Origin of the sequence: Arthrobacter humicola (assembly GCF_022803015.1) — a bacterium.
Taxonomy (GTDB): domain Bacteria; phylum Actinomycetota; class Actinomycetes; order Actinomycetales; family Micrococcaceae; genus Arthrobacter; species Arthrobacter humicola_A.
The window spans coordinates 170,228-227,898 of the sequence record NZ_JAFKON010000004.1; the positions used below are offsets into that span (position 1 = coordinate 170,228).

The 57,671-nt window shown below is 68.8% G+C and carries 39 protein-coding genes and 1 tRNA gene (1 of these 40 cut by a window edge); 13 read left to right on the forward strand and 27 right to left on the reverse strand.

Going from position 1 to position 57,671, the window contains the following annotated elements:
• Positions 1–896 precede the first annotated feature (896 nt).
• The 14 genes from ARTB_RS10515 to ARTB_RS10580 form a co-directional block, all read right to left on the reverse strand.
• A complete protein-coding gene (locus tag ARTB_RS10515; protein ID WP_243179771.1) occupies positions 897–3,620 on the reverse strand; it encodes a helix-turn-helix transcriptional regulator in 2,724 nt (907 codons plus the stop codon).
• A 71-nt stretch (positions 3,621–3,691) separates the two neighbouring features.
• On the reverse strand, positions 3,692–6,433 hold the full coding sequence (locus tag ARTB_RS10520) for a LuxR family transcriptional regulator (RefSeq protein ID WP_243179773.1): 2,742 nt from the start codon (positions 6,431–6,433) through the stop codon (positions 3,692–3,694).
• Between the two features lie 283 nt (positions 6,434–6,716).
• Positions 6,717–9,455, reverse strand: a complete 2,739-nt coding sequence (locus ARTB_RS10525) for a LuxR C-terminal-related transcriptional regulator (protein ID WP_368859395.1) — start codon at positions 9,453–9,455, stop codon at positions 6,717–6,719.
• Positions 9,433–12,177, reverse strand: coding sequence for a helix-turn-helix transcriptional regulator (locus ARTB_RS10530; protein WP_243179794.1), 2,745 nt, complete (start codon positions 12,175–12,177; stop codon positions 9,433–9,435). The genes ARTB_RS10525 and ARTB_RS10530 overlap by 23 nt, the downstream gene beginning before the upstream one ends.
• 239 nt (positions 12,178–12,416) lie before the next feature.
• Positions 12,417–13,004, reverse strand: a complete 588-nt coding sequence (pth, locus tag ARTB_RS10535; protein ID WP_028276488.1) for an aminoacyl-tRNA hydrolase — start codon at positions 13,002–13,004, stop codon at positions 12,417–12,419.
• Positions 13,005–13,197: 193 nt separating this feature from the next.
• Entirely contained in the window at positions 13,198–13,797 is a 600-nt protein-coding gene (locus ARTB_RS10540) for a 50S ribosomal protein L25/general stress protein Ctc (protein WP_243179796.1), read from the reverse strand.
• 264 nt (positions 13,798–14,061) lie between these two features.
• Positions 14,062–15,042 carry a ribose-phosphate diphosphokinase gene (locus ARTB_RS10545; protein WP_018774662.1) on the reverse strand — a complete coding sequence of 327 codons (981 nt, stop codon included), beginning with the start codon at positions 15,040–15,042 and terminating at the stop codon, positions 14,062–14,064.
• 5 nt (positions 15,043–15,047) lie between these two features.
• A complete protein-coding gene (glmU, locus tag ARTB_RS10550; RefSeq protein ID WP_243179823.1) occupies positions 15,048–16,559 on the reverse strand; it encodes a bifunctional UDP-N-acetylglucosamine diphosphorylase/glucosamine-1-phosphate N-acetyltransferase GlmU in 1,512 nt (503 codons plus the stop codon).
• A 43-nt stretch (positions 16,560–16,602) separates the two neighbouring features.
• Positions 16,603–16,674: transfer RNA gene (locus ARTB_RS10555), tRNA-Gln, on the reverse strand.
• Positions 16,675–17,436: 762 nt separating this feature from the next.
• Positions 17,437–19,266, reverse strand: a complete 1,830-nt coding sequence (locus ARTB_RS10560; RefSeq protein WP_243179825.1) for an ABC-F family ATP-binding cassette domain-containing protein — start codon at positions 19,264–19,266, stop codon at positions 17,437–17,439.
• Between the two features lie 72 nt (positions 19,267–19,338).
• Entirely contained in the window at positions 19,339–20,301 is a 963-nt protein-coding gene (locus ARTB_RS10565) for a 4-(cytidine 5'-diphospho)-2-C-methyl-D-erythritol kinase (protein WP_028276492.1), read from the reverse strand.
• An 81-nt stretch (positions 20,302–20,382) separates the two neighbouring features.
• Positions 20,383–21,222, reverse strand: coding sequence for a 16S rRNA (adenine(1518)-N(6)/adenine(1519)-N(6))-dimethyltransferase RsmA (rsmA, locus tag ARTB_RS10570; protein WP_279294178.1), 840 nt, complete (start codon positions 21,220–21,222; stop codon positions 20,383–20,385).
• 216 nt (positions 21,223–21,438) lie between these two features.
• The gene (locus tag ARTB_RS10575) at positions 21,439–22,638 is read right to left on the reverse strand and encodes a resuscitation-promoting factor (protein ID WP_243179854.1); all 1,200 of its coding nucleotides are present in this window, start codon (positions 22,636–22,638) and stop codon (positions 21,439–21,441) included.
• Positions 22,639–22,888: 250 nt separating this feature from the next.
• Positions 22,889–23,776: a TatD family hydrolase gene (locus ARTB_RS10580; RefSeq protein ID WP_243179855.1), complete on the reverse strand. Its 888-nt coding sequence runs from the start codon at positions 23,774–23,776 to the stop codon at positions 22,889–22,891.
• Between the two features lie 178 nt (positions 23,777–23,954).
• Between ARTB_RS10580 and ARTB_RS10585 the strand changes: the two genes are divergently transcribed.
• From ARTB_RS10585 to ARTB_RS10595, 3 genes are read left to right on the forward strand one after another with little or no spacing between them, the layout of a single operon-like run.
• Complete coding sequence (locus ARTB_RS10585) at positions 23,955–25,112, forward strand: AAA family ATPase (protein ID WP_243179857.1); 1,158 nt, start codon at positions 23,955–23,957, stop codon at positions 25,110–25,112.
• 14 nt (positions 25,113–25,126) lie between these two features.
• Positions 25,127–26,668 carry a DUF58 domain-containing protein gene (locus tag ARTB_RS10590; protein ID WP_243179859.1) on the forward strand — a complete coding sequence of 514 codons (1,542 nt, stop codon included), beginning with the start codon at positions 25,127–25,129 and terminating at the stop codon, positions 26,666–26,668.
• On the forward strand, positions 26,665–29,196 hold the full coding sequence (locus ARTB_RS10595) for a transglutaminase family protein (RefSeq protein ID WP_243179861.1): 2,532 nt from the start codon (positions 26,665–26,667) through the stop codon (positions 29,194–29,196). Before ARTB_RS10590 ends, ARTB_RS10595 begins: the two co-directional genes overlap by 4 nt.
• Before the next feature lie 9 nt (positions 29,197–29,205).
• On the opposite strand, the gene ARTB_RS10600 is transcribed toward ARTB_RS10595, so the two are convergent.
• Together ARTB_RS10600 and rsmI are read right to left on the reverse strand one after the other, a co-directional pair.
• Positions 29,206–30,705, reverse strand: coding sequence for an NAD-dependent succinate-semialdehyde dehydrogenase (locus ARTB_RS10600; RefSeq protein ID WP_243179863.1), 1,500 nt, complete (start codon positions 30,703–30,705; stop codon positions 29,206–29,208).
• A gap of 288 nt (positions 30,706–30,993) precedes the next feature.
• Positions 30,994–31,950, reverse strand: a complete 957-nt coding sequence (rsmI, locus tag ARTB_RS10605; protein WP_439954114.1) for a 16S rRNA (cytidine(1402)-2'-O)-methyltransferase — start codon at positions 31,948–31,950, stop codon at positions 30,994–30,996.
• A gap of 57 nt (positions 31,951–32,007) precedes the next feature.
• Between rsmI and ARTB_RS10610 the strand changes: the two genes are divergently transcribed.
• Both ARTB_RS10610 and ARTB_RS10615 read left to right on the forward strand, forming a co-directional pair.
• Positions 32,008–33,765, forward strand: a complete 1,758-nt coding sequence (locus tag ARTB_RS10610) for a dolichyl-phosphate-mannose--protein mannosyltransferase (protein WP_243179877.1) — start codon at positions 32,008–32,010, stop codon at positions 33,763–33,765.
• 61 nt (positions 33,766–33,826) lie between these two features.
• The gene (locus ARTB_RS10615) at positions 33,827–35,656 is read left to right on the forward strand and encodes an AMP-dependent synthetase/ligase (RefSeq protein ID WP_243179882.1); all 1,830 of its coding nucleotides are present in this window, start codon (positions 33,827–33,829) and stop codon (positions 35,654–35,656) included.
• Between the two features lie 21 nt (positions 35,657–35,677).
• On the opposite strand, the gene ARTB_RS10620 is transcribed toward ARTB_RS10615, so the two are convergent.
• The 5 genes from ARTB_RS10620 to ARTB_RS10640 form a co-directional block, all read right to left on the reverse strand.
• Positions 35,678–37,000 carry a TIGR01906 family membrane protein gene (locus tag ARTB_RS10620; RefSeq protein WP_243179892.1) on the reverse strand — a complete coding sequence of 441 codons (1,323 nt, stop codon included), beginning with the start codon at positions 36,998–37,000 and terminating at the stop codon, positions 35,678–35,680.
• Positions 37,001–37,112: 112 nt separating this feature from the next.
• A complete protein-coding gene (locus ARTB_RS10625) occupies positions 37,113–38,339 on the reverse strand; it encodes a L,D-transpeptidase (protein ID WP_243179902.1) in 1,227 nt (408 codons plus the stop codon).
• A gap of 157 nt (positions 38,340–38,496) precedes the next feature.
• Positions 38,497–39,984 carry an adenosylhomocysteinase gene (gene ahcY, locus ARTB_RS10630; RefSeq protein ID WP_243179904.1) on the reverse strand — a complete coding sequence of 496 codons (1,488 nt, stop codon included), beginning with the start codon at positions 39,982–39,984 and terminating at the stop codon, positions 38,497–38,499.
• Between the two features lie 129 nt (positions 39,985–40,113).
• Positions 40,114–40,362 carry a hypothetical protein gene (locus tag ARTB_RS10635; protein ID WP_243179906.1) on the reverse strand — a complete coding sequence of 83 codons (249 nt, stop codon included), beginning with the start codon at positions 40,360–40,362 and terminating at the stop codon, positions 40,114–40,116.
• 93 nt (positions 40,363–40,455) lie between these two features.
• A complete protein-coding gene (locus tag ARTB_RS10640) occupies positions 40,456–40,845 on the reverse strand; it encodes a DUF3499 domain-containing protein (RefSeq protein WP_028276503.1) in 390 nt (129 codons plus the stop codon).
• Positions 40,846–41,022: 177 nt separating this feature from the next.
• Between ARTB_RS10640 and ARTB_RS10645 the strand changes: the two genes are divergently transcribed.
• Entirely contained in the window at positions 41,023–41,574 is a 552-nt protein-coding gene (locus ARTB_RS10645; protein ID WP_028277395.1) for a metallopeptidase family protein, read from the forward strand.
• Positions 41,575–41,603: 29 nt separating this feature from the next.
• Here ARTB_RS10645 and ARTB_RS10650 read toward each other — a convergent pair whose 3' ends face one another.
• Genes ARTB_RS10650 through ARTB_RS10660 form a run of 3 tightly spaced genes read right to left on the reverse strand, consistent with a single transcriptional unit; the run spans position 41,604 to position 47,216 of the window.
• Positions 41,604–43,265, reverse strand: coding sequence for a DUF5719 family protein (locus ARTB_RS10650; protein ID WP_243179908.1), 1,662 nt, complete (start codon positions 43,263–43,265; stop codon positions 41,604–41,606).
• Positions 43,258–46,644, reverse strand: a complete 3,387-nt coding sequence (locus ARTB_RS10655) for a glycosyltransferase family 2 protein (RefSeq protein WP_243179910.1) — start codon at positions 46,642–46,644, stop codon at positions 43,258–43,260. Before ARTB_RS10655 ends, ARTB_RS10650 begins: the two co-directional genes overlap by 8 nt.
• A gap of 29 nt (positions 46,645–46,673) precedes the next feature.
• Entirely contained in the window at positions 46,674–47,216 is a 543-nt protein-coding gene (locus tag ARTB_RS10660) for a WhiB family transcriptional regulator (RefSeq protein WP_052355088.1), read from the reverse strand.
• Positions 47,217–47,584: 368 nt separating this feature from the next.
• On the opposite strand from ARTB_RS10660, the gene ARTB_RS10665 reads away from it, so the two are divergent.
• Positions 47,585–48,289, forward strand: coding sequence for a TIGR03089 family protein (locus tag ARTB_RS10665; protein WP_243179927.1), 705 nt, complete (start codon positions 47,585–47,587; stop codon positions 48,287–48,289).
• A 33-nt stretch (positions 48,290–48,322) separates the two neighbouring features.
• Here ARTB_RS10665 and ARTB_RS10670 read toward each other — a convergent pair whose 3' ends face one another.
• Positions 48,323–48,889: a GtrA family protein gene (locus ARTB_RS10670; protein ID WP_243179929.1), complete on the reverse strand. Its 567-nt coding sequence runs from the start codon at positions 48,887–48,889 to the stop codon at positions 48,323–48,325.
• 268 nt (positions 48,890–49,157) lie between these two features.
• On the opposite strand from ARTB_RS10670, the gene ARTB_RS10675 reads away from it, so the two are divergent.
• The 5 genes from ARTB_RS10675 to ARTB_RS10695 all read left to right on the forward strand — a co-directional run bounded on the left by ARTB_RS10675 (position 49,158) and on the right by ARTB_RS10695 (position 54,923).
• On the forward strand, positions 49,158–50,306 hold the full coding sequence (locus ARTB_RS10675) for a 5-(carboxyamino)imidazole ribonucleotide synthase (RefSeq protein WP_243180399.1): 1,149 nt from the start codon (positions 49,158–49,160) through the stop codon (positions 50,304–50,306).
• Positions 50,307–50,389: 83 nt separating this feature from the next.
• Positions 50,390–50,914: a 5-(carboxyamino)imidazole ribonucleotide mutase gene (gene purE / locus ARTB_RS10680; protein ID WP_223914232.1), complete on the forward strand. Its 525-nt coding sequence runs from the start codon at positions 50,390–50,392 to the stop codon at positions 50,912–50,914.
• 22 nt (positions 50,915–50,936) lie between these two features.
• Positions 50,937–52,577: an LCP family protein gene (locus tag ARTB_RS10685; RefSeq protein ID WP_243179932.1), complete on the forward strand. Its 1,641-nt coding sequence runs from the start codon at positions 50,937–50,939 to the stop codon at positions 52,575–52,577.
• A gap of 80 nt (positions 52,578–52,657) precedes the next feature.
• Positions 52,658–53,947, forward strand: a complete 1,290-nt coding sequence (manA, locus tag ARTB_RS10690; RefSeq protein WP_243179934.1) for a mannose-6-phosphate isomerase, class I — start codon at positions 52,658–52,660, stop codon at positions 53,945–53,947.
• A 4-nt stretch (positions 53,948–53,951) separates the two neighbouring features.
• The gene (locus ARTB_RS10695) at positions 53,952–54,923 is read left to right on the forward strand and encodes a lipid II:glycine glycyltransferase FemX (RefSeq protein WP_243179943.1); all 972 of its coding nucleotides are present in this window, start codon (positions 53,952–53,954) and stop codon (positions 54,921–54,923) included.
• A gap of 83 nt (positions 54,924–55,006) precedes the next feature.
• Here the strand turns inward: ARTB_RS10695 and galE are convergent, their stop codons facing one another.
• Together galE and glpX are read right to left on the reverse strand one after the other, a co-directional pair.
• Positions 55,007–55,978 (reverse strand): UDP-glucose 4-epimerase GalE, encoded by a 972-nt coding sequence (gene galE, locus ARTB_RS10700; RefSeq protein ID WP_243179952.1) that lies wholly within the window; start codon positions 55,976–55,978, stop codon positions 55,007–55,009.
• A 150-nt stretch (positions 55,979–56,128) separates the two neighbouring features.
• Positions 56,129–57,151, reverse strand: a complete 1,023-nt coding sequence (gene glpX / locus ARTB_RS10705) for a class II fructose-bisphosphatase (RefSeq protein WP_028277383.1) — start codon at positions 57,149–57,151, stop codon at positions 56,129–56,131.
• 213 nt (positions 57,152–57,364) lie between these two features.
• Here glpX and ARTB_RS10710 point away from each other — a divergent pair, with 213 nt between their 5' ends.
• On the forward strand, positions 57,365–57,671 hold the 5' portion of the coding sequence (locus tag ARTB_RS10710) for a DUF4245 domain-containing protein (protein ID WP_439954115.1). 410 nt of this gene lie beyond the right edge of the window; the window shows 307 of its 717 coding nt (coding positions 1–307); the start codon lies at positions 57,365–57,367; its stop codon lies beyond the right edge, outside the window.

Consider the following 57,671-nt stretch of genomic DNA (forward strand, 5'->3'; position numbering starts at 1 on the left):
CCCGGACCGCGACGGGCGCATTGCCCAAGGGCAGCCGCAAATCGACCCCCAGCCAGGGGGTGGGCCGGTGCTGCCCGAAAATGGCAAACGACAAACAATAGCGGCCGCGGCGATGACCGCAGGGGCCGCGGCTGTCCGTCGCCGGGACCCATTGGCGGGAGCCGTGGGCCGACGGGATCCAGCAGCGGCATCCAAAAGCGACATCCAACAGGGGCGCCGGAACAGCCGGCCGGCTCTCACTGCTACGGCGCAAGGTCTGCCCCGACGCAGGGCTTGCCCGACATGCCGGCGCTTGACGCCAGGGCCGGCGAGGGCTTGCACACAAGACGTCGTCACCCGCCGCTACCCCCTGCGGCGATGCCCGCCGGTACCCGTGTCAGGGTCGCGCTTCTCGAAGGCGCGGACCCGCGTGAAGACCGGTTAAGGGAGCCGGCGGCGGCTGGGGGGAGAGCCTCGGTCTCAGAAGGCTCTGACGCCGCCGGCTCCGACCTTGGCGCGCGGCTGCCCGTTGAGGCACCGCACGATTCCAATGAAGGAGTTAGTGGGAAAGATTACGGCCCGATCACCTCTAATGGTGGCAGTGGCTGCATCCGCAAGCAAGGAATTTGAGACCACACTTTCCTCGGGCCATGCTTGCGGTTGCTGACCGCCCTCAAGTTCCTCATTTTGAGACCTTTGTGAGCTGTTCGGGGTGGAGCTGTTCGGGTTAGTGCTGTTCGTGGGACTGGCTTAAGTCAATCGCCCGAACGGGCTCTGCACACGAGTAGCGTTTACCCGACTTCTGAGGCCCTACTCGCCATGGCACTACTTGGAGCTACTCCCGCTGGTCCCGGAGTCCACCCGTGCTGTACGCACGCCACAGCCAGGTCAGGCCACGCCGGGCCGGGCCGGACCGGTCAGGAGGGCAGCGGGCCGAGGTCCAGGAGGTCCGCCCGCCGGCCCACGCCGAGCTTGGCGAAGATCCGGGACAGGTGCCCCTCCACGGTCCGAAGTGACACACAGAGCGCGGTGGCGATCTCGGCGTTCGTGGCCCCGCCCGACACCAGTTCCAGGACTTCGGTCTCACGGGCAGTCAACGGGGCGCCGTGATCGCTGCGGACGACCTCCAATTGCGACAACATTCCGGCCTCCACCAGGCGGTGATGGACCCGGCGCTGGACCGCGGTAAGCCGCCACCGCTCCGGGTCGTCTGCCAGGATCCGCTCGGCCTGCTGGGCGGCCTCAAGGGCAAGGAGCCCGTGCCCTGCATTGAGCGCGTCGTCGCTGATGCCAATGAGGTCGGACGCATCCGACGCCGACACCGCTCGCGCGTAGGACTCCACCAGCCTGGCCTCCGGGCCGTCGACTGCGCCGCTGCTGAGGGCGAGGGCCTCGGCGCCCGAGGTGTCACCGCCGCGGAGCGCGAGCCGCCTGATATCGGTTTCGACGCCGCGCAGGCTCTCGTGCAGGGCCTCGTCCGCCAGCCGCGCCAAAGCCCCGGCACCGCTCCCTCCGGGCCCTTCTCCGGGTTCAGCCGCCCGGCAGTACGCCTCTGCCAGCAGGTGAAGGGTTTTCGGCTCCCGGTACACCGAGAGCCGGTAGGCCAGTACATGCTGGCTGGCCTCATGGTGGCGTCCGACGGCGGCTGCGGCATAGGCCGCGACGGCGCGCGCAAACGGCAACAGACCTAACGGGTCGGCGATAGTGAGCTCTTCGACACTCAGCCGAAGTTCGGCCAGGCTTTCACGCATCCTGCCCTGGCGCAACCGCGAGTATCCCCGCATGAGGTGCAGCATGCCGCCGCTGTACAGCAGCCGCCCAGGCTCACGGGCCGCGTAATCGTCCAGGACATTTCCGAGCCGGTCCCAGTCGCCGGCCCAGATCAGATTCAGGCAGTGGCGCACCACGAGGTCCTCGTAGACCAAGGGTAGTTCCAGGCTTGCGGTCCGGGCCCCGCCCCATGCCTCGCCGTCCAAACGCAGCCCTGCGCGGAGTTGACCTTGGGCGGTCAAGAGTTCGGCGAGGAGGGAAACTGCCGGGACCCGGATTTCGGGATAGGCGCCGGCCGCGGCGATGAGTTCGCGCAGCACGGTTCCAACTGCCATGAACTTGCCGTCCCATGAGTGACTCAGAAGCTCTGTGGCCAGTCCCCCGGCGGCTGTCACGTCCGGCGGCTGTCCCGCCGGAGCGCGTCCGGAAAGGTCGGTGCACGTCGCGAAATCCGCAGACAGTGAATCCCGGGCACGCGATTCCAGGAGCCCTGGTTCGATGGGCAGTTCAAAGGCCGGGCGGTGCGTGCCGGCGTCGGGATGCTGTTGCCGGGCCGGCGTTGCGGACCCGAGCCGGGCTGCCAGGAGGGCAGCCAGGTAGGACGGCCGTCCGGAGGGCACCGGCTGTGCGGACTCCAGACACGCCACAGCGGCCTCGGTGTGACCCGCGATGAAGTGCGAATAGGCCAGCTGGATCCGGGCCTCGGGGAGGAACCGGGCGTCCCGGATGGCGCCAGCCACCCGGGACGCGGTCGCAGGGTCCAGGTCCGTGTTCGCGGCGACAGCGGCCTGCAGGAGCTGGATCGGAGGGATCTCTACGCCGCAGTCCATGGACCAGCGCAGCCGGTTGAGGGCCGCTCCCGGCGCCGCGGCCCGCGCCGACGGAAGCGACAACACGCTCGAACGCAGGGCCGAACTGCGGCCGGCCGGGACCCGCTGGCGGATAATCTCGCCAAGTATCGGGCTGGCGGCCCGTACCAGCCGGTCATGTCCCGTGGAGACGGCAATGATGCCCGCGGTGTCCAGGGCATCGACGGCCTTGGGACCACTGATCCGCAGAATCTGGGACAGGGATAGCGGTCCGGCCATGGCAACGATCGTGGCGGCGGTCTTTTCCTCCGGTGTCATGGAGCGCAACTGCCGGTCGACAACGTCGGCGGCCGGAACTTGGGCCATGTCGGGGTTGGCCAGCAGGAACCACACTCCGTGCCGGAGGCCCAAGGCGCCGCTGGCCCGGGCATGCTGGATCAGGGACATCAGCATGAGCGGATTGCCGTCGGCCGCCTTATAGAACAACGCACTAACCCACGGAGAGACGTCGGCCCGCAGGACCTGCTCACATAGTTGGTGGGTTCCGATCCGGCTCAGCGGGTAAAGGTCGAACTTGGAAATTATCCCGTCGTCCCAAAGCGCGAGGAACTCTTCCGGAATCATCGGCCCGGGACGGCAGGCCACGAGGATTCCCGCGGCGCCGGTCGCCGCCGCCTGCGCCAACTGCCGGACGGTCCCATGGTCGAGGCAATGCGCATCGTCGACCACAAACAGAGGGCGGTCCGCCTCGGATTTCAGGCTGCGCGCCATCGCTTCCACGACGGCTGCGTAGGAGTCGAGTTCCCGGTCAGGAAGCCGGGACAAGTACGGCGCCAGGGCCCCGAAAGGAACGCTGGCCAGAGCCGAAGTGGCGGTCAGCCGAATCAGGTGGCGGTGGGGCTCGAGTTCGCGGATGGCGGCCTTGAGGACGGCGGTCTTGCCCGCGCCCGCGCCGCCGACGATGAGCGCACCTGATCGGGTGTCGTCACGCAGGCAACGCACCAGGTCCTTGACCAGCGCCGAGCGCTCGATCAGTGCCGAGGTCTCAGCCAGGCTTTCCATCGCCGGTTCTTCCTGCCAGTTTCTGCCCGTCTTGAACAGCCGTCCGGGTTGCCGCCTGCAGTCTGCCGGGCTCAGCCGAGCCTGGCGCTGTCTGCCGGAGTCGAGATGACATCTTTGAGTTCCGATCGGCTGGCGACGTGCAGCTTCGAATACACCTGATAGAGGTGTCCCTCCACAGTGCGGACGGATACGTGCATCTGTTCCGCGATCTTGCGGTTGGACGTACCGGCAGCAGCCCGGACCGCCACTTCACATTCCCTCGCCGTCAGGGTTGAGGTTGTAAGCGACCGCAGCCCGTTCTTCGGACTGCCGAACTTGTCATCGAGGGACTGCTGCGCCCGCTGGGCGATTCGCAACGCGATGCGGTTGCCGGCGTCGTTTGCGCAGCCGACGGCTTTCCGCACCGCGTCCCTGGCGAACACGGTGTTGCCGCATGCCTCAGCTTCCTTGGATGCTGCCAGTAACTGTTCGCTGTCAGCCTCCCGCATGCCTTCGGCCAGCCGCGAGCACAGGGCCGCGAATTGTCCGGTCACCCTCCCGCTCAGGCTGCCGAGCTTCTGGCCCGCCTGGCGGTCTCCCAGCCGGGCCGCGGCGGACTGGAACAGGAGCGCGGGGGCCAGTGCTGACGTTTCAGCGTCGTTGCCCGCTTCGGCCGAGAGCGCACGGATGGACATTGCCCTCTGGCCGAGCTCGGCCTGGGCCGACAGTTCGAAATAGCGTGTGAGCCGTTCCACCAGCCAGGCCGCGGGCGGCCGGGCCTGGGCAAGATCGTCCAGCAGCAGGCCGGCCACTTCCTCTTCGCCCTGGAGTGCGGCGGCATAGGCACACACGGCTGCGGCCAGGCCGCCCAAAGCGTCGGGGTCCTGCGCCCGGAGCTGCCAGCGGCCCGCCTGGAGCCGGGACAAGGCGTCGTCGAGGTGTCCGGCATGCAGGTCCATGACGCCCTGGCCGATCTCAAACATCCCGCCCAGCCTGGTCTGGGGCTCTGCGCCGCTGTACGTCTCCTCAAGATAGACGGACGTTTCCCTGAACTTGCCGGAGAGCAAAAGGAGGAGGAGGAACCTGCCCCTGATCTCACGAACCGCATGGTCCCTGAGCTGCACGCCGGCTGTGGCCGCCAGGATCTGCTTTCCAAGGGCGAGCGCCCGCACCACGTTGCCTGTGACGGCCAGGGCCTCGCTGCGCACGCTGGCGGTCAGGATCCTTGGTTCGGTGCCCAGGTCCCCCGCGTCCACGCCGTCGGTTATGGCCAGGACCTCGTCGTAGCGTCCACGGAAAGCGGCGAGCCCAGCCTCCGCCAGGCGCAGCCGCTCCCGGGCTGCAACTGCAACTGGACTCTGTGCGGCGGGCTCGGCAGCCAGCCGCTCGGCGAACTCCTGTATCCGGGCTTCGGGGTCGGCGCCCGGGGCAGTGCTGCGTTTGTCCAATTCCACGCGCAGCAGCTGCAAAGCGGTCCACTCGGTCAGGGGAAGCTTGGCGCACGCGCCGTCATCCAGTGCCTCCAGAACCCGGCGTGCGGAGTCCTCGTTGTTCACCGAGATGTGGGCATTGACTGTTTCGATGGCCATCAGGGCGGCGGGTTCGCTTCCTTCGACCTCCTGGACAAATCGCAAGGCGGCCGCGTGGTCGGATGCTCCGTTCGCGGCGCGGGCGGCGGCCAGGGCGACCTGGGAGCTCACCTCTTCCCCGCAATCCAGAGCCCAGGCGACGCCGGCCGAGCCGCCGGTGTCCAGCGTGTCCGATTCCTGGAGCACGGCCGTGAGCCGGCGGCGGAGTTCGGCGCTGCGCCCGGGCGGGACCACGTTGGCGACAATTCCGGCTGTTACCGGGTTGGCGATGCTGACCATCGGCGGATGGTCGTGGGTGACCCGGATCAGGGCCCGCTCCTGGAGCGCGTCCATATCCTGCGGGTTGGCGATGAGCATGAGGGTCTGCAGCGGGACTGCCCCGGCGAGTGCCAGCAGTTCAAAGACGTCGCGCTGGCCGTTGCCGAGCCGGTTGAGGCGTGCCTTCACGACGTCCCGGATCTCTCCGGTCAAGGCGATGGGGCCGTTGCCCAGGAACCATACACCGTCCTGGCGGATCACTGTGCCCAGCTTGATCTGCTCCCGGGCCAGGGAATGGAGGAACAAGGCGTTGCCCCCGCTCGCACTCCAAAGCGCCCGGGCAGCGGTCAGGGAGAACCGGCCGCCGTATTCGTGGTGCAACGTTGTTGCCGTCTCTGCAAAGTCGAACGGTCCGAGGTCCACCCGTCGGAGCAGGTCATCCTTCCACAGGCCCATGATGTCCCCGCCGATGTGCGGCATGTCAACGCACGCCGCCAGCAACGTGACATGGGACCCGGCGCTCAACTGGGCCACCATCATGCTGGAGAGCTCGTCGAGGTCATGGGCGTTGTCCACGAAGAGGACGATTCGCCGGCCTTCGGATTTGTTGTGGAGCAGCTGGGTCAGTCCGCGCAGCACCATCAGCGGGTGCTCGAGGTGTGAGGCGTCGAGGTCGTTGAGCAGGACGCTCAAGGCCCCGTAGGGAAGCTTGGAGGATATGGAGCTGCCCCTGACCTGGACTACCAGGTACTCGTCGCCGAGCTGCTCCAGGGCGCGCTGGGCGATAAAGGACTTGCCGGCCCCGTGGTCGCCCACGAGTACGATGCCGCAGCCGGAACCCGACGTCAGGGTCTCAACGATGTCGGCAACGACCTCCTGGCGGGTGAAGGGTCTGTCCTTACTGCGGCCATGACCGTTTCTTTGCGCCGGAAACACTATTTCTGTCTGGCCGCTGCCCGTTGGCAAGCCGGCGTCTTGCTGGAACATATGAGAGACCTTCGCAATCAAAGTGTGAGCGGTGATACCTCAACGGTAGGGACTACGCGTATTTTCGGTATGCGTAAGTAGTACTCGATTACCTAGCGAGTATTCCGCCCGCTCTACGTAGCTGTACTCAGTTGGACCGGCGCTGCCGCAAGGCTTAAACCAAGTAGTCGCAATCCCGCCGCACGTGTCCGGCGCCGGTAGCGGCCCGGACACCGGGGAAGCGGCCCGCCACGGCCGGCCGGCCGGCGGACACGGCCCCACGCGGCCTCTCCCTTGCTTGCCGCTAGTGCCCGCCGATACCGGGAAGCTGCTCACGGCCCTTGACGTTGAGTTTCGCGTAGCTGCGGTAGAGATGGCCTTCAACCGTGCGCACGGACACCTGGAGCTCTGCGGCAATCTGCCGGTCAGTGAGGCCGCGTACCGCCAGCGCCACAATGTCGCGCTCGCGGCGGGTCAGTATGCCGAGCGAGTCATCGTTCTTGGCCGCTTCGTCGCCGGGAAGGTCATCGGCCCGGTCCAGGCACCGCTTCCGCTGGGAATTGGCCATGCGCTCCCTGAGGGTGTCGCCCGCGGCCCGGTAGGCGTGCGCCGCGGCGTCGTAGGCGAGGGCGGCAAAGGCCCACAGTTCCGCCACCTCACAGGTTTTCGCGGCCTCAAGGAGGTCTGCGGCGTTGTCGGCGCTGATGGCTGCGGCGTAGGCGCAGATCGCGGCGGGCCTTGGCCCCTCAAGCCTGGCCCGGAGCTCGAGCAGCCTCGGCGCCGAGTCCGTGTCCCCCAGGGCCAGGCAAAAGGCCAGCGCGTCGAGTTCGAGCCCGGCGGTGTCCACGTCCGGGTACGGTCGGCCGAGCCGCTTCAGTTCGGCGATGGCACCCGGGTAGTTCCCGAGCCGGGCCTTTCCATAGACCACGGCCATCGCGGCCAGCGAGCGCATGTACTGCGGCAGGGCCGCGGGTGCTGCCTCGAAGTCGGCGAGGAGTAGCTCTGCCTTCGTTTGGGCACCGACTTCGGCGGCTGCCGCGAAAGCCATGGCCGCCGTGAGCGCGAACAGCTGCTGGGGGTCGGTCAACCGCAGCGCTTCGAGCGCGGCGCTTAGCGTGTTCAGGGCCTGGGCGGCCTTGCCCTGGTAGAGCAGGATGATGCCGTGCGCCGCGTGCACTCCCCCGCCGAAGGAAATCAGGTTGGGCCCGGATCCGGCGACGAAGCCGGTCAGGAGGCTTTCCGCCCCCTGCCAGTCGCCGGAGTGAATTGCGGCGGCCGCGGAACGGACCACGAGGAAGTCGGTGAGGAAGTAGAGCTCCTCGTGCTCGGCCCCGGCGGCCTCGATGGCCCGGGTCATCGCAGCGAGGGCGCTCAGTCCCTTGCCGCCTGCCAGGAGCCGCTCCGCGTCGAGGCAGAGCCGGAACGCCTGTACGAGAGTGTTCGACGGCAGGGTGTTCGAGGGTGGGGTGCCGGCAGCCGCGTCCTCGGTGGACGCCCCCGCGTCCGGGGCTGCCGCGTACTCGCCCGCCAGCGCCAGGACCATGGCTTCCAGGATCTCCAGCCGCTCTTCCGTGGCACGGTGAATGGCTTCGGCGTCGTCCGGCCGGGCAGCAGCGAGGCGCTCGGCGGCGCGTCGGAGCACCTGTGCCCGCTTGATGATCTCTGCCGGCGTGTTCCCCAGCGCTGACATCGTTGCGGCCCACAGGAGGGATCCGGCCAGGAGCCCGGGGATGCTGTTTCCCTGCCCGAAATCGGCGTCGAGGATGTCCCGGGCCGCCACGTAGTCGGAGGCGTTGTAGCGGGTCCGTGCTATCACGGCGCGGGCCGCCATCTGCAGTTCCGGATCCTTGACGAGGACGGCAGCCTTGCGGGCGAGCTCGTCCTCGTAAAGCCGGCTCGCCAGCACGGCCGCCCTCAGGAGCTGCCGGTCCTCGACCTCCGCGCCGCACTCGATCGACCAGCTCACTTGCCGCAGCAGTCCCTCGGCAGACGTCGGCTCGCTGTCCATCTTGCGCAGCAGGCTCTGCCGAAGCTGCAGGCTCCTGGCCGGCGAAATCAGGTTCCGCAAGGTGTCGCCGTACACGGTATGCCACAGCCGCAGCTCACCCGTCCCGGTGTCCGTGACCCGGATCAGTTCGCTGTCGATCAGTGATCCCACGGCCTCTTCGCCGGCCACCGACTCGATCAGTTCCCGGGACACGGGTTCGGCCAACGCCACGAGGTTCAGGGCCTGGCGTTCTTCCGGCGAGCGCAGCAGCAGCTGGCGGCGCACGACGTCGGTCAGCCGGTCACCGTGGCTGTTCAGGTGCCGGGTGAACAACCAGACACCGTTGCGCCGCAGCAGCGTCCCGTCGTTCCTGGCGTCGTCCAGGAGCCCGTTGAGGAGCATCGGGTTGCCGCCGGAGGCCTCCCACAGGATCTCGGCGACGTTTGGCAGCACTTGCGAGCCGAGCTCGCCCTCCAGCATCTCTGTGGTCTGCGCGAGGGTGAGCGGGCGCAGGTCGTGCCGTTCGGCGATGCCTTCAAACCAGAGCTGCAGGAGCGGTTCCGGCAGTCCGGGCCGGGCCGCCGCGCCGACGAGCAGTTTCGCCCAGCCGGCCGCCGCCAGCTCCGCGAGGATTCCGGCCGTCGCCTCGTCGAGATCGTGTGCGTCGTCAACGACCAGCAGGAGGGGCTTCTGGGTGGCCCGCTTCTGCTCTTCCAGATGCGCCCACAGGGTCCTCAGAACGGCCAGCTGCGATGTTGCTTCCTGGACCGGCAGTCCGACGATGAAGGGGCCCAGGACACCGTAGGGCACCTTGGTCAGCGACGCGCTGCCATGGATCGGCACCGGCGTCACCTCCGGGCCCAGCTCCCCGACGACGGCATCGATGAGCCTTGACTTGCCCATCCCGCTGTCGCCGAGGACGAACACGGCGACATGGCTGCCGCCCTGGAGGGCTTCCACTGCCGACATCAAATCTTCCGACCTCCCGGTCAAGGCGCGGGCCGGCGCCGTGCCGGGGTTCCCCGCCGGCCCCCTAGATGAGTCCAAGCAGATCACTTCGCGAAGAAACGCCGAGCTTCGTGAACACCTGGTACAGGTGGCCCTCCACGGTCCTGACGGAAATGCCCACTTCCAGGGCGATGTCCTTGTTGGAGACCCCGTTCCCGGCCAGAGTGGCAATTTGCCGCTCCCGGTCTGTCAGCAGCGGACCCTTGTTGCGCGGCATGACTGGCAGCGCCGGCACGGACTCCGAGAGGCTCTCCAGCATGCTGTAAGCGGCGTTGGCGCTGGCGGTCAGCCCGGCGCCCTTCGCGAAGTCGAATGCGAGCGCGGCGCACCGGGCCTGGACGGCGTCCAGTTCGAGCCCCGCGGCCTGCCCGGCGGCTTCGAGCATGATCGCGGCGTCCTTCTTCCGGCTGCCGACGGCGACCGTCCGGGACAGCTCGGCCAGCGGCCCCTGCCGCAGCCCGGCGATTTCCTCCATGAAAAGAAAATCCTTGACGGTGCCGTTGACGGTGGCCCCGAGCATGCAGATGCCGGCCAGGGTGTAGCGGCCCTTCCGGAAATGCTCCTCCGCGGACCGTATCAACCGGTCCTTGGCCTCGGGGTCACCGAGCCACCGCGACGCCATATCCATGCAGAACTCGGTGGAACTGCCGACCGTGAAGCGGGCCGGGCCGTCAGCCGAGCGGGCCCGGTCCAGGTAGATCGTGGCCTGGACCGAGTTGCCGGTCTGGGCGTAGGCAAAAGCAGTGGCGGCGTAGGCCTGGCGCAGGGACTGCAGGCTCGCACGGACCTCCAGCTGGGCGATCGCGGCCAGCAACGGATCCAGAGCCATGTACCCGCGGCCGGCATAGACATAGGCGAGTCCGACGGCGAGGTCCGTAGCGGCGCTGCCGGAATGCAGCCCGTGCCCGGCCCGGCCGCTCGCGTCCTTGAGCATGTCGATGGCTTGGCGCCACAGGCCCGAGAGGAGCAGCACGTTGAAAGAGCGCCAGGCGAAGTTTTCCCGGATGCGCGGCACGTTGGACCACTCGCCCAGCTGTCCGCCGATTTCCCGCATGAGTTTGCGGGCATCGAGTTCGTGGCCGGTCATGGACCAGGCCTCCATCAGGATGATGGCCGACCTGAGCCGGTGCACGGGATCGGCACCGGGCACGTCCGTGGTGGCCGCGGTGGTAAGCCGCTCCATCATGGGCTCGAAATCCCCGATGAAAGAGAAATAGTTGAACTCGCACAGATCCAGGCAGAGCCCCGCCCGGGCAAGCGCCGCAGGGGCGGGGGACGGCTCGTCCAGGCTCAGGTCCTGGAGCCGGACCCTGGCCTGCCCGAGCAGTTCGGGGACCTGGCCGGAGCGGTCGTCCAGCCAGGCCATGCAGTCAGCCTTCGCCGCGATGAATTCGGCGAAGTTCTCGGCCGCAAGGCCGTTGACCTGCCGTTCGGAGACGTCGTCCAGCGCGGACATGGCCTGCAGCGGCAGGCCGAGCTGGAGGTAGGCAGCCGATTTTTGGAGCTGCCCTTCGGCCCATTCAGGATCCGAGGGAGAGAGGCTGCCGGCGCATTTGAGGGCAAATTTCGGGTCGAAGAGCTTGACGGCGGCACTGGCAGCCGCGACGGCGTGCGCGGGTGCCAGCTGGGCGTGGCAGTCGTGGGTCCACGCCGCGTAGGCCAGCAGGTCTTCGACTGTCAGCTCGTCCAGTTCATGTTCCTGGTGCCCGGGGACCTTGTCCCGGAGCTCCAGCCGGCGCTCCACGCTGAGCCAGTTGCGGACAATGTCGCCGAGGTAGCGGTCGCCCAGCGTGACGAGGTGACGGTCAGCGCGGTCGACCACGATCTGGCCGGCCTCTTCCATGTCGGCGATGACACCGGGGCTGTACATCCTGGCGAGCCGGGACAGGGGCAGGGTCCGGGCGCAGGAGAGGACGTCGATGACCTCCCGGGCCACGGGTGTTTCCCTGGCATACCTGGCTCGGACAATATCCTCCAGCGCCGTGCGGCCATCGAGCACAACCTCATCGAGCAGTGTCCACACGGATCCGGACAGGACAAGGTTTCCGCGTTCGATTTGTTCGGAGACGACGGCCTGCAGGAGCGTGGGGCTGCCGCCGACCAGCTGGTGCAGCTGGCTTGCCAGGGCGGTCGAGACCCGATGGCCCAAAGCTGACTGCAGGACCTCCAGCGTCTCGAGCTCGGTCAGGTTGGCGAGCCGGACCTCGGCGAGCTGGCCGGAAGTGATGAGCCAGTAGAAATCGGGCGGAAGGTCAGTGGTGCGCTGGGCCGTTGCGATCAACCGGGCGGTCCGGGTCTGCAGCAGGTTGAGCAGGACCCCGGTGCTGAGTTCATCGAGGGCGCCGGCGTTGTCGAGCAGGATCACGCACTGGCGCCCGGCGGCGTCGTCGCGGATCAGCGAGGTAATGCCGTGCAGGATGGCGGTCGGCGAGCCCAGGGAACTCTGCGGGAGCCGCGCAAGGGTGAAGGCGAGGCAGCCGTATGGCGTTGCCGACCCCGGCCCTGAACTGCGGAGCTGGATGGTGTACACCTCGGGGCCGAAGCCCGCGAGGGCGGTCCTGCCGACAAGCGTTTTGCCCACGCCGCGGTCGCCCGTGATGACGACGCCCATCCGGTCCTGGGCAAGCAGTTCCTGGCGGACACGCTCAGCATCAGCGTTCCGCGCCAAACCGGACCAGCCGTGTCTCGCGACCTGGCCGGCAGCATGTTCTTCTTCGGCGGGTGCCAATGTAGTGGAAACATTCCCCCAGCCCAGCGAATCCCTCGACATGTAGTTTCCTTCGTACCGCTTTGCAGACAGCAACCCCGAACTGCCCACTTAGAAGTAGCGTATCCCTATCTCCCGACGTGAGAGTAGACAGATCATAGCTGGAATGCGGAAAGCTTGGAAAGGAAACACGCAATCCGCATGCAACTTAGTCGCCGCCTGCCTGCCGCGGGCCCGGGCCGGCCCACGGTCGGGGCGTTTAGGCTGCGTGTTATTTTGCCTGCGTTTACGTCCAAGAGGGGTTACGTCGCCTTGGCGGGGTGGAACTTTTGTTGGGCGGCGGTGAGGCCGTCCCGGACCAGGACTTCGACGGCGTCGGCAGCTGAGTCGATGAGGAAGGGCAGTTCCTTTTTCTCCGGCGCGGAAAAGTCACGCAGGACAAAGTCCGCGGTCTCCATCCGTCCGGGCGGACGCCCGACGCCCACCCGCACGCGCAGGTAGTCCTTGGTGGCCAGGGCCTTGGAGATGTCGCGCAGTCCGTTGTGGCCGCCTTCGCCGCCGCCGATCTTGAGCCGCACGGTGTCGAAGGGGATGTCGATCTCGTCATGGACGGCAATGACATGGGCCGGATCGATGCCGAAGAACTGGGCCAGGGCAGACACCGGGCCGCCGGAGACGTTCATGTATGACAGCGGCTTGGCCAGCACGATCCGGGGTCCGCCGATGCCCAGACGCCCTTCGAGGACCTGGGCACGCGATTTGTGCGATTTGAAGCCACCGCCGACGCGCGAGGCGAGTTCGTCCAGGACCATCTGGCCGACGTTGTGCCGGTTGTGGCTGTACTCGGATCCGGGGTTGCCAAGGCCTACGATCAGCCAGGTGTCGGTCATGGGTCAGTCCTTCGGTGGGACGCGGCCGGGGGCGCGGCCAGTGGGGCGGGGCAAGTGGGGCGGGTCAGGTGGGTCGGGGCAAGTGGGGCGGGGCGGGCAGCCGGCTACGGGGCGCGTACGGCGCGGGCTACGGCACCAGAGACGACGGCGGCCGGGCCCCTGAGGGACCCGGCCGCCGTAAAATTCGCCGGAATTACTCGGCTGCTGCTTCGGCCGACGGTGCGGCTGCTTCGCCTTCTTCGCCCTCTTCGACGTTTTCGGTGGCCTCGGAGATGTTGACGACGAGTGCTTCGGGGTCGGCCAGCAGGGTAGCACCCTTCGGCAGGACGAGGTCGGAAGCGTGGATGTGCTCGCCGGCGCTACGGCCTTCGATGCTGACCTCGATGGCGGTCGGCAGGTGGGTTGCCTCGGCCTCGACGGAAACGACCGTCATTTCCAGGTTGTGGACGTTGCCCGGAGCCAGCTCGCCGCTGAGGTGAACGGGCACGTCAACGGTGACCTTCTCGCCGGTGCGGACGGTCAGCAGGTCGAGGTGCTCGATGATCTGCTTGATCGGGTTGCGCTGGATGTCCTTGACGAGGGCCAGGTGCTGCTCGCCGTCGATGTCCAGGGTCAGCAGGGCGTTGGCGGTGCGGACGGCCAGGGTGGTGGCCTTCGCCGGCAGGGTGATGTGGATCGGCTCGGCACCGTGGCCGTAGATGACGGCCGGGATCAGGTTGGCCATGCGGGCGCGGCGGGCGAAGCCCTTGCCGAATTCGGTGCGGACTTCTGCTGCGAGCTTCTGCTCAGACATGGATATCTCCTCGTGGGATTTCAAGCTGTGGGACTAAACGGTGTTCAGCAAGGGCGGAGGTCTGTTTACGACCTTCAACGCCGGGCTGCCGTGCGGCTGCCCTTCAGAAGGAGATTCAGACCCAGTCGATTACGGAGACCAGCAGTCCGGGTTCCGATTAATTCACATCAATACGGAATGCCGGCGCTCTCCCTCGCCAAGGTTTCGGTACAAGGCTACCAGCGGAGGGACCGGTTTCTGAAACCGGGCCCTCCGCCGGCCGGCTTAGGCCTGGCCGTCGAACAGGCTGGTGACGGAGCCGTCGTCGAACACTTCACGGATGGCGCGCGCGATCAGCGGCGCGATGGAGAGCACGGTCAGCTGGGGGAAGCGCTTGTCCGCGGTGATCGGCAGCGTGTTGGTGACCACCACTTCGCGGGCGCCGGACTCGGACAGCCTGCGGGCCGCCGGATCGGAGAACACGGCATGGGTCGCGGCGATGATGACATCCTTGGCGCCGGCGTTCTTGAGCACCTGGACGGCGCCGGAGATGGTTCCGCCGGTATCGATCATGTCGTCGATCAGGACGCAGGTGCGGCCTTCAATCTGGCCCACGACCGTCTTGGAGACGGCCTGGTTGGGCACGGTGAGGTCCCGGCTCTTGTGCACGAACGCCAGCGGCGCGCCGCCGAGGCGCTCGGCCCACTGCTCGGCCACGCGGACGCGGCCGGTGTCCGGCGAGACGACCGTGACCTTGTCCGAGCCGACCCGGGTGCGGATGTAGTCGGCCAGGAGCGGAATGGCCATCAGGTGGTCCACGGGGCCGTCGAAGAAGCCCTGGATCTGGGAAGTGTGCAGGTCCACGCTCATGATCCGGTCGGCGCCGGCGGTCTTGTACAGATCGGCGACGAGGCGTGCCGAGATCGGCTCGCGGCCACGGCCCTTCTTGTCCTGCCGGGCGTAGGGGTAGAACGGGGACACCACAGTGATGCGCTTGGCGGAGGCCCGCTTGAGCGAATCGATCATGATCAGCTGTTCCATGAGCCAGTTGTTCAACGGGGCCGGGTGGGCCTGGATCACGAAGGCGTCGGTGCCTCGGACGCTCTCGCCGGCCCGCACGTAGATCTCGCCGTTGGCGAAGTCGTAGGCGTCCAGGGGCAGCAGCTCGGTGCCGAGCTCCTTCGCGATCTCCTTCGCCAGCTCAGGGTGCGCGCGCCCCGCGGCCAGCACCAGCTTCTTCTCGCCGTGTGCCGTAATTTCGCTCATGATTGCTAGCCCTCTTCTGTCGGTGCCGGAGTAGTGGAGGATGTTGGGGCGGCGCCCGCAGCGGAATCCACCGCGGCAGCGGACTCGGCCAGGGCGGCGGAAACGGAACCGGGGCGGTTGGACGCAACCCAGCCGTCCGAGTTCCGCTGCTTGGCCAGGGTGACGGCGAGGGCGCCGGCCGGGACGTCCTTGCGGATGATCGCACCGGCGCCGCTGTAGGCGCCGTCGCCCACGCGCACGGGGGCCACGAACACGGTGTTCGAACCGGTGCGCACACCCGAGCCGATCACCGTACGGTGCTTCTTCTCGCCGTCGTAGTTGGCCGTGATGTTGCCGCAGCCGATGTTGGTGTCCTCGCCGATCTCCGCGTCCCCGGCGTAGCCGAGGTGGGACAGCTTCGAGCCGCGGCCGATCGTGACGTTCTTGGTTTCGTAGAACGCGCCGATCTTGCCGGTCTCGCCCAGGACGGTGCCCGGGCGCAGGTAGGTGAAGGGGCCCACGCTGGCGCGCGCCCCGATCGTGGAGCCGGAGCCATGGGTGCGGATCACCGTGGCGCCCTCGCCCACCATGACGTCGGTCAACGTGGTGTCCGGGCCGACCACGGCGTCGCGCGCCACCGTGGTGCTGCCGTGCAGCTGCGTATTGGGCAGGAGCCGGACGTCCTCGTCGAGCGTCACCGTGGCGTCGATCCACGTCGTGGCGGGATCCACGACGGTCACGCCGGCGCGCATCCAGGCTTCGAGGGTGCGGCGGTTGAGTTCAGCGCCGAGCGCCGAGAGCTGGACGCGGTCGTTGGCGCCCTCCACCTGCCAGCGGTCTTCGGTGACGACGGCGGCGACGCGGCCGCCCGCGGCGCGGGCCAGGGCCAGGACATCGGTGAGGTACTTTTCGCCCTGGGCGTTGTCCGTGGTGACGTGGACCAGCGCGTCGCGCAGGACGGCGGCGTCGAAGGCGTAGATGCCGGAGTTGACCTCACGGATTTCGCGTTCGGCGCTGGTGGCGTCCTTGTGTTCGCGGATTCCCGTGACGGTTCCGTCTGCTGCGCGGAGGATGCGACCGTAGCCGGTGGCGTCCTCGAGCACGGCGGTGAGGACGGTGACGGCGTTGCCCTCGGCCTCGTGGGCGGCGACGAGCTCGCCGAGCAGGCCGCCGGTGAGCAGCGGGACGTCGCCGTACGTGACCACGACCGTTCCGCCCAGCCGTCCTTGGGGGTCGAGCGTGTCGAGCGCTTCCAGTGCCGCCTCGACCGCGCGGCCGGTGCCGGGCACATCGTCCTGGTCCACAATCAGGGCTTTCGGATCGAGGGCGGAGACGTGGGCGGCTACGAGGTCGCGTTCATGCCGGACCACCAGGGCCAACTCGCGGGGGCTGATACTGCGGGCCGCCTGGAGCGCGTGGCCGACCAGCGAGCGGCCGCCAATCTCATGGAGAATCTTGGGGGTACGGGATTTCATCCGGGTACCGGCCCCTGCAGCTAGGACGATCACGGCGGCTGGGCCAGTATTCTCGGGGCTCACGTATTGGCTCTCCTTGCTTGGTTGCGCAGTGTGTCTCGCCAAGTTCCGCCCATAGGACTCGAACCTATACTCCACGGCTCCAAAGGCCGGGGTGCTGCCATTACACCAGAGCGGACCGTGCCCAGGCTTGACCTGTGGCACGAGAATCAATTCTGCCACGAAGGTTGATGCTCGTGCGACTCAGCGCCGCGGAAGGGGCGGGCAGGCGCGGGTGGGCGCGGGTGGGCGCGGGTGGGCGCGGGTGGGCGCGGGTGGGCGCGGGTGGGCGGTGCGGCCGGCGCCACGGGACATGCCCATTCTTGGTCTGCGCGGCCGGACATGTGCCGCAGGATTCACGCGTTCCGTGGAACGTGCCTTCCTGGGCGTGCGCAGAGACCCCGTCCCCTAAGCGGGACATGCCCAGCGTTGGTCCCGAGCAACGGACACAATGCCAATATGCCCATCCCTGGCCCGCGCCGAGGGACATGCCCTGCGGGATTTCGGCCCTCAAAGGGACATGTCCAGCGGCGGGTGCTCACGCTGGGCATGTCCCGCGGGATTCACGCGTTCCGCGGAACGTGCCTTCCCGGGCGTGCGCCGCGACCCCATTCCCTACGCGGGACATGCCCAGTGCTGGTCCCGATCAATGGACACAATGCCAATATGCCCATCCCTGGCCCGCGCCCAGCGACATGCCCAGCGGGATTTGAGCCCTGCAAGGGACATGTCCAATACTGGCCCGCGCCGAGGAACATGCCCAGCGGAAATTCAGCCCTGCAAGGGACATGTCCCGTGCTGGCCCGCGCCGAGGGACATGTCCCGCGGGTTTTGAGGGCTGCAAGGGACATGTCCATCGGTGGGTGCTCACGCTGGGCATGTCCCGGGGATGGGCAGGAGGCTACTCCCCCAGCACTTCCAGGGCCTCGAGCCATTCGAGTTCAAGGGCTTCGCGTTCCCCGGCCAGTTCCTGGAGTTTCGCGTTGAGTCCGGCGAGCTGGTCGAACTTGCTCGCGTCCCCGGCCCCGGCGGTCATCTGGGCGTGGATCTTGTCTTCCTGCTGCTTGAGTTTGCCGAGCTGGCGGTCGATCCGGTTCTTGGCCTTGCGGGCGTCGCGCTTTTCGGCCTCAGACGGGCCGCTGGCGACGGGAGCGGATCCCCCGCCGGCGGAGGTGACGGGGTTGCCGCCGCCGGTGATCGTGGAGCCTGCCAGGGCCCCTTCCCGCAGTTCGAGGTACTGGTCCACGCCGCGGGGCAGGGCGCGGATCTTGCCGTCGCCAAGGAGCGCCATCTGGTGGTCCGTGACGCGCTCGAGCAGGTAGCGGTCGTGGCTGACGACGACGAGCGTGCCGGGCCAGCCGTCGAGCACATCTTCGACGGCGGCGAGGGTGTCGGTGTCGAGGTCGTTGGTCGGCTCGTCAAGCATCAGCACGTTCGGCTCCCCCACGAGCAGGCGCAGGAGCTGCAGCCGCCGGCGTTCGCCACCGGAGAGGTCCTTGACCGGGGTCCACTGCTTTTCGTTGGTGAAGCCCAGCTGCTCCACGAGCTGGCCGGCGGTGAATTCCTTGCCGCCGACGTTGAAGGAGCGCTTTTCCCGCTCGATCACTTCGATCACACGCAGGTCCGAGACGTCGTCGAGTTCCTTGACCTCCTGGGTCAGGACCGCGGTGACCACCGTCTTGCCGCGCTTGACCTTCCCGGAGGAGGGCTGGATCTCGCCGTTGAGGAGTTTGAGCAGGGTGGTCTTGCCGGCGCCGTTGACGCCCACGAGGCCGAGCCGTTCCCCGGGGGCGAGGCGCAGCGTGATGTTGTCGAAGAGCTTCTGCCCGGGCTCGCCGCCGAGGAAGTCCAGCGAGACGTGCTCGAGGTCCAGGACATCCTTGCCCAGCCGGGCGGTGGCCATCTTGCTCAGCGCCGTCGAGTCGCGCGGCTCGGGGACGTCCGCGATCAGGGCGTTGGCTGCCTCGATCCGGAACTTGGGCTTGGCGGTGCGGGCCGGGGCACCGCGCCGGAGCCAGGCGAGTTCCTTCTTCACGAGCTGCTGGCGCTTGCTTTCCATCACTGACGCGGAGCGGTCCCGCTCCGCGCGGGCCAGGACGTAGGCGGCATAGCCGCCGTCGAACGGGTCCATGATGCCGTCGTGGATTTCCCAGGTCTTGGTGCAGACTTCGTCGAGGAACCACCGGTCGTGGGTGACCACGAGGAAGGCGCCCTGGTTGGCCCGCCAGCGGGTCTTCAGGTGCCGGGACAGCCACGCGACGCCTTCGACGTCGAGGTGGTTGGTGGGCTCGTCGAGCATGATGACGTCGTGGTCCTCGATCAGCAGCTTGGCCAGCGCCACACGCCGCTTCTGCCCGCCGGAGAGCGCGTGGACGTTGGCGTGCCAGTCGACGTCGGACACCAGCCCGCCCATGACTTCACGGATCTGGGGATTGCGGGCCCACTCGTAGTCGGCCTGGTCCCCCACGATCGCGGCGCCGACGGTGAGGTCGCCGTCGAGCACGTCGCTCTGGTCCAGGTAGCCGATGTTGACCTCGCTGCGCTTGGTCACCCGGCCGGAGTCCGGGGTGGAGCGCATGGCCAGCAACCGCATCAGGGTTGACTTGCCGTCACCGTTGCGGCCCACCATGCCGATCCGGTCGCCCTCTTCAAGGCCGAGGGTAATGCCATCGAGGACGGTACGGGTTGCATACGAGACCGTGAGGTTCTCGCCGCCGAGCAGGTGTGCCACTGGGAACTGCTTTCTTAGGTGTATCGGTGAAGTGAAGCTGTGAAGTCATCGGATGCGATGCGTCAAAAGCTCCTAAAGGAGCGTATCGGAGATGATGCGGGCCCCGTGCACCGGCCCGTGCACCGCCATGGCGTCGAGGCTGTGGTGCCGCAGCTCTTCGGCGAGCCCGGCGGCCGCGGCGGGGCTGTGTGCGAGGAACGCGACGGTGGGTCCGGAGCCGGAGACGATGCCCGCGATCGCGCCGCAGGCCTCGCCGCGGCCCAGGGTCTCGCGCAGGCCCGGGGCCAGTTCGATCGAGGCGCGCTGGAGGTCGTTGACCAGCACGCGGCTCAGGGCGTCGGCATCGCCGCTGCGCAGAGCCGTGAGCACGCCGGGATCCACGGCGTCGGGTTCGTCCACCGCCAGGCCCTCGGCCGCGCGCAGGCGGTCCAGGGTGCGGTAGACCTCAGGGGTGGGCAGGCCGAAGTCCGCGCTGACCAGGACCCAGTCCGTCTGGGCCTTGACCAGGGCCGGCGAGAGGTCATCGCCCAGGCCCAGTCCGACGGCGGTGCCGCCCAGCAGCGCGAAGGGAACATCGGCGCCGAGCTCGGCGGCCAGGTGGGCCAGCTCGTCGCGGGACAGTCCGCTGTTCCACAATGCGTCGCAGGCCAGCAGGGTGGCGGCGGCGTCGGCCGATCCGCCGCCCATGCCGCCAGCCACGGGCACCCGTTTGGTGATCTCCAGGTGGACACCCGTGGAGTGTTCCGAGACGTCGGCCATGATGGCGGCGGCTTTGTAGGCCAGGTTGCGGTGATCGAGCGGAATGTCCACCCCGTCGAGGTCCACGGTGCTCGCATCGCTTATGCTGACGGTGATCTCGCCGGTATCGGTGCTGGTGGCGGCAATTTCTTCGTAGAGCGAGACAGCCAGGTAGACGCTGGCCACGGAGTGGTAGCCGTCCGGCCGCAGCGGTCCGACATCCAGTGAGACGTTAACCTTGCCTGGAGCTTTCACCCGGACGGTCCTCGCGGCAAAGCGCCCTCTCACTGCGTTCATGGCTCCACGCTATGGCATCGCGGCCCGGGCTCCAAGCACGCAACCGCCCCCGGCGGCGCCCATGCGGAGCTCACAAGGAGCTCAGGAGTCCGGTTGTCCGTGGGCTTCGGCGATTCTGGCGAACGCCGCGATGTCGATCACTTCGCCGCGTGCGGTGGGGTCGACGCCGGCGGCCCGCAGGCAGCGTTCGGCCTCGGCGGCGCTGCCGGCCCAGCCGGCCAGCGCGGCCCGGAGCGTCTTGCGGCGCTGCGCGAAGGCGGCGTCGATCACGGCGAAGACCTGCTCCCTGGTGGCGGTCGTGACGGGGGGCTCCCGGCGCGTGAAGGCGACGAGTCCGGAATGGATCTTGGGCGCTGGCCAGAAGACGTTCATGCCGATCACGCCGGCTTTGCGCATGCTGCTGTACCAGGCGGCTTTGACGGATGGAACGCCGTAGGTCTTGGAGCCGGGGCCGGCCGCGAGCCGGTCGGCGACTTCATCCTGGACCATGACCAGGCCGTGCTGCAGGCTCGGGAAGTGCTGCAGGAGGTGCAGCACCACGGGAACGGCCACGTTGTAGGGAAGATTCGCCACGAGGGCGGTCGGTTCGACGGGAAGTTCGGTGACCCGCATGGCGTCGGCCAGGACGAGGTAGAAGTTCCCGGCGGCGTGCGGACGCCACTCGGCCACAGTGGCCGGCAGGCGCCCGGCAAGGACCGGATCGATTTCGACGGCGACCACGCTGCGGGCGGCGTCCAGCAGGCCAAGGGTCAGTGACCCGAGTCCGGGGCCGACTTCCAGGACGGTCTCATCGGCGCGGATGTCGGCGGCGTTCACGATCCGCCGGATGGTGTTGCCGTCGATGACGAAGTTCTGCCCGAGGGTCTTCGTGGGCCGCACGCCGATTTCCTCTGCCAGCCGGCGGATATCGGAGGCACCCATCAGCGGTGCGGGCGCCGCTCCGGGCAGGCTTTCGGGGGCGGAGGGGCTCGGTTCAGTCACCTAGGTATCCTATCCCGGCGCCGGTACGCCGCAGGCCGGGTCCGGAGGGAATCCGGACCCGGCCTGTGCTCTCCCTGGCTGTGGTCGGCAGCCGCGGGAGTCGGGCGTTCAGTGGCGGGCGGTCAGTGGCGGGCGGTCAGCCGCCGGCCTGGCCTGCTAGCTGGAGGCGGCCCAGCCGCAACCCCAGGGCTGCAGTCCGCGCTGGGCGTAGACCCGGTTGGCGACGGCGATCTGCTGGGCCTTGGTGGCGGCAGCGGCGTTCGGGGCGTAGGCGCCGCCGCCCGAGCTGAGCCAGGTGCCGACGTCGAACTGCAGGCCACCGTAGTAGCCGTTGCCGGTGTTGGTGGACCAGTTGCCGCCGGATTCGCACTGGGCGATCTTGTCCCACATGCCCTGGTTCATCATGGCGGGGGCGGCCGCACCGGTGTTGGCGGCGGGCTTGGGCTTTTCCTTGGTGCCGACAGTGACCTTTTCGGTGACGGGCTGGACGCTGACGGTCTCGGACACCAGGGTCCGGGAGGCTTCGCGGCCATCCACGAGGACCAGCTTGAAGTTCTTGCTGGTGGTGCCGGCGACGCCGGCCTGGGTGACCTTCTTCTCACCCTTGAACATGTCAGCACTCTCGGTGGTGAGTGTTTCGAAGGCGACGGGCTCGGTGGTGTTGGCCGTCTTGCTGACGTCGACGCGGGAGACCTTAATCACCATGTCATTGACCACCGGGGCGTTCCCGGGCTGGGATACGCGGTCGCTGGCCCCGAGCGAAAGCCCGGCGTCCTCGAGCACTTTGGCGACTGTGGCCGCCGTCGTGGTGGTCGCTGCCGCCTTGCCGTCCGCAACGAGGCTCACCTTTTTAGGCGTCGAGATGGAGACGAAGGAGCCGGAGACGGCGAGCTGGGCGTCCTTGGGCACGGAGACCTGCGAGGCGCTGGCCACGCCGAGTTCGGTCACGAGCCCCTCGACGGTGGGTGCGGTGGTGGAGATGGTCCGTTCGGCGCCGTCCAGGCTGACCTTGACGGCCTTGGCGAGGTTGACGTTGATGACTGACCCGTCCTGCACGTGGGCGTCCGCTGAAGGCGACACCCTGTCAGATGGCTGCAGTTCAACCTTGGCACTCTTGACGACTTCCCCGACGGTTCCGCCGAAGGTCTGGACGGAGCTGACTTTGCCATCCACGTTGAGTGTGATCGTCTTGTTATTGCCGACGAAGGCCACGAGGCCCAGCACCAGTGCCACCAGCACCACGAGCTGCGTGCCAACCTTGACGAAGCTGAACTTGCCGTCCGATGTGAAGAACTTGACCACAATTGCCCGAATCTCTTGGACCTTCCGGGCACGGGGAAAAGTGCACGTGGCCATCCACCGCGAGCGCGCCAACGGCGGCTCCGGACAGCGTCCGGAGCGTCACGGAACATGCGTGCACTGCCTCACCCAAAACGAGAGCGCGCATGTGGTTTGTTGGCCACAATGCACGCCCTGCTGGAGTGAAATTATCCGTAGGCCTTCCCCGACCCCGGCTAATAGTTGACCACTGTAATCGAAGCGTTATAAAGGAACCAAGAATTTGTGCATACCTGGTATCTATGCCGGGGAGCTGGATGAGGGCGGTTCAGTCCCAGGATCCGTACGCCCGCACCGTATTTGCGGCGATCTGCGCACACAGCCCGGAAAGCTCCGACCCGGTCACATCGGCCATAGCCCGCACGGTGTACGGAACCATGTAGCTCGCGTTGGGCCGGCCGCGATGCGGGTGCGGGGTGAGGAAGGGCGCGTCGGTCTCGACCAGGATCCGGCTCGGCTCAGCGATAGACAGCGCGTCCCGCAGGTCCGTCGCGTTCTTGAATGTCACAGTTCCGGCAAAGGACATGTACCAGCCCTCCGCGTTGCAGGTCCGGGCGAGTGCCTCGCCGCCGGAGAAACAGTGGAAGACCACCCGCTCCGGGGCCCCCTCTTCGCGCAGGACCTGGACGACGTCGTCGTGGGCGTCGCGGTCGTGGATTTGCAGCGTCAGTCCGAGCCGTTTGGCGATGTCGATATGGCGGCGGAACGAATAGCGCTGGTGGGTCAGGCCCTCGCCCTCGGTCCGGAAGAAGTCCAGGCCGGTCTCCCCGATCGCCCGGATCCTCGGATGGGCGGCGAGCGCCTCGATCTCGGCCAGGGCCTCCTCCAGGCCGCCGCGCCGGGCGTAGCCGGGGGCGTCGTTGGGGTGGAGGGCAACAGCGCCCAGGAGCCGGGAATCGAGGTCGACCGCGTTGACCGTAAACCGGGACGATTCGAGGTCGCAGCCCACCTGCACGGCGCCTTGCACGCCCACGGCGGCGGCGGCATCGAGGGCGTCCTTGATGCCCACCTCAAGCTCCGCGTCGGGAAAGTCCAAATGCGTGTGGTTGTCCATGACCGGCACGGGAAGCGGTTCCGGTGCGGGCGGATACCCGCTGCGTCCGGTACCGTCGTTTCCAGGCGACCGGAAGGGGACGGGAGTGAGGGGATTGAGCATTCATCCACCCTAACCGGCGGCCAGATTTCCCCGGAACTCTCTGTCAGGGCCGGCAGTTGTGTTAGTAGTCTGTTAATACTCTGTAATTTCCCCGTTAGGAAACAGGTGAATGCCACTGCGGGGCCCCGGCCGCCGCGGGCGGTCAGATCCGGGACCCACCAGGGCTGAAAGGCTGCCGATGGATTACCACCGCACTTCCGTAGACGACATCCTCCCCCAGGGACAGAGCCTCCCGGGCCGCCCGTCCTTGGACCCAAACGCAGCCGGACAGCGGTCCCCGCGGCATGAACTGCCGGCCATGGATGCCGACGCTTTCCACTCAGCCAGCACCCGGATCCTGACGGCGATCAATACGGTCATCGACGGCAAGGCCGAAGCGGCCAAACTGGCGCTCACGGTCCTCCTCGCCCAGGGCCACCTGCTCCTCGAAGACGTCCCGGGGGTGGGCAAGACGCTCCTGGCGAAGACGCTGGGCCGCACCATCGACTGCTCCGTCAGCCGGATCCAGTTCACCCCGGACCTGCTGCCGTCCGACGTCACGGGCGTGTCCATCTACAACCAGGCGACCCGGACCTTCGAGTTCCGGCACGGCGCGGTGTTCGCCAATATCGTCATCGGGGACGAAATCAACCGCGCCTCGGCCAAGACCCAGTCAGCCCTGCTGGAGTGCATGGAGGAGCACCAGGTCACGGTGGACGGCACGTCCTACCGGCTGGATGAGCCCTTCATGGTGGTGGCGACGCAGAACCCCATTGAGATGGAGGGCACGTATCCGCTGCCGGAAGCGCAGCGGGACCGCTTCATGGCCCGGATTTCCATGGGCTACCCGGACCGTGAGTCCGAGATGGAGATGCTCGAAACCCACCAGGCCTCCTCTCCGCTGGCGCGTGTGACGGCAGTGGTCACCGCGGCGGAAGTGGCCGCCATGATTGCCACGGTGCAGCAGGTGTACGTGTCCCGGTCCATCAAGGAATACACCGTGGCCCTGGGCCGGGCCACGCGGGAAAGCGGGCTTCTCCGGCTCGGCGCCAGCCCGCGGTCCATGCTGCAGCTCCTGCGTGCGGCGAAGGCCACCGCCGCGCTGGAGGGACGGGACTTTGTGCTGCCGGACGACGTCGTCAGCGTCGCCGAAGCGGTGCTCGCCCACCGGATCATCCTCGACCGCAAGGCGGCCAGCGCGGGTGAGACGCCGCAAAGCGTCATCCGGGCCATCATCGCCAAGATACCCGTCACCCCGGACGTGACGGCCTCACCCAACGGAACCGGCGGCCCTGGCCGGAAGAAGGCCTCGGCCATGGCAGCCGCGCCGCCGCCCAACGTGCCCAATCCGCACTAGGGAATGGCTCCGCCGTGGCGATAAGGGATCGGTTCCCCGGGCACTTCTTCAGCAGCCGCGGCTGGGGCCTGCTCGGCGCGGGTGCGGTGTCGCTGCTGGCCGCGCAGATCATGGGGCGCCGGGACCTGCTGGCCCTGGCCGTCCTGCTGCTGGTGCTGCCGGTGCTCGCCCTGGCTGGAACCCGGGTCCTGAAGCCGAGGTTCCGGGTCTACCGCGAATTCAGCCCGTCGCCGGTTGAAACGTCCGCCCGTGCCACGGTGCGGCTGGCCGTCGCGCGGACCGGGGCGGGCACAGGCCACGCCGTCATGGAGGAACACTTGCCGGCCCGGTTCGGCGAATCGCCTGTCTTCCGGTTCCCGGCACGTGCGGCAGCCGGCGGCACCAGCCGCTATGAGTACCACCTCCGCTCGGCCAGGCGCGGCCAGTTCCTGATCGGGCCCGTCACGGCGGAATTCAGCGATCCCTTCGGGCTCTCCTTCCACCGCCACGCGATTGACGACGGCGACCTCCTCACCGTGACGCCCGCCGCCATCGAGCTGCCGGAGACGGGGCTCGCCGGTGCCCGCGGGCACGACGGTGTCACACCCACGCGGGCCCGGGCCAATCCCAGCGACGACGACGTCATGACCCGCGAATACCGCCACGGGGATCCGCTGCGCCGGGTGCACTGGGCCGCGACCGCCCGCCACGGTTCGCTCATGGTGCGGCAGGAGGAATCCGTCACGACCCCCGAGGCGACCATCATCCTGGACCAGCGGCTCTCGGCCTACCCCCACGGGGTGTTCGGCCACAGTGCACATTCCTCCGGCGGCCACCCGGGCGGCGGCGAGGGGGACGGCCACGACCTGCTGACCTCTGATGCCTTCGAGTGGGCTGTCACGGCGGCGATGTCGATCGGGGCGCACCTCGCGGAACGCAACTACTCACTGCGGTTCCTGGACAGCGCGGGCGCGCCGGCCTTCCGGAATTCGCCGTCCGCTCCCGACCCGGAAGCCGAGGAATACACCGGAACGGCCGGGCTACAGTCCATCGCCGAAAGCCTGGCTGCCATCGAGCTTTCCGGCCCGCACCACACCCACCACCACAACCACCCGCGCCGTGACCGCACGGCGCCCCGCCCCCAGGCCCGCCCGCAGGAGGCCGCGGCGGGAACCAGCACCGGGTCCTCCGCGGCGGGTGGATTCCGCTCCGGGGCCGCTGCGGGCACCGGGGGTGCCCCGCACGCCTTCGACGACACCCTGATGGACAAACTTTCCGCCCACCGGCTGCGCGGACCTGTCCTGGCGGTCCTGGGCAGCCTGACTCCGGCCGAGGCCCGGGCGCTGTCCCCGGCCGCCGGGTTCGGCGCGAACGCCTTCGCGCTGCTGGTCACGGACCGGGCACAGGACTCCGGCGAAGTGCCCGAGGTGCTGGAGGCGCTGCGGCTGGGCGGATGGCGGGCCCTGGCCGTATCCGCCCAGAGCTCGCTGCCTGACGCCTGGGCAGCCTTCGACCAGGCAGACCCGGGGATGTCCGCCGGGGCCGACGTCCGCCGCGGCGTGGGGGCCCGGCCATGACCCTCGCCCCGCAACGCAGCCACGGAACCGGCACCCGCACGGCCGGCGAAGAAGAACCGACAGCCCTCTCCCCCGGTGCGGCGTCCCGGCCGGACGGACCCGGTGCCAAGCCCTGGGTGATGGCGACCGCCGTCGCGGTGGCCGTCGCGGGCGCGGCCCTCGGATTCAACGGCGTCCTGCGGGGCTGGGCCTGGTACTCCCCGGTGTTCAGTACCGTCCTCTCCGTTGCGTTCTCCCTCGCGGTGCTCCGGTCCCTGCGTGCCCGGCCCTGGCTGGTCACCGCCGGCGGCCTGGTGGCGCTGATCGTGGCCGTGACCTTCATCTTCTTCCGGCAGCACAGCATTGCCGGGTTCATCCCCTCCCCGGAGACCATGAACTACCTGGGAAAGTTCCTCCGGCGGGCCAGCGAAACGGTCCTGGCCGAGAGCACCCCAGTGGCCCCCAACGCCGGAATCGTCATGCTGATCTGCGCGGTCCTCGGACTGCTCGTGATCCTCATCGATGCCCTGGCGTTCCCGCTGGCGCTGCCGGCCACGAGCGGGCTCGGGATCCTGGCAATCCTCGTGGTGCCGGCCATGGTCAAGCCGCAAAGCGTGGGGGTGCTGGGGTTCGTGGGCGCCGCAGTCGGGTACCTTTTGATCCTCGGCTGCAGCCATTGGTACACGCCGGATACCCGCACCCTGGCCGACACCGCCCGCAACCCCGGGCAGCTGCGGCGCGGCACGGTCACGGCCGTCGCGGCGCTGACCCTCACGCTGGTGCTGCAGCTGGCCATCCCGGGTTTCGACCAGGGCACGTTCCCGCAGGGCTCGCGGCTGAACCCGTTCGGCGGCGCCACCGGCCTCAATCCGATGATCAGCCTGGGCAACAGCCTGCGCAGCCCCTCCGGCGAGGGCCGGATCACCTTCGCCACGAACGCGCCGACGACGCCGTACCTGCGCTCGGTGACGGTGGACACCTTTGACGGCGATGCCTGGTCACCCGATGACCGGGAGTCGAGCCGGCAGCCGGGAACAGGCCGGCTCGAGGCCGGGCATGAGACCGCCCCGGCCGAGCTCCGCGTGATTACGGCCGTCAACACCGGCCAGTACACGAGCCCGTACCTGCCCGCGCCGTATGCGCCGGAAGCGGTCAACGGCCTCTCGGGGCGCTGGAGCTGGGACCCCGCCACGCTGAGCATCAAGGGTGTGGACACAAATTCCCGCGACCAGCAATATGTGGTCTCGTCCGTGACTCCGCAGCTCACGGCAGCGCTGCTGGCGGGCGCTTCCGGGCAGGTGCGCGGTGTCCCCGAACTGTTCCTCCGGGAACCGTCGAATGTTCCGGAGGTTGTGCGCAGCACGGCTAGGACTGTGACGGCGGGTGCCAACTCGCCGTATTCGCGGGCCATGGCCATCCAGAGGTATTTGCGCTCCGCCGAGTTCACCTACTCGCTGCAGTCCCCCGTGCAGGGCGGCTACGACGGCAACGGCCTGTCCGTGCTGGCGGACTTCCTGACCCAGAAGAGCGGCTACTGCATTCATTTCGCCTCCGCCATGGCCGTGATGGCCAGGCTGGAGGGCATTCCGAGCAGGATCGCCGTGGGCTACGCGCCGGGGCGGCCCACCGGGGCCACGGTGGCGGTCTCGGGCCAGGGCCCGCTTCCGGAGTTCGAGGTCGATGCCCGGGACGCCCACGCCTGGCCGGAGCTCTACTTCCAGGGCGTGGGCTGGGTCGCGTTTGAGCCGACACCGTCCCGCGGCGTCGTTCCGGCGTACGCCACGGATGCCGCCGCCCGCAGCGGTGCCAGCACCAACGACCGCAACGACGCCCTGACCCCCGGTGACGGTTCCACCCAGGCACCGTTCCCGGCCCCCGGCACCCTCCCGCTTCCCGGGGCGGGCACACCGGCGCCCAGCGGCGCGCAGGCGGCACAGGCGCTGTACGGTGTTGCCGCCGTGCTGCTGCTGGCGCTGCTGGTGGCCTCCCCGCGGCTGGTGCGCAGCGGCGTGCGGCGCCGCAGGCTCAGGACGGCGGCCCGCGGCAATCCCGGCGTCACGGCCGGGACGGCGCTGCCGGCCTGGGCGGAACTGCGGGATCTGGCCACGGACTACGGGGTGGCGCCCGGAGCGAGCGAAACGCCGCGGAATTTCTCCGAGCGGTTGCGCGCCTCGACGGTTTTCGGGGAACCCGGCGGTGCGGACGGGCCCGGCCAGCGGGCCGCGGCGGCCCTGACCGAGGACTTCGAACGTGAGCAGTACGGCCGCCCGGGCGGCGTGGCCGGCCCGGCGCGGACCGCAGGCTCCGCGGATCCGGCCGACTCCGCCGCTGCCAGGATCGCCCTGGTGCAGGCCTCGCTGCGCGCCAACGCCGGCTTCCTGGTCCGGCTGCGCGCGGCATGGCTGCCGCCGTCGGTCATGGCCGGCTGGCGGCGGGCCCTCCGGCTGCCCCGCGGGTTCCTCTCCCGGACAGCACTACGCACCCGGCGGGGGTTCGCGGGATCCTGGGGGAAGATCCGCAACTCCGTCCGCCGGGTGCGCCGCGGGTAGCTGGTGTGGCTAGCCGGCGTAGGGGTCGGCGATGCCGATGTACTGCGTGTAGAGGTATTCCTCGATGCCCTCGAGACCGCCTTCGCGCCCCAGGCCGGACTGCTTGACGCCGCCGAACGGGGCGGCAGCGTTGGAGACCACGCCGGCGTTCAGGCCCAGCATGCCGGTCTCAAGCCGTTCGCCCATCCGGATGCCCCGGTTCAAGTCCCGGGTGAAGACGTAGGCCACCAGCCCGTATTCGGTGTTGTTCGCGAGCCGGACAGCCTCGTCCTCGGTGTCAAAGGTGATGATCGGGGCGACGGGTCCGAAGATTTCCTCGGACAGGATCCGGCTGCCCTCGGTCACGCCGGTGAGGATCGTGGGCTTGTAGAAGTAGCCCGGGCCCTCGACGGCGGAGCCGCCGGTCACTGCGACAGCACCGGAGTTCACGGCGTCGGTGACGAGTTCGTGGACCTTGTCCCGGCTCTTGGCATCGATCAGCGGGCCGACCTTGGACTCGGCCTCGGTGCCCCGGGCCGTGGTCATCTCCGCCATCTTCGCGGCGAACTTCTCCGCGAACTCGGCCGCGACGGACTCGTGCACGATGAACCGGTTCGCCGCCGTGCAGGCCTCGCCCATGTTCCGCAGCTTCGCCAGCATCGCCCCGGCGACTGCGGCGTCGATGTCGGCGTCCCCGAACACGACGAACGGGGCGTTCCCGCCGAGTTCCATCGAGGTCCGGAGCACCGTCTCGGACGCATCAGCGAGCAGCCGGCGGCCGACCTCGGTGGAACCGGTGAAGGACAGCTTGCGCAGGCGCTGATCCTTGATCAGCGGACCCGTGGTGGCGCCGGCCGTGGAGGTCGGGATGACGTTCAGGACACCGGCGGGCAGGCCGGCCTCGACCATCACGGCCGCGAACAGCTGGGAGGTCAGCGGGGTCAGGTTCGCGGACTTGAGCACCATCGTGCAGCCGGCCGCGACCGCGGGGGCGATCTTGCGGGTGGCCATCGCCAGCGGGAAGTTCCACGGCGTAATCAAAAGGCACGGGCCCACGGGCTTCTTGGTCACCAGCAGCCGGGACTTGCCGTCCGGGGAGACCGAGTAGCGGCCGAACGCGCGGACGGCCTCTTCCGAGAACCAGCGCAGGAACTCGGCGCCATAGGTGACCTCGCCACGGGCCTCGGCCAGCGGCTTGCCCATCTCCAGGGTCATCAGGAGCGCGAAGTCCTCGGCCCGTTCGGTCACCAGCTCGAAGGCGCGGCGCAGGATCTCGCCGCGTTCCCGGGCCGGGACCTTGGCCCAGGACTCCTGCGCTGCAGCGGCCGCGTCCAGGGCCGCCTTGCCGTCCTCGGGGCCGGCGTCGGCAATGCTGAGCAGGACCTTCCCGGTCGCGGGATCCTCGACGTCGAAGGTCTTCCCGGACACGGCCGGACGCCATTCGCCGTTGATCAGCAGACCCGTCGGAACGGACGCCAGCAGGGCGCTCTCCCGGTCCGCGGAAACAATAGGCTGGGCAGTTACAGTCACAATGACTCCCTCGTCAGCAATTCGGTTGAACTAGTGTGAGCACAAGTTTTTGAATGAGTTCTCGTTGTAGGCGCTCGTTCCCACAGGCAGGCACGGGCGTCTGGATTACTGCCACGCTACTGCCGCGCTCACTGGCAAGTCTATGCATGCGCGCACTACTGTATCCAAACTATGCTGTGCAGCTGCACAACCGTCCTGCGTGGGCGTGGAGCCCGGTTCCGGCCCCCGAGGCACGGCGGCGCGCCGGAACCCGCCGCCCGGCACCCACCACCTGGCTCAGCGCACGGCTCAGCGCGCGGCGAGGACCGCGGCATAGAGTTCGCGCTTGCTGACCTTCGCGTCATCGGCCACTGCGGCGACGGCCTCCTTCAGCCGGATGCCCTGGGCTATCAGCCCGTTGACGGCAGCCACATGATCCTCGGGACGGCCGGGTTCGCGTTCCGGGGCGCCGCCCACTACCACGGCAATTTCGCCGCGCACTTCGCTTGACTCGGCCCATTCGAGCAGTTCGCGCAGGGTGCCGCGGATGACCTCTTCATAGGTCTTGGTGAGTTCACGGCAGACGGCGGCCCGGCGGTCGGCGCCAAAGCTCTCCCGCAGGGCCCTCAGCATGGGCTCCAGCCGGTGCGGCGCCTCGAAAAACACCATGGTGCGCCGCTCGGTGTCGAGATCCGCCAGCCGCGAGGAACGTTCACCGGCCTTGCGCGGCAGGAAGCCCTCGAAGCAGAACCGGTCCGTCGGCAGGCCCGACAGTGCCAGGGCGGTCAGCACGGCGGAGGGTCCGGGCGCGGCGGTGACGGTGAGGCCGGCCGCCACGGCGCCTTCAACCAGCCGGAACCCCGGATCAGAGACCGAGGGCATGCCGGCGTCGGTCACCATCACCAGGGTCTTGCCGGACCGGACCTGCGCCAGCAGGTCAGCCGTCTTGGCTGCCTCATTGTGCTCGTGATAGCTGATGATCCGGCCCGCCACAGTGACGCCGAGGTTCTGCACGAGGCGGTGCAGCCTCCGGGTGTCCTCCGCGGCGACGATGTCCGCCGTCGCGAGCAACTCCACGAGCCGCGCCGAGGCATCGCCCGCATTGCCGATCGGCGTCGCGGCGAGGACGATCCTGCCGGGCCCGCCGGAGGCGGACACAGAGGCGGAAACAGACGCCGAATCAGGGGCGGGAACGGCGGCGGCGTCATCGCCGTCGAAGGGAGGATCGAGGGGAGGAAGGGGGGAAGGGCTGGGTTCGTGGTCCACAGGACCAGCCTACTGCCGCCGGGGCGGGGGCCTGCGAGCACAGCTGCGAAAGGTAGCATGGGCAACGTGACCCAGACCCCCACGCGGCAGCCCGAGACTGGCCCTGATGCATCGCCGGCAACAGGTCCCGGCCGTCCCGACGGCCGGGCGGCCGGCAAGGACCGGAACCGCTTCAGCACCGGCCGCAACCTTGAAGGGCACCGCTGGATCGGCCGCCCCGCCGAGGCCAACACCCCGGAGGCCCTCCGGGAGCGCCTGATCGGCGGCCTCCAGAGCTGGCGGGACTACCCGGCGTCGCTTCGGCTCTGGTACTGGCTCATTCCCGTCCTGACGGCCGCGCTGGGCGGCGTCCTGCGGTTCGTCCGGCTGGACACGCCGCGCAACCTGGTCTTTGACGAAACGTACTATGTCAAAGACGCGTACTCATTCCTGGTCAGCGGATACGAGCGCAGCTGGCCGGACCGGGCGAACGACTCGTTCATCGCAGGCAACCCCGGCGTGCTGCTGAACACGCCGGAGTACGTCGTCCACCCGCCGGTCGGCAAGTGGATGATCGCCGCGGGCATGTGGCTGTTCGGGGCGGACAATCCCTTCGGCTGGCGGTTCGGTGCGGCCCTGACGGGGACACTGTCCATCCTCCTGCTGGCCCTGATCGCGCAAAAGCTCTTCCGCTCGCTCACCCTGGGTGCCGTGGCCGGCATCCTGCTCGCCGTGGACGGCCACCACCTGGTCATGTCCCGGACCTCGCTGCTGGACATCTTCCTGATGTTCTGGATCCTCGCCGCGTTCGGGGCCCTGCTGATGGACCGCGACGACGGCCGGAGGCGGCTCGCTGCCCGGCTCGGCCGGCAGGCCGCGGCCTCCGCCACGGGGCGGCCCTCGGCGCTGCAGCTCACCTCCGGGCCCTGGCTCGGCATCCGGTGGTGGCGCCTCGCGGCGGGCGTCTGCCTGGGCCTGGCGGTCGGCACGAAATGGTCCGCCCTGTTCTTTCTGGCCGGATTCGGCCTGCTGACCGTCTTCTGGGACCTCAGCGCGCGGCGCATAGCCGGCGTGCATGCCTGGATCAGCGGCGGCATCCTCAAGGACGGCGTCCCGGCCTTCCTGAGCATCGTTCCGGTGGCCGCCCTGGTCTACGGCGCCACATGGACCGGGTGGTTCCGGTCCACGGACGCCTACTTCAGGCATTGGGCCGACGCCAACCCCTCGGCCGAGTGGGGCTGGCTGCCGAACGCCGTCCGGTCCCTGGCGCATTACCACCTGGAGGCCTACAAGTTCCACCAGGGCCTCAGTGCCGACCACCCCTACGAGGCCAGCGCCTGGAGCTGGCTGGTCATGGGCCGGCCCACGTCATTCTTCTACGAATCCCCCGGGCAGGGCACCCCGGGCTGCGAGCTGACCAACTGCACCACCGCCATCCTCTCCGTCGGCAGCCCGTTGATCTGGTGGAGCGCGGCCGTGAGCCTGGGTGTCCTGCTGTTCTGGTGGGCGGGCCGCCGCGACTGGCGCGCCGGCGCAGTCCTGGCCGGAGTGGCCGCAGGATATCTCCCCTGGTTCATGTACCCGGAGCGCACCACCTTCTTCTTCTACGCCGTGTCCTTTGAACCGTTCCTGGTGCTGGCGCTCGTCTATTGCCTGGGGCTGGTGCTCGGCCAGCGCGGTGACCCCCTCTGGCGCCGGCGGTCCGGGTTCTACCTGGTGGCGCTGTTCGTGGTGGCGGCCGTGCTGGTGTCCGCGTTCTTCTACCCGGTCTGGACGGCCGAGGTGATCCCGTACCAGGACTGGCGCATCCGGATGTGGATGCCGTCCTGGATCTAGGGCAGGATTGCAGGGAAATGTCCGCCGAACTCCGGGCGGACCAGGAAATGGAGACTCGGCTGTGAGAGAAGCAAGCACCGGACTGCTCGTGGAGCTGGACCCGGAGAGCAACGTGACTGACCTGCTCCTGGAGCAGCACGCGAAGGATCCCGTGCACGCCCTCTACTCCCGCAAAGGCCCTGGCGGCTGGACCGACGTCTCCGTCCAGCACTTCCTGGAGCAGGTCACTGCCCTGGCCAAGGGCCTGATCGCCGGCGGACTCACGCCGGGCGAGACCGTCGCGGTCATGTCCGCCACCCGGTACGAGTGGACGGTGGTGGACTTCGCCATCTGGTTCGCCGGCGGCGTCACCGTTCCGATCTACGAGACCTCCTCCGCGTCCCAGGTCGAGTGGATTCTCCATGATTCGGGGGCCCGGCGGGTGTTCGTCGAGGACCACGCCAGGGCCGCTCTCGTCCAGGGCGTCCTGGACGCCTCCACCGACCTCGGTGACCGGCTTGTTGCCGTCGTGCGGATGGAGCACGACGGCGCCGCACCGAACCTGGCGAGCATGGCCGCGGCCGGCACCGGGGTGACCGACGCCGAGCTGGAACGCCACCGGACCGCGGCGTCCCTGGCGGATGTCGCGTCCCTGGTCTACACCTCGGGCACCACCGGCAAGCCCAAGGGCTGCGAGATCACCCACGCCAACTTTGCCCTGGTGGCCAAGAACATCGTCCTGTTCCTGCCCGAGCTCCTCATGCAGCCGCGTTCCCGGACGCTGATGTTCCTGCCCCTGGCGCACGTCCTGGCCCGGGCGGTGCAGGTGGTCTGCCTTAGCTCCGGATCCACCCTCGGCCACACCGCCAGCGCCAAAGAGCTCCTGGACGATCTGGACAGCTTCAAACCCACCTTTCTGCTGGTGGTCCCCCGGATCTTCGAAAAGGTCTACGCCGGAGCCGCGCAGAAGGCGGACGCCGCCGGCAAGGAACGTATCTTCACAGCCGCAGCGGCGGCCGCGATCGACTACTCCAAGGCCCTCGACGCCGCCTCCCGGGGCAACGGCACGGGCCCGGGGCTCCTGCTGCGTGCCCGGCACGCAGTCTTCGACCGGATCCTGTATCCCAGGCTCCGGCAGGCCTTCGGCGGCCAGTTGCGGTACACGGTCTCCGGCGCGAGCCCGCTGAGCTCCAACGACGCCCATTTTTTCCGCGGCGTGGGTATCCCCGTCCTGGAAGGCTACGGCCTGACCGAAACCACGGCGCCCTGCACAGCCAACACCCCGGCACGGACCAAGGTGGGCACCGTCGGCATCCCGGTGCCGGGCACCACAGTCCGGGTGGCTGACGACGGCGAGATCCTGGTCAAGGGCATTGGCGTCTTCAAGGGCTACCACGCGAACGAGGCCGCCAACGCTGAGGCCTTCGTGGACGGTTTTTTCCGGACCGGCGACCTCGGTTCCCTCGACGAGGACGGATTCCTGACCATCACGGGCCGGAAGAAGGACCTGCTGGTCACGGCCGGCGGCAAGAATGTCGCCCCGGGCCCGCTCGAGGAGAAGATCCGGGAGCACCAGCTGGTCGGACAGGCCGTGGTCGTTGGCGACGGCCGGCCCTTCGTCTCTGCACTGGTGAACCTGGACCCGGAAGGACTGCGCAACTGGTGCGCCGCCCGGAAGGTGCCCGTCATGGCGCCGGCCGAAGCCGCCGCGGACCAGACGGTCCGGGCCGCGATCCAGGAAGCCATCGATGCCGCGAACCTCACGGTCTCCAAGGCCGAGTCGATCCGCAGTTTCGTCATCCTGGACGCCGACTTCACCGTGGAATCAGGGCACCTGACCCCCTCGCTCAAACTCAAGCGGGCCGCCGTCGTGCGGGACTACGAACAGCACATCAACCGGATCTACGGCTGACGCCGGGCAACCGGCCCGTCGTCAGACGGTGTGCCGGGTGCGCGCCGGGCCCTCTGCGTCGCTGCCGGCCGTGCCGTCCGCCGCGGGCGCAGCCTCGGCGGTGGCGCCAGTGCCGGCATCAGTATCGGTGCCCTTGGATGTGGCGGCGGCCTTCTTGCCGAGGCCGCGGCGCCGGCGCGTGGGCCAGGTCAGGACGAGGGTGACCAGGGAAGCGAGCAGCACGAGGCTTCCGATGACGATCCCGGCGTCCATCCAGAACTGGCCCGGGAAGAGCCGGATCAGGGTGTCCTGAAGCGTAAATGTCCAGGTCCCGTTGGCGAAGAAAATACGGTGGAAATCGGTGAAGAACTGCTCCCAGCCGAGTACCGCGAGGGTCCCGAGGCCGATGATGAGCGCAAGGGTGACGATCGAGCCGGCGAACAGGCCGCGGCGGACTCCCCCGTTATGGCGGCGCTTGAGGTAGATCACGGCCACCAGGCCCAGCAGGATCAGCAGGGTACCGGCGCCGAAAGTGGACAGGATCACGGCCTTGACGTCGGCCATGTGGCTGACTTCGCCGTCCTTGAACAACCGCTCCCCGCTTTGGTCCACAAGATCGCCGAGGTAGCGGGGGCCCGACCAGTTGCTGAGGTAGTCCACCGCGTAGGAACCGTACGTCATGCGGTCATCGGTGCTGAAGCCGTAGCCGTCACCGGGGAAGCCCGGACGGTTGTATTCCACCCAGAGGAACAGGGGGCTGGTCACGGCGCGGACGGCGAGCACCAGCAGGATGACCGGGTAGAACACGGCGAGCAGCACCTGAAGCACCCGCGGGAGGACGGGCTTGGCCTTGGCCGCCTGCTCGCGTTCGGCGTTCCGGCGTTCGGCGTTGCGGCGTTCGACTTCGTCCTCGGGGGCGGTGTCAGGACGTGCGCCGACTGATACGCCGGCTCCTGCCCCGCGCGCCTTGTCATCCGACGGGGGAGCATTCGAGGTGGCCACATCCGACTGGGCAGTATCCGACGGCCCCGTGGCGGCGGCCTCGGCCGCCTTGCGGTCGGCGCGGCTCTCCGGCTGGCTGGCGGTGGGCGTTGCCGACGGCGCCGCCGTGCCCTCTGCTGATCCCGCTGCTGCGGCTGATCCTGTCTTGCCGGCGGCTGCGGCCGGCCCTGCCTTGCCGGCGGCTGCGGCCGATCCTGCCGGGCCGGCGGCTGCGGCCGATCCTGCCGGGCCGGCTGCCGTGCCCGCCGTGGGCTTGCCGGCGGCGGCCGGCTTCATCCAGTCGAACGCCGGTTCGTCGGTGTCGTCCGACGGATCCAGGTGCGGATCCGGCCGGTCGGGAGGGGTGGGACTCTTGTCAGTCACGTGGAGCTTCGCTTCCGTAGGCTTCTGCGCTGCCCGGCCTGCGCCCGGCTGCGCAACTTATCTGGCTCTGAGCCTACCGTCCGAGGATTGGGCTCAGCGAGGTGCCACCCCGTCAGTTGGCGTATTGGGCCCAAGGGATGTTCCAGTCCCCGAAGCCGTCATCGAAGTTGGCGTACTCCCCCTCGGTGTTCACCACCTGGACGACGTCGCCGGTGGTCATGTTGTCGAACACCCACTTCGCGCCGTCCGGGCCCAGGCCGATACAGCCATGGGAGAGGTTCGTCTTGCCGATGTAGGGCATCGCGGACTCCGTGGCCTGGTGGATGAATTCCCCGCTGGGCGTCAGGCGCGTGGCGTAGTTGACGTCCAGCTGGCCGTAGTAGGCCGGGTCCCCCGGTTTGAGCCCGATCGTGGAGGCATCCATGTGCTCCACACGGTGCTTCTCCATGAACACGAGGAAGCCCCGTGCCGACGGGAACCGGGTGTCGCCCATGGTCGCCGGCCAGTGGCCGGCCGGCTTGTCGTTGATGCTGACGGAGAACGTATGGGCCTTGGCGTCGGCGACGGCCACCTTCTTGTCCCCGATGTGGACCGTTACCGTCTTGTTGAAGTTGCCGACCTGCCCGTTGCCGAGCTCAACGCCGAACAGCTTCATGTCCATGGTGATGGTGCTGTTCGCGGCCCAGAAGGCCTCCGGCCGGTACCTGACAGTGTTGTTGTTGAACCAGTGGAAATCACCCACCTGGCCGGACGTCGAGGTGATTTTGATGGCCTTTTCGACGGCGGTCCGGTTCAGGACAGGCTCGCTGAAGGTGATCTGCAGGGGCTGGGCCACACCCACCTTCATCCCGTCCAAGGGGTATATGGCGGCGTCAGCCTCGTTGGCGGTCGAGACGGTGGTGAACGCGCGCGTGCTGTGTGTCTCGCGTCCCGCGTCGTCCACCACGGAGTACGTGAAGTTATACCGCGTGTTGAACGTCAGGTTGCCGGAGGACGTCCAGGTGGACCCGTCCGTGCCCAAGGTGCCGTCAACGGTGTCGCCGTCATCGCTCGTCAGGGCCACGCGGTCAATCCGGCCGTTCGTGACCTTGAGGGAAACCGGCGCCGCAGGGTTGACCTGCTTGGCGCCGTCGGCGGGCGAGACGGCCAGTTCAGCGGGGGCGACCACCGGGACGGCGAGTCCCGGCGTCGTCCGGGCCGGGGATCCGGCCTCGGAGGAAATCCCGGACTGGGCCAGCCCCGGAGCCGCCGCGGCGAAGGCTCCGCCGCCGGCTGCCAGGGCACAGAGCACCCCCAGCAGGGCGATCTTTCGGCCGGTACTCCAGGTTTTCAGGGCCATCACAGGACCCGGGCGTTTCCACACGTCATCCTGCCAGCATAAGCGAATTACCTTGGAACCCCGGCCCGATTCGACCACGATCCGGTTACAAAAGCGCCCCCAAAACGGTCACAGCAAAGGGCCCCGGACCTTCGTCCGGGGCCCTTTGGGAGGGTTCCTAGTAGCGGTAGTGGCCGGGCTTGTACGGTCCGGCTACGTCGACGTCCAGGTACTCGGCCTGTTCCTTGGACAGCTCGGTCAGCTCCACATCGAGGGCACCCAGGTGCAGGCGGGCGACCTTTTCGTCCAGGATCTTGGGCAGGACGTACACCTGGTTCTCGTATTCCCGCTCGCCCTCGGGCTGGCCGGCCTTCGTGAACAGTTCAATCTGGGCGATCGTCTGGTTGGCGAAAGAGTTGCTCATGACGAACGAGGGGTGTCCGGTGGCGTTGCCGAGGTTCAGCAGGCGGCCTTCGGACAGGACGATGATGGAGCGGCCGCCCTTGCCCGTGGCCGGGTCAGTTTCGAAGACCCACTCGTGCACCTGGGGCTTGATCTCGACCTTCTTGATGCCGGGGACCCGCGCCAGCCCGGCCATGTCGATCTCGTTGTCGAAGTGCCCGATGTTGCCCACGATGGCCTTGTCACGCATCTCGGCCATGTGCTTGGCCATGATGACGTCCTTGTTGCCCGTGGTGGTGATGAAGATGTGGCCTTCGCTGAGCACGGATTCCAGCTTGGCGACCTGGTAGCCGTCCATGGCCGCCTGGAGCGCGCAGATCGGGTCGATCTCCGTGACGATCACGCGCGAACCCTGGCCGCGGAAGGCCTCCGCTGCGCCCTTGCCGACGTCGCCGTATCCGCAGACGACGGCGACCTTGCCGCCCATCAGGACATCGGTGGCGCGGTTGATGCCGTCCGGCAGGGAGTGGCGGATGCCGTACTTGTTGTCGAACTTGCTCTTGGTGACAGAGTCGTTGACGTTGATCGCCGGGAAGAGCAGCTTGCCCTGCTCCGCCAGCTGGTACAGGCGGTGCACGCCCGTGGTGGTCTCCTCGGTGACGCCGAGCAGGAGGGCGCCGATGCGGGTCCATTTCTGCGGGTCGGCCTCGAGGGATGCGCGCAGCACGTCGAGGAACACCCGGCCTTCCTCGGACTCGTCCTCGGCGGCGGCTGGGACAGCGCCGGCGGCCTCGAACTCGACACCCTTGTGCACCAGCATGGTGGCGTCGCCGCCGTCGTCCAGGATCATGTTCGGGCCCAGCCCAGGGTTGGCGTCGGCGCCCGGCCAGGTGAGGATCTGCTGGGCGGTCCACCAGTATTCCTCCAGCGTCTCGCCCTTCCAGGCGAAGACGGGGACGCCCTGGGGGTCCTCGACGGTTCCGTTGCCGACCACCACTGCGGCGGCGGCTTCGTCCTGGGTGGAGAAGATGTTGCAGGAGGCCCAGCGGACTTCGGCGCCGAGGGCGGTAAGGGTCTCGATCAGCACCGCGGTCTGGACGGTCATGTGCAGGGATCCGGCGATCCGGGCGCCCTTGAGCGGCTGGCTGGCGCCGAACTCCTCGCGCAGGGACATGAGTCCGGGCATCTCGTGCTCGGCGAGGCGGATCTGGTGGCGGCCCGCCTCGGCCAGGGAAATGTCCGCAATCTTGTAATCGAAAGTCATCTGAGTCCTTTGTTGTGGCCGGTGGCATCGCGTGTCTGGAGCTGGGCGATTCTGGATTGGAGCAGGATCTAAGCAGTCATTCGGTGCCGCGGGCCTCCCCGATGGGTGCCCGGCGGCGTTTTGGGGCGGCTATTCCGCGGCGTGGCGCGGGGCGGCGTCGTGCAGCTTCGCGTCGTGCTGGTCAGCGGGGGCCGCCGCTGCGGCGGGCAGCAGTTCCGGCGGCAGCAGCAGCGGGATGCCGTCCTCGATTTTGTACCGCAGCTTGTTCCCGGCGCCATCTGCCGTGACGGTGACGAGCTCGTCGCCTTCCTGCACCAGGCTGGAGCCGGTGACGGGGCATCGCAGGACAGACAACAGTTCGGAACTGAGCTTGGGCATGGTGAACGCTCCCTGATGGGCGCCGCAACAGGGCGCCGGTGGCTGAGTGGCTGACGGCTTTTTGCAGTTTCCACCCTACCGCCAGTTGGAGCCTTAGGAAGGTTCGCGCAGGACGCGCAGATGTCCGCGCCGGGCGCCCTCGGCCGGGGCCGGTGCCTCCAGCGCCGGGTGCAGCGTGCGCTGCCCCTTCGCCGTCTCCCCCGCAGCCGGACGTGAGGCCGCCTCGCGGACCGCGTTGGCGAGGGCCAGGAGGTCGTCGGGGCCGGGACCGGCCGGAGTTGCGGGCATCGCCAGCCGCATGACTTCCCAGCCGCGCGGCACGGTCAGCGAATCGGCGTGCTGTTCGCACAAGTCGTAGCAGTGCGGTTCGGCGTACGTCGCCAGCGGACCCAGAACGGCCGTGGAGTCGGCGTAAACGTACGTCAAAGTGGCCACCGCAGAATTGCGGCAGGCAGACCTAGAACAAATACGAATTGCACCCACGACATCACAGACTACTCCCCCTCGGACCGGGCGCTGCGCATTGAAACGTCTGTCGTTGTGCCGCGGCGCGGCAGTGGTTGTGCCGCGGCGCGGCCGCGGCGCGGCCGGGGCTGCGCGGCGGCGGATCGCCGTCGGGGCTGTATCGCGTATTTCATTGCGCGGGTTTAGAGTCAAGATATGCAGTCATCGCACCACGATTCGGGTTTCACGGTCCGGTTGGCTGACCCCGACGCCGGACGTACAGGCGCCGGTTCCGGCCCCGCCGGCGCGCCTCTGGCCGGGTCGCCTGCCGCCGTCCAGGGAAAGACCTTCCGGCAGCGCCGCAGGAACAGGCACGGCCGGGGCCTTCGCGGCGAGCTCATTCTCCCCACCCTGCCCGGCTACCGGACCCGCTCCGACCGCTTCGATGACTTCGTCCTGGACTCGGCCCAGCGGCTGCACGATATCTGGGGCAAGCCGCTCGACGGCGTCCGCTTCGCCGTTGACGAGATCCCCCCAGGCCTGGAGCAGCTCGTGGCGGACCGCACGCCCGCGCCGATGGGCGCTTTCACTGCTGCCACGGCCGAGGACGGACCGGTCATTACGCTGTACCGCCGGGTGGTGGAGCAGGTGTGCGGAACCCGGGACGAACTCCAGGACCTCGTGCACGACGTCGTCGTGGAATACACGGCCGAGATGCTCGGCGTACCCCCGGAGTCCCTCGACCCCGTCTATCGCCGCCGGTACTAGCCCGAGCCTGCTTCCGACCTGCCCCGGGCCTAGTAGCCCAGCGTGACGGGGACTTGCCGTTGTCCTGCCGCTTCCGGCGCCAGCGCCACCGCGGAAATGTCCTGCCGGCCGTCCCGCGCCAGAACAAGTGCCCCGTATGCCGGATCCCCGGCGGCGGACACCACATAGCCCACGAGCGGCGAGCCGCCCACGTCAGCGGGGATCTTGATGGACACGGTGGTTCCGCCGGCAATGTCGGCGGTGCCCGCGGTCCGGATCTTGCCGTCCGCAGTGATCGGCGTGTAGGTCACGGTCGCCCGGCCGGCGGGGGCACCGAGAACGAGCTGCCGGTCGCCCGCGCGCGGAACCGCAACGATGTGCTGGCTGCCCAGCCGGGCCGAGGCGGCGGAAAACGCGATGTCCGCCGCGTCCCCGGCCTGCAGTCCCCGCGTGAGCCGGGCAGCGGCCGCGAACGAGACATCCGAGCTCGCCGCCACGGTGTAGGTCCCGGCCGGGACCCCGGCCAGGGAAACTTCCGTGACCGCGCCGGCCTTCGCCGTCACCACGCCGCCCCCGGGCAGCGCCTTCTGGCCGTCGGGACCATACAGCTTGATCTCGACCACGGCGTCGGTGGCCCCCGGCACGGCGACTTCGAGGGCCGGTCCGGCGTCGGCGAAGCCGGGCTTTGCCTTGAGCGCGGCCAGTGCCGCGGGATCCTGGATGTCGAGACCGGCGGCCACCTGGCTGACGGACGGGGCGGTGCCGGGGGTGATGAAGTCGACGCCGCCGGGAGTGAGGCCGCGGAGCACGCTTTGCTGGATCACGGCAGCCACCGGGCCGCCGGTGCTGCGGACCCGCACGCCGAGCCGTTCCTGTCCCGGCGCGAGCCCGGCCAGGATGATGGAGCGGGAGCTGCCGGGCGCCACCAGCAGGCCGCGGCTGCCGGGAGCCTGGATCGGGCCTTCGGAACCAAAGAGGTCCAGGCTCACGGTCGCCGGCGTGCTGGAGGCATTGGTCAGGTTCAGGACTGCCGACCGGCCGAGCGCCGTGTTGGCGCCGACCAGCCAGAGATCGTTGCCGGGCTGCTGGCACGCGGCGGCCGCGGAACCCTGGAGGTCGCCGTCCTCGGCCGTGTAGCTCAGGACGGCGCCGGCAGCCGCCTGGTGGTTGTTTTGGGCATCGGCGCTGAGGACGCTGATGTTGTCCACCTCGCGCTGGGGCAGGACGCCGGCGACCAGCACGGGCGTGCGGGCCGGGGGCGCGGAAGCTGCGGGTGCGGAAGCTGCGGGCGCGGCGCCCGGCGCGATTTCGGCGAGGGGGGCACCTTTGAGCGGGGCGAGCCGGCTGCCGGGGATGATGCCGGCGCTTGAGCCGAGCACGGCGGCGCTGACGGCTGTCTTCGCGGTGGCGGATTCCGGACTGAACTGGGGGTCGGTGCCCACGGGGGTGCCCTCAAGCAGCCGGGCCGGGCCCGGGCAGACCCCGACGCTGCTGCCGGCCGGAACCGCGGCGACCGGGGCCTCGAGCTGCCTGCTGGCGGGGTTCTGGGGCGTCAGCGACGCCGCCGATACCAGGCCCCCGCCCGCGGCAACGAGGGCGACCGCGGAGAGGATGCCGCCGATCACTCCAGCCCGCGGCAGGCGCCCCTTCCGCGGCGACGGACCCGTCGCGGCCTCCGTTTGGGTTTCTTTTTCGTTGTCGCCCTTAGACATGCTGAGGTTCCTTACGCAGGGAGGCTTCGTCCCTGGACAGGCCGGTGTTGGACCGGCGGGCAGGCATGGGCACGGCGAGGAGGACGGTCAGCCCGATCATCACGGCCTGCGCAATCCCAATCAGGACCGCCCACGGCGCTTCGTAACGGATGCTCAACTGGCCGCCCTGGGCCGGCAGGGTGAAGGCCTGCGACCATCCCGACGTCGTTGAGGTCAGGCGGCGCCCGTCAAGCCAGGCGCTCCAGCCCGGATCGGCCCGCTCGGCGAGCACCACCAGGCGGCCCTCGGGGCCGGCCGGGACCGTGCCGGCCGCCGAGACTTCTTCGGAAGGGAGCAGTCCGATGGCGGCGCCGCTGCCGTCCACTACCCGGACCCGGTGCGCGACGTCGGAGTCCGTGATGCCGGGCCGGTCCTGCGGGCTGACCCGCCAGAGCCAGCCCGTCCCCGTCTGTCCGACGGCAACAAGTCCGGGAACTGCGTCCATGCGGCTGGCCGTCAATTCGGAGGCTGAATCGGCAACCCGGAGAACGACAAAGCCGACGCCGAGCCGCTCGAGGTCTTCCCGCGGATCCACGCCTTCGCCGGCGACGATGGTGGCCACGACGTTCCGGAGCGATCCGGCGACGGCGTCGTCGTCGCGGACCGTCTCCTGGCCCGGCGCTCCCAGGATGCCGCGGGCGGCGGCGATCGTTGAGAGTGCGTCCAGGGTTGTCCCGGCTCCGCGCATGAGTGTTGCGTCGAAGCTTCCGTCCTCGTTGCTGGCAATCAGGAGCGTCCTGGACTGTTCCGGGCCCTCGCCGCGGTCAACCGCCGTGGCGGGCAGCGTGCGGGCCTGGGCAGGCTGGACGAGCCTCGGGGTCCCGAGACCGGAGTGTCCCGCGGTGGCTGCCGGTGCCTGTGTTGGTGTCTGCGACGTAGGCTGCAGCAGGTTTTGTGCGGTCCACACGGTGAACCCGGCCAAGGGGGCGGCCAGCAGCAGGACCATGGATGCCGCGGCCGTGCCGCGGATCAGGACCTTCCGTGCCAACCCGGTACCGGCGGTCCGGTCGGCGGCGTCCAGGAGCCCTTCGGCTCCGATCAGGGCAGCGCCCAGGAACGCGAACGCGGCCGCCGAAACGGCGGGGCCGGGGAACGGCGTGACCAGGACCTCGGCGCTGGCGCCGGAGGCGACATGCCCGGCGAGCCAGCCGCCGGCCAGCATCAGGACGGCCACGGCCCACAGGCCCCGTGCCGTCCGGGTGCGTCCGGCCAGCACAAGCCGGCGCGGCATGAAGAGTGCGGCCAGGGCCAGCAGCAGCACCGGCAGCCCGAACAGCAAGGCCAGCAGCAGTGCCCACGGCAGACCGGCCGGCCCGGCGGAACCGGCGGCGGACCCGCCGAAGGCGGTGAGCCCGGTGAGTCCGGCGCCGGCGTCGAAGTTCAGTGGCTGCCCCAGGGCCTGTTGCCACAGTGGGGCGGCGTCGAAACCGAGCGGCAGGCCCGGGTCGGCAAGGAGCGCCCGCGGCCGGTCCAGGACCGAGAAGGCGAAGGGCAGGAACAGTGCCAGGCTGGGCAGGAGCGCCCACCACACCGTGCGGCCGCGCCGGCCCAACAGCACGCCGCAGAGGGCCACGACGGCCATGGACGGCAGCAGCAGCGAGGGCGCCGCGGCGGTGACGACGGCCAGGGCGAGGCCCGCGGCGGCGGCAGCCGTCCACGACGGCGTCCCGTTGACGCCGGGACGGGCGGCCGGCGTGGGGATGGGCCGTCCCTGTCCCGGGGCCGGGACGGCATGGATGCCGCGGCCCGCGGCCGTGCCGGTCGCGCGGAGCAGCGCCAGGACGACCACCGGGATCATGACGTGCGCGACCAAGGCGCCGAGCCGGCCCTGGTTCAGGGACACCTGGAGTGCCGGCGCCGCGGCCCACAGCAGGGCGGCCGCAAGGCGCAGCCTCCGGCGGGCAGTCAGGGCGCCGGCAGCGAACCACGCGCCCAGCGCAGACAGCGGCATGGCGAGGATCAACAACCAGCCCACGCCGCCGTTGGCATCGCCGGCACCGAGCACACCGAGCACCCACAGCAGGTAGCCAAAGGGGTCGCCGTGGCCCGGAAGGCCCGCGTCCAGACTGATCCACCAGGTGGAGGCATGGTTCCAGATTTCGGAGAGGCGCAGTGAGACGGGGATCAGCGCGCCGCCGGAGACGGCCGGGGCCCGGAACAGGCTAAGCAACCCTGTCAGGGAAACCGCCAGGGTCAGGAGTATGGCCAGCACCGCACCGCTGCCCACCCACCCGCGGTCCGGGGTGGCGATGGCGGCGAAGTCGTCGGTGTTCCCGGTGGGCTGCTCGGCCAGCGGACCGGCACCCGTCAATTCGCTGCCGAAGTCGTCGGCGCCGAGCGCCTCAATCAGGGAGCGCCGGTGCGCCCAGACCTCACGGCGCGGCGTCTGCAGTCCTTTCATGACGGAGCGCCGGATCCGGCGCGTGCGCGCGGCATTGCGGCGTCCGCGGACCACCGCCGCCGGGCGGCCCAGTGCGGCAAAGGTCGCCAGCAGTTGGGAGAACCCGTGCCCCGGGTCCTTGACCGCAATGCTCAGGACGAGTTTGAAGAGGCTGCCCAGGAGGGCGCCGGCCGCGTGCAGCGGGACTTTCCAGCCGGCCGCGTGCTTGAGCCGCAGGTGCACCTGTGCCTTGCGTGCGGCCGTCGCGTTGCCAAGGGCGTGGGGACGGTGCGAGACATGGAACATCCGGGCGCTGGGGACCACCACCACGCGGTGCCCGGCGAGGCGGTTGCGCCAGCAGAAGTCGACGTCGTCGCCGCTTCCGGGCAGGGCCGGATCGAAGCCCCGGAGCTCCTCCCAGATGTCGCGGCGGACCAGCATGCCGGCGGAATTGACCGCAAAGGTATCGCTGCGGCCGTCGTACTGGCCCTGGTCGAGCTCGTCGGCGTCGATCAGCGTCAGCCGCTCGGCCCAGCGGCTCGTGGAGAGTCCGACGTCGATCAGCCGCCGCTCGGCATGCCAGTCCAGCTGCTTGCAGCCTGCCACCGTGACCGACGGCGCCCGTTCGACCGCGCGGAGGAGTTCGGCCAGGGCCTCGGGTGCCGGTGCGGCGTCGTCGTGCAGCAGCCAGATCCAGTCGGTGCCCGGCGCCGTGGCGGCGGAGCCCTCCGCAGGCCACGGCGCGAGGGCCTTGAGCCCGGCCATGACGGCTCCACCCATGCCGGACCGGGGCTGGTCGAAGACGGTGACGTTGACCTTGCCCAGTTCCTGTTCAAGGAGGGCGGCAGAGTGGTCGCGGGATCCGGTGTCGACACCGATCACGGCGTCGGCGGGCCGTGTTTGGGCCGCCAGCGCCGCAAGGGTCCTGGGGAGAAAATCACCGCCGTCGTGGGAGACCACGACGGCGGTGACTCGTACTTCTTGAAGAATTAGACTGCTCGCTTCCTAAGCCGGCGCCGCTCGCGCTCGGAGAGGCCTCCCCAGATCCCGAAGCGCTCGTCGTTGGACAAGGCGTACTCGAGGCACTGGGAACGCACGTTGCAGGCGCCGCAGACTTTCTTGGCGTCGCGGGTGGAGCCGCCCTTTTCGGGGAAGAAGGCTTCGGGATCAGTCTGGGCGCACAGGGCATCGGTCTGCCAGCCGAGCTCGCCCTCGTCGTCGAAGTCCTGCCGGGACGGCAGTCCGATCCAGACTGGCTGCCCGGCGGTACCGGAACCGGGCGAATGGAGCTCCATCGGCGGGTCGAGGGGATCGGTGTCATGATCCGGGCCGGACAGGAGCTCGTCGTGCGCTGCGAGGAAGGCCGTGGCGGCCTCCTGCAGGGAATCCTTGGTGTGTTCGTTATAGCGGTCAGCTGCGTCCGGATCCGCCGGATCTACGTACCAGTCAGTCGGCACGCCGCGTGACCGGTATTTCGCCGTGGCCTGGCCGGCAACTACGGCATCTTCATGGATACGCTCTGCTAGCCCCATGGCGTCCCCCTCCTGATTTACAGCCACTGCAAGACCCCCTTGGACACTCGGTTGAGTGCCGGTTTTGTGCAGTGGCTTTAGATAACTAATTACACGCGTGTAAGTATCCGGGAGTCAAGCCACGGCGGAGATAATAATCAACTTGATACACAAAGTGGAGGCACGCCACGCCCGGAATTTTTTCGCCTGTCCCGCGAGAACCCGCGGAATAATCAGGGTACTGAGCACTTTTGGGGCTTTTCATTGAATTTTCGGGAAATTTTCCCGCGCCCTGCGCGGACCCCGCCGAACACGGGGCCGCCGGGGTGACGGACGTCACGGAGCCGGGGGCTGATTGGCCGTGACAACAGCCGTGGCAAGATGAGGGCATGAGCATTCCGGCAATCGACCTGATGACAGCGCTGCGCTCCGGCCAGGCCACGGCGCCCCGGCTGACCTGGTACGGCCCCGATGCGGAACGGGTTGAACTCTCTGGCCGCGTGCTGGACAACTGGGTCGCGAAGACTTCCAACCTGCTGCAGGACGAACTCGACGCCGAACCGGGCATGCGGCTGCGCCTGGACCTGCCCGCGCACTGGAAGTCGGTGATCTTGGCCCTCGCGGCCTGGCAGCTTGGCATGGAAGTGGTCTTCGACGACGCGGAGGCGGACCTGCTGGCCACCGCGGACCCTGGTCCGGGCGCTGCCGCGGGCGGGTTCGACGCCGTCCTGGCCGTGTCGTTGCCGGCACTGGCCATGCGGTGGACGGGTGAACTGCCCAGCGGCGTCCTCGACTATGCCGCCGAGGTCCGCTCCCACGGCGACATTTTCATGCCCCACGTGGATCCGGAGGCGGAACGTCTCGCCGTCCGCACCTCCGACGGCGCAGTCCATGCGCACGGGGCGCTCCTGGACGGTTTTGCCGCGGCCCAGGACCCCGGACTGCGGCTGCTGGTTCCCGCGGCCGACGGCCTCGAAACCGTCCTTGCGCAGTCATTGGGGACCTGGAAGGCCGACGGTTCCGTGGTCCTGGTGCACCCCGAGGTAGTGGTGACCGGCAAACTGCGGGACGCCGAGCGCATCAGCGGGGACTGATCCCCTGGCACTGACTTCCGGGACGGCGGTTCCTTAGGCCGGCGGGCCGGGCAGTTCCGAATCGTTGACGCGTTCCCTGACGGCCGACGTGGCAACGGGCTGGGAGTGCGGGTGCCGTTCGATGATCTCGTGGTCGTGCGAGAACTCCGGCTCTGCGTCGAGTTCCTGGTTGAACACCAGGAAGCGGTAGGCAAAGAACCGGACCACGGTCGCGACCAGGATGCCGACCACCCCGGCCAGGAAGAGCACGTTCTTGTCGGTGACTCCCATGCCGTACTTCGCGACGGCGGTCAGGCCGGTGGAGATACCGATGCCGATCCCGTTGATGATGAGGAACATCACGAACTCGCGCAGCACGTTGGCCTGCCGGCGGTGCCGGAACGTCCAAAAACGGTTCGCAACCCAGGAAAAGACCGTCGCCACGCTGGCCCCGAAGAAGCGGGCCTTGGCCTCGCTGTCGGTCATGGGACCGTGCATCAGGTAAAACGTCAGTCCGTTGTCGATGACGAACGCGATGCCGCCGACGGCACCGAACTTGGCCACTTCGCGCCAGAACAGCGAGGCAAGCCCGCGCATGCGCTCGTTAAGTGTAGTAATCATGACCCTCCGTGGCCTTCTGGAACTGTCGGCCATTGGGCCAAACGCCCATTTTAGCGCCGTTTCCCGGGAGTTCGCCCGCAGCGGCCACTCAGACGGCTCCCTGCGGACCCGGCGGCGGGCGCCCGGCGCGCGGGTGCGAAACCCCCGTCCCGGCACCGTTCCCGCGCTTGCCAATCCCCAAAAGCCGGGTTCCCGTGAGGTTTTCGGTAGGCTGGGACTTGTGACTTTTCCTGTAATCGGTGTTGTTGGCGGCGGCCAGCTTGCCCGCATGATGGCCCCTGCCGCGACCGCCCTGGGCTTTGAGCTCCGTGTTCTCGCCGAAGGCGAGGACGTCTCCGCAGTCTCTGCCGTGGCTAACGCCCCGGTCGGCGACTACAAGGACCTGGAGCATCTGCTCGAGTTCTCCCGCGGGCTCGACGTCCTGACCTTCGACCACGAACACGTCCCCACCGCCCACCTGCGGTCCTTGATCGGTGCCGGCGTGAACGTCCATCCCGGCCCGGATGCCCTGGTCAACGCCCAGGACAAGCTGGTGATGCGCGCCGCGATCGACCGGCTCGAGCTTCCGAACCCCACGTGGGCCTCCGTCGCCAATGTCGCGGACCTCGTCGCCTTCGGCGAGCAGACCGGCTGGCCGGTGGTGTTGAAAATGCCCCGCGGCGGCTACGACGGCAAGGGCGTGCGCATCGTGTCCTCGGCAGAGGACGCGGAGGCCTCCGCCGACTGGTTCGAGGCCATGTCCCCCCTGCTGGCCGAAGCCAAAGTGGAATTCAGCCGCGAACTCTCGGCCATGGTCGCGAGGACGCCGGACGGTGAAACACGGGCATGGCCGGTGGTGCACACCATCCAGGTGGACGGGGTGTGCGATGAAGTCATTGCCCCGGCCCTGGACATCTCCGTCGATGTTGCCGCAGCCGCGGAAAACGCCGCGGTCCGGATCGCCGGCGAACTCGGCGTGACCGGTGTCATGGCCGTCGAACTCTTCGAGACCCCGGGCGTGGGCGCAGGCTTCCTGATCAATGAACTCGCCATGCGCCCGCACAATACCGGGCACTGGACCCAGGACGGCTCGGTGACCAGCCAGTTCGAGCAGCACCTGCGGGCCATCCTGAACCTGCCGCTGGGCGCCACTGACCTGCTGGGGCCGGTCGTGGTGATGAAGAACTTCCTCGGCGGCGCCAACCAGGACCTCTATTCCGCCTTCCCCGCCGCCCTCGCGAGCGAGCCGGCGGCGAAGGTGCACTGCTACGGCAAGGCCGTCCGGCCCGGCCGGAAGATCGGCCACGTCAACCTGGTCGGGACCTCAGCCGCCGACGTCGACTCCGTACGGCAGCGGGCCACCACCGTAGCCGACATCATCCGGAACGGCCGGGCCCACGCCGGCGCAATGCCGGCAACTTCCGAGGAGACCGCATGAGCACCGCACCCAGCCCCAAAGCCAACGAAGCGGGAACCCCCCTCGCCGGCACCCGCGCGGACACCCCGCTCGTTGGCCTCGTCATGGGCTCGGATTCGGACTGGCCGGTCATGGAAGCCGCCGCAGAAGCCCTCGCCGAGTTTGGAATCCCGTTCGAGGCCGACGTCGTCTCGGCCCACCGGATGCCCACGGAGATGATCCGCTACGGCCAGACGGCCCACGAGCGCGGTCTTCGCCTGATCATTGCCGGCGCCGGCGGCGCCGCGCATCTTCCCGGCATGCTGGCCTCGGTCACTCCCCTGCCGGTGATCGGCGTCCCCGTGCCGTTGAAGACCCTGGACGGCATGGATTCCCTGCTGTCCATCGTGCAGATGCCGGCAGGCGTTCCGGTCGCCACCGTCTCGATCGGCGGCGCGCGCAACGCCGGCCTCCTGGCTGTGCGCATGCTGGCCTCGGGCACGGATGAACTGGCAGTCCAGCTCCGGGCGGACCTCCTGGAGTTCGCCCAGGAGCTGAATGACGTCGCAACCAGGAAGGGCGCGAACCTGCGGCACAAGGTCAGCGAAGTGTTCGCCGCCGGAAACGTCACCCCGCGTAGCGGCAATTAAGGCAGCCATTAGGAATCCCGGCATGAGCAGCAGCTACGCCCCCACACACCGCCCTGAGCAGTCCGGGCGGGCACTGGGCGATCCGGTCCGGCACCCCTCCGGCGCCCCGTCCCCGGTGCTCACCAAGCGGGCGTTCGTCCTGATCCTCATGACGCTGCTGGTTCCCGGCAGCGCCCAAACCGTCGCGGGCAACCGCCGGCTTGGCCGGGCCGCGCTGCGCGTGACCTTTACGGTCTGGGCGCTGGCCCTGCTGGCCGTACTGCTCCTGCTCGTGTCCCGCTCCACGCTGATCAACCTCCTCACCGGCACGGTGCCTTCGCTCTTGCTGGTGCTCGGCTTCGCCTGCCTGGCCATCGGCTGGGCCGCCCTGTTCCTGAACACCTTGCGGCTGATCCGGCCCGGGATGCTGGCGCCAAGGATCCGTCCCGCGGTGGTGCTGGCGCTCGTGCTGGCCATGATCCTCAGCAGCGGATCCCTGGGCTACGCGGCCTATCTGCTCAATGTCAGCCGCAACGCCATCGGCAGCATCTTCTCCGGCTCCGGCCCCACCCTTGAGCCGTCCGAGGGCCGGTACAACTTCCTGATGATGGGCGGCGACGCCGGAGCGGACCGCACGGGCCGCCGGCCGGACAGCCTCTCGGTGATCAGCGTCGATGCCAAGACCGGCAGCACGGCGATCATCTCCGTGCCCCGCAATCTCCAGAACGCCCAGTTCAGCGCGGAGTCGCCGATGCGCCAGGTGTACCCGGATGGCTACAACTGCGGCGACGAATGCCTGATCAACGCGATCAACACCGAGGTCACCAACCAGCACCAGGACCTCTATCCCGGGGTGGCCGACCCGGGGGCGCAGGCCACCCTCGAAGCGGTGTCCGGAACGCTGGGCATCAAGGTCCAGGCCTACGTGCTCGTGGACATGGACGGCTTTTCCAAGCTGATCGACGCCATGGGCGGCATCCGGATCAAGGCCGGCGGCTGGGTCCCCATCAGCGGGCCGATGGTGGATGAGGCCAACGGCATCCACGGCATGCCGGACGGCTGGATTCCGGCGGGAGACCAGACGCTCGACGGCTTCCACGCCCTCTGGTACGGCCGGTCCCGGGAATTCGTGGACGACTATGCCCGCATCCAGCGCCAGCAGTGCGTGCAGCAGGCGATGCTGAAGCAGCTCGACCCGGCAACACTGCTGGCCAAGTTTGAGGACATCGCCAAGGCCGGCACCAAGGTGGTCGAGTCAAACATCTCCTCCGGCCAGCTCGGCAGTTTCGTGGACCTGGCCATGAAGGCCAAGGGACAGGACGTCAGCCGCCTGACCATCGGTCCGCCGGACTTCGACGCCGCCTTCTCCACGTCCCCGGACTTCGACGTCATCCACGCGCGGGTGGCCAAACTGCTGGCCAGCCCGTCCGCCGGCGCCGCAGCTGATGACAACGCCGTTGACGATGCGGTCCTGCAGCCCGGAACGGCCGCGGGGCCGGTCTCCGCCGCCGGCCCCGTCCCGGCCACCGATCCCCCGCCCGCGCCGTCGGACTTCACCCCCGTGACCACCACGCCGGACGGCGAGCCGATCACCGAAGAGATGCTGAACCAGTTCAAGCGCAACGGCGACGAGCAGTCGATCCGCGACCTCGTCGCCACCAACGGACAGTGCGCGCCGCTCTAACCCCGGCAGCAGCCTTGAGCGCAGCAGTGCGACCACATTTCTTTGACGAGACATTTCATTGATCAGACAGGGACCAGGCCATGTACGAACTTGAGAACGTCCTCCGGCCCTACGCCTGGGGCTCCCCGACGGCCATCGCCGGGCTGCTGGGCAGGCCGGCTTCCGGCGGTCCCGAAGCGGAGCTTTGGATCGGCGCCCACCCGGACTCCCCGTCCGTCGCGCTGACGCCGGCGCCCGGCGGTGCCGGCCGGCACGCACCCGCAGCGAACGACGGCGGACGGCTGCCGCTGGACGCCCTGATCGCCGAGGATCCGGAACATTGCCTGGGCAGCGCGAGCGTGGCCGCTTTCGGTCCGCGCCTGCCGTTCCTGCTCAAGGTCCTCGCGGCCGAGGCGCCCTTGTCCCTGCAGGTGCACCCGACGCTCACCCAGGCCCGGGAGGGCTTCGCGCGCGAGGAAGCCGCCGGCGTCGACCCCGCCGCGACGGAGCGCAACTACAAGGACGATAACCACAAGCCCGAAATGATCTTCGCGCTGACTCCGTTCGAGGCCCTCTGCGGGTTCCGGCCGGCTGCGGAATCCCGTGCGGTCTTCCAGCATCTGGCGGCGTGCTTCGAGCTCGCCGGGCTGGAGCTGCCGCCGCTGGTCCCGCTGCTGCTCGAGGATCTGGCGCAGCCGGACGAACCCGCGGGCCTGCGCTCCGCCTTCGAACGCCTCATCACCGGAGGCGGGGACGTCGCCGAGGCGACGGCGACGATCGTTGCGGCCCTCGTCTCCGGTGCCCCGATGGCCGGGCACGAGGCGGAACTGTCCACCGCGGTGAGCCTGAACGGCCGGTACCCCGGAGATCCGGGCGTGCTGATCTCCCTGCTGCTGAACCGGATCTCCCTCGCCCCCGGTGAGGCCGTGTACCTCCCGGCCGGCAATGTCCATGCCTACCTGCACGGCCTCGGCATCGAGGTCATGGCGTCCTCGGACAACGTGCTCCGCGGCGGGCTCACGCCGAAATTCGTCGACGTGCCGGAGCTGCTGAAGACCGTGGCGTTCGAGGCCGTCGCCGTGCCCATGCTCCCCGCCGAGACCACCATGCTGGGCCAGGAACTCTTCCGGCCGCCGTTCCGGGAATTCCAGCTGCAGCGAATTGTTGTGGCGCCCGGCGCGGAGCCCGTCCCGCTGGCGCAGTCCGGTGCCGCCGTCGTCATCGTCACCCACGGCTCCGTCCGCCTCGACTCCCCCAAGGGCGAGCTGCGGCTGGAACGGGGCGCCAGTGCCTTCTTGCCCGCCGCCGAGGCACCGGTCAACGTCCACGCCGTCTCCGGCGCCACCGGCCCCGCCCTGGCATTTGCCGTCACCACCGCATTGGAAGCCTGACACCATGGACTATTTCCTGCAGAGCCCGCAGTGGGCACAGTTCCAGCGTTCGCTGGGACGCACCGTCCACGAACAGTCCGGGCCCGGGTGGCGCTTCCTCGCGGTCGAGGAATCCAATCCGGCCGGCAAACTGCTGTACTCCCCGTACGGCCCGGTCGCCGAGTCACTGGCAGCCTTCGACGCCGCGCTGGCGGCCCTGACGGACCTCGCCCGGAGCAGCGGGGCCGTGTTTGTCCGGGTTGAGCCGGTCACCGCAGGCTTCACCGCCGCCGAGGCCGACTCGGTACTCCGTAGCCGCGGCCTGCAGCCGGCGCCGGCCAGCCAACAGCCCGAGCTCAGCTGGATTGTGGACCTCGACCGGGATTTCAAGGAAGTCCTGGCGGATATGAAGCCGGCGAACCGGAACTTGTTCCGCAACATCCACAAGAAGGGCGTGACGTTCCGCTCCAGCCAGGACCCGGCAGAGATCGCCGTCCTCCTGGAGTTCTTGCACATGACGGCCGCGCGCAACGGCTTCAAGCCGCAAAGCGACAAGTACCTGACCCAGGTGGCCCGCTCGCTGATGCCGGCCGGCGCGGCGACGCTGTTCATCGCGGAGCTCGACGGCCACCCCATCGCCGCAGCCCTGGCCTACGACTCGGCCGACACCCGGACCTACGCGCACGCCGCCCTGGACGACACCCACCGCAAGCTCAGCGCGGGCATCCCCCTGCTTGTCACCCTGATCGCGGACGCCCAGGCGAAGGGCCTGAAGCACGTGGATCTCTGGGGCGTGGCGCCGGAGGACCAGCCCGACCACAAATGGGCCGGGTTCACGGCGTTCAAGAAGTCGTTCGGCGGCCGCGGGATCGCGTATCCCGGAACGTGGGACCTGCCGGTCCGGAAGGTCCGCTACGGCAGCTACCAGCTGGCCCGCAAAGGCGCCCAGCTCGCGAAGAAGCTGCGCGCCCGGTCCCGGGCCCTCGCTAACCGCTAAGGGCCCAGCAGGCGGCACCGGCTACCGGGTCACCCCGGCCAGCCGGGCCGGCGTGCCCCGGTGGCCGGTGTTGGTGGCGGGCGTTAGTTGGCCGTGATGGCGTGCCGCTGGGCGTCGTAGGCGCTGGCCACCATCTGGTCCACGGAGTGCCGCATCTTCCAGTCGAGATCGCGGGCAGCCAGCGTGCCGTCGGCCACGATCCGGTCCGGATCCCCCGCCCGCCGCGGACCGATTTCGGGTTCGAAATCGATCCCCGTGACGTCGGCCATCGCCGTCATGATCTGGCGCACGGACAGCCCGTCCCCGGATCCGAGGTTGTACACCCGCTCCAGCGGCTTGCCCGCCTCGAGCGCCTGGGCGGCGGCCACATGCGAGGTGGCCAGGTCGGCCACGTGCACGTAGTCGCGCACGCAGGTGCCGTCCGGCGTGTTGTAGTCGATGCCGTTGATGCGCGGCGTCTTACCGGCCGTGAGCGCCCGCAGCACGATCGGGAAAAGGTTATGGGGGCTGGTGTCGTAAAGCTCGGGCGCACCTGAGCCGACCACATTGAAGTACCGCAGCGAGGTGTGGTTCAGGCCCCGGGCCCGGCCCTGGTCACGGATCAGCCACTCGCCGATGAGTTTGCTCTCGCCGTAGGGCGATTCCGGGTTGGTGGGCGTCGCTTCGGTGACGATGTCGCCGGTGGGCGTGCCGTAGGTAGCCGCGGACGAGGAGAACACCAGCTTGTCGACGCCGCTGAGCTCCATGGCCTTGAGCAGTTGCGCGGTGCCCGTGACGTTCTGTTCATAGGTCAGCAGCGGCTCCTGGACGGAAACCCCGGCGTACTTGAAACCGGCCAGGTGGATCACCCCGGTCACCGCATGCTCCCGCAGCGTGCGGGCCACGAGGTCGGCGTCGAGGATGCTGCCATGGATGAACGGCACATCGGCCGGCACGAACTCACGGTGCCCGCTGGAGAGGGAGTCAATCACCACCGGCTGGATCCGGGCACCGCGCAAAGCGGAAACCACATGAGAACCGATATATCCTGCACCGCCAGTTACGAGCCACGTCATGGCTCCACCCTATCTAATCCCACGGGCCCCGGCCGCCCCACCGCAATACACATCATCATGCACCTGGTTTAAGACGACGAATCCCGGACCGCGGAGGCGGCCCGGGATTCGCTGTGCTCTATCGTGCAGTTCAGTGTTGCCGTTCAGGTGCTAGCTCCTGCGGGCGTAGCCTTCCCACTTGCTGGCCTGGTGTTCGCCGTCGACAAAGCGGATCGTGCCGGACTTGGAGCGCATCACGATGGACTGGGTGAGGACCTTGTCCTTGGAGTAGCGGACGCCCTTGAGGAGGTCGCCGTCGGTGATGCCGGTGGCCGCGAAGTAGCAGTTGTCGCTGGAGACGAGGTCGTTGGTCGAGAGCACGCGCTCCAGATCGTGGCCGGCGTCGATCGCCTTCTGCTTCTCTTCGTCGCTCGTGGGCCACAGGCGGCCCTGGATGACGCCGCCGAGGGACTTGATGGCGCACGCCGCGACGATGCCTTCCGGGGTTCCGCCGATGCCCATGAGGGCGTCGACTCCGGTGCCGGCACGCGCAGCGGCGATGGCCCCCGCGACGTCGCCGTCCATGATGAACTTCGTGCGGGCGCCGGCTTCGCGGATTTCCTCCACGAGGGGGCGGTGCCGGTCGCGGTCCAGGATCATGACGTTGAGCTGGTTGACCTTGACGCCCTTGGCCTTGGCGATCAGGTGCAGGTTCTGCTTGACCGGCAGGCGCAGGTCCACCATGTCGGCCGCTTCCGGGCCGGTGACGAGCTTTTCCATGTAGAACACGGCAGAGGGATCGAACATAGAGCCGCGTTCGGCCACGGCCAGGACCGCCAGGGCATTGTTGATGCCAAGGGCAGTCAGCCGGGTTCCGTCGATGGGGTCGACGGCGACGTCGCACTCGGGCCCGGTGCCGTCACCGACGTGCTCGCCGTTGAACAGCATCGGGGCTTCGTCCTTCTCGCCCTCACCGATGACAACGACGCCGTTGAAGTGCACGGTCTGCAGGAAGGAGCGCATGGCGTCCACGGCGGCGCCGTCGGCCTTGTTCTTGTCGCCGAAACCCACCCAGTGGCCGCCGGCGATGGCCGCGGCTTCCGTGACGCGGACAAGTTCCAGCGCGAGGTTGCGGTCAGGCTCATCGATCCCGACGGCGAGCGAGGGGGAAAGCGTGGAGTACTTCTGGGACATGGGCGCTGGTGTCACGTGAACCTCTTCTTCGAGTGGCGGTCGTTGAACCCGTACGGCCAGGATCGATCCGTCGCGGTGATTCGTCTGATATTGATCATAGTCGGGGCGGGCCCGCAAGGTCATGGGATGTCCGGCGCGTGACGCACTTCACCGTCGGAGGGGCCGCTGCGCCGCGAATGTGAGATCGGCCCGGACATGCGCGACTATAGAGGGGTGAGTGAATTGCAGGACGCTTCCCCCGCCGCCCCCGGTTCGCCGGCTGGCAGCTCCCCCGCGGCAGGCCCGGACCCTTCCGGACAGCCCCCCGTGAAGCCCGTCATCGCCGCCGCGGCGGCCAAACGCGCCAACGCCTCCGTGATGGGCATGATCATCGCCCTGGTGGTGAGCATCGCCGCGTTCCTGCCGATCGTCCTCATGAATCCTTCTCCGAAGACCGACGGTTACCGGCCCAACGTCAATGTCAGCGCCACCGCGCAGAACGCGGCGGGTGTGGCGGGATTCACACCCGTGGCGGCCGATA

Coding starts and splice junctions, on each gene's coding strand:
- ARTB_RS10515 (WP_243179771.1), bottom strand. CDS start 3,620: ATGGAAAGCCTGGCTGAGACCTCGGCACTGATCGAGCGCTCGGCGCTG.
- ARTB_RS10520 (WP_243179773.1), bottom strand. CDS start 6,433: ATGTTCCAGCAAGACGCCGGCTTGCCAACGGGCAGCGGCCAGACAGAA.
- ARTB_RS10530 (WP_243179794.1), bottom strand. CDS start 12,177: ATGTCGAGGGATTCGCTGGGCTGGGGGAATGTTTCCACTACATTGGCA.
- pth (WP_028276488.1), bottom strand. CDS start 13,004: ATGACCGACACCTGGCTGATCGTAGGCCTTGGCAACCCCGGATCCGAG.
- ARTB_RS10540 (WP_243179796.1), bottom strand. CDS start 13,797: ATGTCTGAGCAGAAGCTCGCAGCAGAAGTCCGCACCGAATTCGGCAAG.
- ARTB_RS10545 (WP_018774662.1), bottom strand. CDS start 15,042: ATGAGCGAAATTACGGCACACGGCGAGAAGAAGCTGGTGCTGGCCGCG.
- ARTB_RS10565 (WP_028276492.1), bottom strand. CDS start 20,301: ATGAACGCAGTGAGAGGGCGCTTTGCCGCGAGGACCGTCCGGGTGAAA.
- rsmA (WP_279294178.1), bottom strand. CDS start 21,222: ATGGGTGCCTCCGATATCCGCCGGCTGGCAGAGGAAATCGGCGTGCGG.
- ARTB_RS10575 (WP_243179854.1), bottom strand. CDS start 22,638: ATGGCCACGTGCACTTTTCCCCGTGCCCGGAAGGTCCAAGAGATTCGG.
- ARTB_RS10580 (WP_243179855.1), bottom strand. CDS start 23,776: ATGCTCAATCCCCTCACTCCCGTCCCCTTCCGGTCGCCTGGAAACGAC.
- ARTB_RS10585 (WP_243179857.1), top strand. CDS start 23,955: ATGGATTACCACCGCACTTCCGTAGACGACATCCTCCCCCAGGGACAG.
- ARTB_RS10595 (WP_243179861.1), top strand. CDS start 26,665: ATGACCCTCGCCCCGCAACGCAGCCACGGAACCGGCACCCGCACGGCC.
- ARTB_RS10610 (WP_243179877.1), top strand. CDS start 32,008: ATGGGCAACGTGACCCAGACCCCCACGCGGCAGCCCGAGACTGGCCCT.
- ARTB_RS10625 (WP_243179902.1), bottom strand. CDS start 38,339: ATGGCCCTGAAAACCTGGAGTACCGGCCGAAAGATCGCCCTGCTGGGG.
- ahcY (WP_243179904.1), bottom strand. CDS start 39,984: ATGACTTTCGATTACAAGATTGCGGACATTTCCCTGGCCGAGGCGGGC.
- ARTB_RS10635 (WP_243179906.1), bottom strand. CDS start 40,362: ATGCCCAAGCTCAGTTCCGAACTGTTGTCTGTCCTGCGATGCCCCGTC.
- ARTB_RS10645 (WP_028277395.1), top strand. CDS start 41,023: ATGCAGTCATCGCACCACGATTCGGGTTTCACGGTCCGGTTGGCTGAC.
- ARTB_RS10650 (WP_243179908.1), bottom strand. CDS start 43,265: ATGTCTAAGGGCGACAACGAAAAAGAAACCCAAACGGAGGCCGCGACG.
- ARTB_RS10660 (WP_052355088.1), bottom strand. CDS start 47,216: ATGGGGCTAGCAGAGCGTATCCATGAAGATGCCGTAGTTGCCGGCCAG.
- ARTB_RS10665 (WP_243179927.1), top strand. CDS start 47,585: ATGAGCATTCCGGCAATCGACCTGATGACAGCGCTGCGCTCCGGCCAG.
- ARTB_RS10670 (WP_243179929.1), bottom strand. CDS start 48,889: ATGATTACTACACTTAACGAGCGCATGCGCGGGCTTGCCTCGCTGTTC.
- ARTB_RS10675 (WP_243180399.1), top strand. CDS start 49,158: ATGATGGCCCCTGCCGCGACCGCCCTGGGCTTTGAGCTCCGTGTTCTC.
- purE (WP_223914232.1), top strand. CDS start 50,390: ATGGGCTCGGATTCGGACTGGCCGGTCATGGAAGCCGCCGCAGAAGCC.
- ARTB_RS10685 (WP_243179932.1), top strand. CDS start 50,937: ATGAGCAGCAGCTACGCCCCCACACACCGCCCTGAGCAGTCCGGGCGG.
- manA (WP_243179934.1), top strand. CDS start 52,658: ATGTACGAACTTGAGAACGTCCTCCGGCCCTACGCCTGGGGCTCCCCG.
- ARTB_RS10695 (WP_243179943.1), top strand. CDS start 53,952: ATGGACTATTTCCTGCAGAGCCCGCAGTGGGCACAGTTCCAGCGTTCG.
- galE (WP_243179952.1), bottom strand. CDS start 55,978: ATGACGTGGCTCGTAACTGGCGGTGCAGGATATATCGGTTCTCATGTG.
- glpX (WP_028277383.1), bottom strand. CDS start 57,151: ATGTCCCAGAAGTACTCCACGCTTTCCCCCTCGCTCGCCGTCGGGATC.